The 44,553-nt window shown below is 47.1% G+C and carries 30 protein-coding genes, 5 tRNA genes and 1 pseudogene; 15 read left to right on the forward strand and 21 right to left on the reverse strand.

Annotation, left to right across the window (positions count from 1 at the left end; translation table 11 throughout):
- From HUK38_RS15195 to glmS, 4 genes are all read left to right on the forward strand, one after another.
- Positions 1 to 182 (forward strand): hypothetical protein (locus HUK38_RS15195; RefSeq protein ID WP_238787621.1); only part of this gene is annotated, 182 nt, incomplete at its 5' end.
- A gap of 279 nt (positions 183 to 461) precedes the next feature.
- Positions 462 to 2,333 carry a putative nucleotidyltransferase substrate binding domain-containing protein gene (locus HUK38_RS11600; protein ID WP_182584497.1) on the forward strand — a complete coding sequence of 624 codons (1,872 nt, stop codon included), beginning with the start codon at positions 462 to 464 and terminating at the stop codon, positions 2,331 to 2,333.
- Between the two features lie 52 nt (positions 2,334 to 2,385).
- Positions 2,386 to 3,042, forward strand: a complete 657-nt coding sequence (locus tag HUK38_RS11605; RefSeq protein WP_182584498.1) for a 3'-5' exonuclease — start codon at positions 2,386 to 2,388, stop codon at positions 3,040 to 3,042.
- Between the two features lie 178 nt (positions 3,043 to 3,220).
- Positions 3,221 to 5,056: a glutamine--fructose-6-phosphate transaminase (isomerizing) gene (gene glmS / locus HUK38_RS11610; RefSeq protein WP_182584499.1), complete on the forward strand. Its 1,836-nt coding sequence runs from the start codon at positions 3,221 to 3,223 to the stop codon at positions 5,054 to 5,056.
- Positions 5,057 to 5,260: 204 nt separating this feature from the next.
- On the opposite strand, the gene HUK38_RS11615 is transcribed toward glmS, so the two are convergent.
- Positions 5,261 to 6,622, reverse strand: coding sequence for a TerD family protein (locus HUK38_RS11615; RefSeq protein WP_238787624.1), 1,362 nt, complete (start codon positions 6,620 to 6,622; stop codon positions 5,261 to 5,263).
- Positions 6,623 to 6,649: 27 nt separating this feature from the next.
- On the opposite strand from HUK38_RS11615, the gene HUK38_RS11620 reads away from it, so the two are divergent.
- Both HUK38_RS11620 and HUK38_RS11625 read left to right on the forward strand, forming a co-directional pair.
- Entirely contained in the window at positions 6,650 to 7,492 is an 843-nt protein-coding gene (locus HUK38_RS11620) for a DUF3050 domain-containing protein (protein WP_338065413.1), read from the forward strand.
- 124 nt (positions 7,493 to 7,616) lie between these two features.
- The gene (locus HUK38_RS11625) at positions 7,617 to 7,913 is read left to right on the forward strand and encodes a TusE/DsrC/DsvC family sulfur relay protein (RefSeq protein ID WP_182584500.1); all 297 of its coding nucleotides are present in this window, start codon (positions 7,617 to 7,619) and stop codon (positions 7,911 to 7,913) included.
- A 139-nt stretch (positions 7,914 to 8,052) separates the two neighbouring features.
- Here the strand turns inward: HUK38_RS11625 and ribD are convergent, their stop codons facing one another.
- The 4 genes from ribD to HUK38_RS11645 all read right to left on the reverse strand — a co-directional run bounded on the left by ribD (position 8,053) and on the right by HUK38_RS11645 (position 11,703).
- Positions 8,053 to 9,198, reverse strand: a complete 1,146-nt coding sequence (gene ribD, locus HUK38_RS11630) for a bifunctional diaminohydroxyphosphoribosylaminopyrimidine deaminase/5-amino-6-(5-phosphoribosylamino)uracil reductase RibD (protein WP_238787622.1) — start codon at positions 9,196 to 9,198, stop codon at positions 8,053 to 8,055.
- A gap of 378 nt (positions 9,199 to 9,576) precedes the next feature.
- The gene (locus HUK38_RS11635) at positions 9,577 to 10,227 is read right to left on the reverse strand and encodes a hypothetical protein (RefSeq protein ID WP_182584501.1); all 651 of its coding nucleotides are present in this window, start codon (positions 10,225 to 10,227) and stop codon (positions 9,577 to 9,579) included.
- A 186-nt stretch (positions 10,228 to 10,413) separates the two neighbouring features.
- Positions 10,414 to 11,190 (reverse strand): hypothetical protein, encoded by a 777-nt coding sequence (locus HUK38_RS11640; RefSeq protein ID WP_182584502.1) that lies wholly within the window; start codon positions 11,188 to 11,190, stop codon positions 10,414 to 10,416.
- Positions 11,191 to 11,277: 87 nt separating this feature from the next.
- Positions 11,278 to 11,703 (reverse strand): DUF350 domain-containing protein, encoded by a 426-nt coding sequence (locus HUK38_RS11645; RefSeq protein ID WP_182584503.1) that lies wholly within the window; start codon positions 11,701 to 11,703, stop codon positions 11,278 to 11,280.
- A gap of 194 nt (positions 11,704 to 11,897) precedes the next feature.
- Between HUK38_RS11645 and HUK38_RS11650 the strand changes: the two genes are divergently transcribed.
- Positions 11,898 to 13,052, forward strand: a complete 1,155-nt coding sequence (locus HUK38_RS11650) for an alkaline phosphatase family protein (protein WP_182584504.1) — start codon at positions 11,898 to 11,900, stop codon at positions 13,050 to 13,052.
- Between the two features lie 85 nt (positions 13,053 to 13,137).
- A complete protein-coding gene (locus HUK38_RS11655) occupies positions 13,138 to 15,078 on the forward strand; it encodes an OmpA family protein (protein WP_182584505.1) in 1,941 nt (646 codons plus the stop codon).
- A gap of 146 nt (positions 15,079 to 15,224) precedes the next feature.
- On the opposite strand, the gene HUK38_RS11660 is transcribed toward HUK38_RS11655, so the two are convergent.
- The 3 genes from HUK38_RS11660 to HUK38_RS11670 form a co-directional block, all read right to left on the reverse strand.
- Positions 15,225 to 19,943, reverse strand: coding sequence for a helicase domain-containing protein (locus HUK38_RS11660; protein ID WP_182584506.1), 4,719 nt, complete (start codon positions 19,941 to 19,943; stop codon positions 15,225 to 15,227).
- Positions 19,944 to 20,217: 274 nt separating this feature from the next.
- On the reverse strand, positions 20,218 to 21,441 hold the full coding sequence (locus HUK38_RS11665) for a uracil-DNA glycosylase (RefSeq protein WP_238787623.1): 1,224 nt from the start codon (positions 21,439 to 21,441) through the stop codon (positions 20,218 to 20,220).
- 27 nt (positions 21,442 to 21,468) lie between these two features.
- Complete coding sequence (locus HUK38_RS11670; protein WP_182584507.1) at positions 21,469 to 23,013, reverse strand: 2-isopropylmalate synthase; 1,545 nt, start codon at positions 23,011 to 23,013, stop codon at positions 21,469 to 21,471.
- Positions 23,014 to 23,243: 230 nt separating this feature from the next.
- On the opposite strand from HUK38_RS11670, the gene HUK38_RS11675 reads away from it, so the two are divergent.
- On the forward strand, positions 23,244 to 23,423 hold the full coding sequence (locus tag HUK38_RS11675; RefSeq protein ID WP_182584508.1) for a hypothetical protein: 180 nt from the start codon (positions 23,244 to 23,246) through the stop codon (positions 23,421 to 23,423).
- Positions 23,424 to 23,954: 531 nt separating this feature from the next.
- On the opposite strand, the gene HUK38_RS11680 is transcribed toward HUK38_RS11675, so the two are convergent.
- From HUK38_RS11680 to HUK38_RS11715, 8 genes are all read right to left on the reverse strand, one after another.
- Positions 23,955 to 25,142: a glycosyltransferase family 4 protein gene (locus HUK38_RS11680; protein WP_182584509.1), complete on the reverse strand. Its 1,188-nt coding sequence runs from the start codon at positions 25,140 to 25,142 to the stop codon at positions 23,955 to 23,957.
- Between the two features lie 56 nt (positions 25,143 to 25,198).
- Positions 25,199 to 26,026: a 1-acyl-sn-glycerol-3-phosphate acyltransferase gene (locus tag HUK38_RS11685; protein WP_182727597.1), complete on the reverse strand. Its 828-nt coding sequence runs from the start codon at positions 26,024 to 26,026 to the stop codon at positions 25,199 to 25,201.
- Positions 26,027 to 26,051: 25 nt separating this feature from the next.
- A complete protein-coding gene (locus tag HUK38_RS11690) occupies positions 26,052 to 26,837 on the reverse strand; it encodes a GNAT family N-acetyltransferase (protein WP_182584511.1) in 786 nt (261 codons plus the stop codon).
- A 105-nt stretch (positions 26,838 to 26,942) separates the two neighbouring features.
- Entirely contained in the window at positions 26,943 to 31,064 is a 4,122-nt protein-coding gene (locus HUK38_RS11695) for a PAS domain S-box protein (RefSeq protein ID WP_182584512.1), read from the reverse strand.
- Positions 31,065 to 31,181: 117 nt separating this feature from the next.
- A tRNA-Lys gene (locus HUK38_RS11700) sits at positions 31,182 to 31,257 on the reverse strand.
- A 13-nt stretch (positions 31,258 to 31,270) separates the two neighbouring features.
- Positions 31,271 to 31,346 (reverse strand) — tRNA-His (locus HUK38_RS11705).
- Between the two features lie 142 nt (positions 31,347 to 31,488).
- Positions 31,489 to 31,565, reverse strand: a tRNA-Arg gene (locus HUK38_RS11710).
- 50 nt (positions 31,566 to 31,615) lie between these two features.
- Positions 31,616 to 31,692: transfer RNA gene (locus HUK38_RS11715), tRNA-Pro, on the reverse strand.
- A 289-nt stretch (positions 31,693 to 31,981) separates the two neighbouring features.
- Here HUK38_RS11715 and HUK38_RS11720 point away from each other — a divergent pair.
- Positions 31,982 to 32,554, forward strand: coding sequence for a hypothetical protein (locus HUK38_RS11720; protein WP_182584513.1), 573 nt, complete (start codon positions 31,982 to 31,984; stop codon positions 32,552 to 32,554).
- 108 nt (positions 32,555 to 32,662) lie between these two features.
- On the opposite strand, the gene HUK38_RS11725 is transcribed toward HUK38_RS11720, so the two are convergent.
- Positions 32,663 to 32,830, reverse strand: a complete 168-nt coding sequence (locus HUK38_RS11725) for a PEP-CTERM sorting domain-containing protein (RefSeq protein ID WP_182584514.1) — start codon at positions 32,828 to 32,830, stop codon at positions 32,663 to 32,665.
- A complete protein-coding gene (locus HUK38_RS11730; protein ID WP_182584515.1) occupies positions 32,831 to 33,367 on the reverse strand; it encodes a hypothetical protein in 537 nt (178 codons plus the stop codon).
- Between the two features lie 530 nt (positions 33,368 to 33,897).
- On the opposite strand from HUK38_RS11730, the gene HUK38_RS11735 reads away from it, so the two are divergent.
- Together HUK38_RS11735 and HUK38_RS11740 are read left to right on the forward strand one after the other, a co-directional pair.
- Positions 33,898 to 35,418, forward strand: coding sequence for a phytoene desaturase (locus tag HUK38_RS11735; protein WP_182584516.1), 1,521 nt, complete (start codon positions 33,898 to 33,900; stop codon positions 35,416 to 35,418).
- Positions 35,399 to 36,508: a phytoene/squalene synthase family protein gene (locus HUK38_RS11740; RefSeq protein ID WP_182584517.1), complete on the forward strand. Its 1,110-nt coding sequence runs from the start codon at positions 35,399 to 35,401 to the stop codon at positions 36,506 to 36,508. The genes HUK38_RS11735 and HUK38_RS11740 overlap by 20 nt, the downstream gene beginning before the upstream one ends.
- A 433-nt stretch (positions 36,509 to 36,941) precedes the next feature.
- Here HUK38_RS11740 and motB read toward each other — a convergent pair whose 3' ends face one another.
- From motB to metH, 3 genes and pseudogenes are all read right to left on the reverse strand, one after another.
- Positions 36,942 to 37,886, reverse strand: coding sequence for a flagellar motor protein MotB (motB, locus tag HUK38_RS11745; protein WP_182584518.1), 945 nt, complete (start codon positions 37,884 to 37,886; stop codon positions 36,942 to 36,944).
- Between the two features lie 133 nt (positions 37,887 to 38,019).
- Complete coding sequence (locus tag HUK38_RS11750; RefSeq protein WP_182584519.1) at positions 38,020 to 39,294, reverse strand: PilT/PilU family type 4a pilus ATPase; 1,275 nt, start codon at positions 39,292 to 39,294, stop codon at positions 38,020 to 38,022.
- Between the two features lie 56 nt (positions 39,295 to 39,350).
- Positions 39,351 to 43,065: pseudogene (metH, locus tag HUK38_RS11755) on the reverse strand (methionine synthase).
- A 156-nt stretch (positions 43,066 to 43,221) separates the two neighbouring features.
- On the opposite strand from metH, the gene HUK38_RS11765 reads away from it, so the two are divergent.
- The 3 genes from HUK38_RS11765 to pilV all read left to right on the forward strand — a co-directional run.
- A tRNA-Thr gene (locus HUK38_RS11765) sits at positions 43,222 to 43,297 on the forward strand.
- Positions 43,298 to 43,668: 371 nt separating this feature from the next.
- A complete protein-coding gene (locus HUK38_RS11770; RefSeq protein ID WP_338065414.1) occupies positions 43,669 to 44,244 on the forward strand; it encodes a GspH/FimT family pseudopilin in 576 nt (191 codons plus the stop codon).
- Positions 44,241 to 44,553 (forward strand): type IV pilus modification protein PilV (pilV, locus tag HUK38_RS11775; protein WP_182584522.1); only part of this gene is annotated, 313 nt, incomplete at its 3' end. The genes HUK38_RS11770 and pilV, both read left to right, overlap by 4 nt.

Genomic DNA, 44,553 nt, shown 5'->3' on the forward strand with positions numbered 1-44,553 from the left:
ATAGTACAGTCGCCAAGATGATAAATGCGTGCTTCATTGATAACGCTCCACTCTGTTTAGCAATTCATTTTCAGCCAAATAGCATTGATTGCACCTTTCAAACCACTGATTTTTCAACGCAACCCTTGCCCACCATTCCTCACCAGCAGTTTAACCGCTCGATGAACATGCGTGAAATTTGATGATAGCAGCTATTTGCTTGTAATGCTATAGTTAATTCAAGATCACTTGATTGTAAACCGTTGCTGATTTAAGTAAGCGTTGTATTATAGTCAATCCAACATAAAATGACCACTAAAATAGCGCATAATCCCTTGATTACGCTTGCGCTACTGCAAGCAAATTATTATGGATCGACTATAAAACAAGTGAATTGCTCCTATGCGGTAGCGCGGCAACGTGCGCTTGCTTAAGTTCGCTGTATTAAATTCGTTTGGCATTCAACAGAGAGGTGTTAAATAATGGACATCGAATTAGTCGAAATCCGCGATTTTCTCTCTCAACACCCGCCATTTAATAGCCTGCCTAGTGCAATGCTGGATCAATTACCTAAACGATTAATCGTGCGCTATTTACGGCGGGGGTCTGCTTTTCCACCGAATGATGAGCCGGCACCACAGTGCTACATCGTGCGGCGCGGCGCAATTGAATTACGCGACGCACAGGGTGAATTGTCTAATAAACTTGCCGAAGGTGATTGCACCCTCGCGCTGTGCCAATCCGATGCGGTTAATCAGTCAGCATTAACGGGCATCACATCCGAAGATACACTCTTATATCTATTACCCTGCCACGAATTAGAACGGCTGCGCACACTTTCACCAACCTTTGCCGCGCATTTCGATCAATCCGTTTCCGAACGCCTGAGGCAAGCACTTGCGCAAATAAAAACCAGCCATTCTAATACCGATTTAATGACGGTCAAGGTACGCGATTTAATGAGCCCGCGTTTAATTGATACCCACCCCGACACCACAATTGCCGACGCGGCGCGGTTAATGCGTGATGGGCGTTGTTCATCATTAGTGATTAAAGATAAAGCCAATGAACAACTCGCTGGGTTAATTACCGTGCGTGATTTGCGCGACCGCTGTTTGGCGGCGGATTTATCACCCCAACGCCCGGTGCGCGATATGATGACAATCAATTTACACACCACAACGGCCGATACTCCAGCATTTGAAGCGTTATTAACCATGTCGCGCTTAAATGTGCATCATTTACCCGTGCTGCATGATAATCAAGTCATTGGCGTGATTTCAACGTCTGATCTGGTGCGTTTTCAAAGCACCAATGCCGTTTATTTGGTTAGTGATATTCATAAAGCCGAGCAACTTGACACGCTGGTTGCCATTAGTCGTCAATTACCCGCATTGCAAATTCATTTAATGAGTGCCGGTGCCACTGGCGATCAAGTAGGACAGGCAATGACGGCGGTCAGTGATGCAATTAGCCAGCGGTTAATTCAATTAGCGGAATTAACACTCGGGACGCCACCGGTGCCGTATTGCTGGTTGGTCGGTGGATCACAAGCGCGGCGTGAACAGACCATTCATTCCGACCAAGATAATGCGTTATTAATTGATGATGGCGCCACGCCAGAATGCGCAGAGTATTTCACCGCATTTGCACAATTTATTACAACAGGATTAAATGCCTGTGGATATGTGTTTTGTCCCGGCGATGTGATGGCGTCTAATCCAGAATGGCGGCAGCCGCGTTTAGTATGGCGGCGGTATTTCACTGATTGGATTGAACGCCCGCAACCGCAAGCCTTATTAAATGCCAGCGTATTTTTTGATTTGCGCTCATTGCATGATCCCGCGCAGTTGTTTCTATCATTACAACGCGAGATTTTACACAGCACGCAAACTAATCGGTTATTTATTGCATATTTGGCAGCTAATGCCATTAAACACCGCCCGCCATTAGGCTTCTTTCGCAATTTCGTTTTAATTCACGGCGGCGAGCATGACCATACGTTTGATTTAAAACTTAGCGGCATTGTGCCAATTATTGATATGGCGCGGGTCTATGCGTTATCGGCCGGCATCCCCGAGGTGAATACATTAGAGCGACTGCGAGCGGTGGCGGGTAGTCAAGCCTTGAGTCACAATGGCGCAGCTAATTTAATTGATGCAATGGAGTTGATTAGCACATTGCGGGTACGCCATCAAACCGAATGTTTACGCAATGGTCAACCAGTGAATAACTTTTTATCACCTGATGCGCTGTCGCCATTAGAACGGGGTCATTTGAAAGATGCGTTTGCGTTAATTGCAACGTTGCAAGAAGCATTGGGGCAGCGGTATCAAGCGGGTAAGTTTGGTTAATGTTACCCCTACTTAATTTTACCCCTAAAATAAGAATGCAAGGCATAAGGCAATGAACTGGTGGTGGCAACGACCAACTCACCCGTTAATACAAGCATATTGCCAAACCCCGCGCCCATCACGCAATTGGGACTATCAAGATGTGGGTTATGTGGCATTAGATTTTGAAACAACGGGATTAAATGCCAAACACGATCAAATTCTCAGCATGGGTTGGGTTATCATTCACGGTAATCGCATTGTATTAGCCAGTGCCGAACACCACGTTATTCAAATTGATCGCGCTATTCCCCCGACCAGCGCCGTGATTCATCAAATTACCGATGACCAAGCGGCACGCGGTCAATCATTAACCAGCGCACTGGAGGCATTATTACCGGTATTAGCCGGGCGCGTGTTAATTGCGCATTATGCCGAGATTGAACGCGAGTTTTTACGCCTCGCCTGTCGGCGTTTATATCACGCACGCCTACCGTTACCTTTTATTATTGACACCCAGTTATTAGCACAGCAGCGATTAGAACGCCATCACATTGTGTATATGGCAGCGGACTTGCGATTATATGCGTTGGCGGCGCGATATAATTTGCCGCGTTTAATGGCGCATCATGCGTTAAATGATGCGTTATTAACCGCTGAATTGTTTTTAGCATTAACTGCGCACCATGATCCTCATCAACGCCTCGCGCTCAAGCAATTACTGAGTTGAATACAGTTGACATGACAACGCGCTAAAAAATCACCATGTTCATTGTGTCATCTGTGCCATTCTGACTTAATATGGCATCATTACTATGATAACGATTGTTTTAAAAATTGTACCTGCTATTTGTATTAAACGACCGCTATCCATTGCGTTTCATTAATAACTTGCGCGAGGTTTCATTATGTGCGGCATTGTCGGTGCAATTGCACAACGACCAGTGGCAGCCATTCTTATGGCGGGACTAAAACGGCTGGAATATCGCGGTTATGATTCGGCGGGATTAGCGGTCATTGACGCCGCCAGCGGGCAATTAGATCGCCTACGCAGCTTGGGCAAGGTGGCGAATTTACAAGCCGCGCTGGCGGATCACCCACTGCGCGGCTACCTCGGCATCGCGCACACCCGCTGGGCTACGCACGGCGCCCCGTCGCCAGAAAACGCCCATCCGCACCAATGTCGCGGTCGCTGCGCCATCGTCCACAACGGCATTATTGAAAATCACGACATGTTGCGCGCCAGCCAATTATCCGCCGGCCACCGCTTCACTTCGCAAACCGACACCGAAGTTGTGGTACACGCGCTACATGACGCCCTCGCCGCTGGTCACAACTTAGCTGACGCGGTACGCACCACCTGCCAACAACTGGTCGGCGCCTACGCATTGGGCGTGATTGACACCGCGCACCCCGACCGCCTCGTCGCCGCTCGGAATGGCAGCCCGCTGGTCATAGGTGTCGGATTTGAAGAGCATTTTATCGCCTCCGACGTGTTCGCACTCCTGCCCGTCACCAACCGCTTCATCTTTTTAGACGACGGCGACGTAGCCGAATTGACCTGCACCACCTGTCGCATTTGGGATACAACGGGGCAAGAAGTTGCCCGCCCGATACGCACCTCCGTCGTCGCTGCCGACGCCGCCGAACGCGGACACTATCGCCACTTCATGCTCAAAGAAATTTTTGAACAACCGCAGGCAGTGCGCGACACGCTGGAGGGACGCATCACGTCCACGCAGGTATTGCCCGAGGCATTCGGCCCGCAGGCGGTCACATTATTCCCGCAAATTCAAGCAGTTACCATCGTCGCCTGCGGCACCAGCTACCACGCCGGCCTCGTCGCTCGCCACTGGATCGAGGGGTTACTCGGGCTGCCATGCCGCGTCGAAGTCGCCAGCGAGTACCGCTATCGTGCACAAATTGTGCCAACAGCGGCGCTATTTGTGACAATTTCGCAGTCGGGCGAAACGGCAGACACCCTCGCGGCGCTGCGGTTAGCGAAGCAGTCGGGTTATTTGGCGACGTTGACAATTTGCAACGTAGCGGAAAGTTCACTGGTGCGGGAGTCTGACTTGGCGCTGCTGACCCGCGCTGGGCCAGAAATCGGCGTCGCGTCAACCAAAGCCTTCACCACGCAACTTGTCGCATTATTGCTACTGACGTTGGCACTTGGACACGAGCGACGGTTGGATAGTGCATTTATGACACAGGCTGTCACCCTGTTGCGTAATGCACCACAAAAACTGGAAAAGGTGCTGGCACTCGATGAACAAATTGCTACACTGGCGGCGCAATTTGTTGAAAAACAACACGCGCTATTTCTCGGTCGCGGGGCGCAGTATCCAATTGCATTGGAGGGCGCATTAAAATTAAAAGAGATTTCCTATATTCACGCCGAAGCGTATCCAGCCGGTGAATTAAAACATGGCCCGCTGGCGTTAATTGATGAAAACATGCCGGTTATTGCCGTTGCTCCGAATAATGCTTTATTAGAAAAACTGAAATCCAATCTGGAAGAAGTGCGTGCGCGGGGCGGGCAATTGGTCGTTTTTACTGATGACCATGCGGCCATGACCGCCGATGCGCATGTACAATTATTGCGCTTGCCGCCAATAGATGATTTATTAGCACCGCTCTTTTTTACCATTCCGTTACAATTACTGGCGTATCACGTCGCAGTATTAAAAGGCACGGACGTAGATCAACCGCGCAATTTAGCTAAATCGGTGACGGTGGAATAAACAATCAATCTCCACCGATTATAAAAGCAGGGTTGTTAAGGGTTTAAGTTAATATAGTCGTCATTCCCGTAAAAGCGGGAATTCAAAATGCACCGTCTCTGGATTTCAGCACACGCAGGAATGACGATGTTGTTTGCGGATTTATTACCGTATTGGAATCAGGTTATCTTGGATTAATTATCATAAACATACCCCGCCTGCCGTTTAATTATGAATTAACATGTCCTCCAACACATGTCGCACCGTGTCATTATCAAACCCGCAACCAGTATCGCGTTTAATCACCAACCGTATTTTATTAATCACATCGTCAGTCAAAATAGCGCGAATCATATTTTCATGCGTCAACGCGCTGACTTCATTCCAAACTTTTGCAAGTAAGCCCTTGCGTGTCATGCCGTAACGGGAAATAAGCAATAACCGCTCGCAATCCTCCAAACGCATCTCAGGTAATAAATTGATTGCAAACACCAAATTGGCTGTCACCATATCCTGCGTTGAAATATGATAAACTCGCCAACTCACCAGATTAGTTAATAACGCCCAGCGAATTCCTGAATAAGCACCATAAGAAGTTGCTTGAAACACATGCTTATCTTTTAATGGCAATCCCGCCCGTTTGCTTTCGCAGACTAATAAATCTTGGTCATCAACGCGCAATACATAATCCGCTCGCCGACCTTGAATCGCCTGTTCAGTTTTAATGTCGGTCATGGCATAGCCAAGTAAATCGGTGAACATTCGGTCAAGAATCATCCGCGTATTGCTTTCATTGACTTGTTGCTCAGAAGCGGCTTTGATTTGTGGAATAAACTGCTTTAACGCCTGCTGCAATTCAACCACTTTTTCTTCCCAAATCTGTTTAGTGGTGCGGCGTTTACTTAAATAAACAGACTTGTCATCATTATTCATAGTCTCTTTCATTGGCGATTGAATAGTCACGCCTAACGATGCGGCAAGTGCATCCAAACCACCGGCATAACCCTGACCCACAGCGCGCAATTTCCAACCGCCTTGATAACGATACATTTCCGCCAAAATCAATGCCCGTTCCTGTTCCACTTGCGGCACGGCAAAGCGTAATAACTCTTCATTTTCACCCAATAAACAAATCACAATTGGCATCATCATGCTGCAACAAACTTGATCGTCCTGGACGGTCACGCTAAATAAAACTTTTTTTACATCATTCGGGATATGCTGAAGCGCGACGCGAAAAACACGGTAATGATGCTCAGTTTTATTTTCTAATGACACGCTGCCACATGGCGTCTCGGGTTGATTATAAAACACGAAATCTTGATTGCTCTTGACGACTCCGTTCATGTTAATTAAAAAAGCACTCACATCGAGATCGTGCGTTTGATGTTGCTGCCAACTAATGCCAACCGTGATGGTATTTTCTGATATGAGCGCATTCGCGCCTTGTTGCAACTCTATTCCCATCACAGCATCTCCAGTTATTGATTGATTGAGCGTGTTATTTGACAACGCCACCGAATGCGCACCCATTAATTCAATCCCGTTGACAAAACTTTTAGTCACATGACAATTCACATTGAACATCACGCGATCAATCCGGTATGATTGTCAATGTACTCACTGCCGCCGCTATTTTTATTCAAACAGGATGATTTCACTATGACGACTGATTATTTTGCTGACATTCAACCATTGCGTGATGAACTCAACTGTCATCCGCTGTACGCCGCGTTGCAAGATGAACACGACTTAAAAGTTTTTATGACGCATCATGTGTTTTCAGTGTGGGATTTTATGTCATTAGTGAAATACCTGCAACAACAACTCGCGCCATCTCAATATCCCTGGCAGCCACGCGGCAAAGCGGCGATTCGCTTTTTTATTAACCAATTGGTATTGGAAGAGGAATCAGATTCAATTGATTTGGGCGATGGTCATGGTATTCGTTATGGCAGTCATTTCGAATTTTATTGCGATGCAATGCGTGAAGTCGGGGCGGATGGTGACATGCCCATTCAATTCCTGAATCAGGTGCGGGATCGCGGACTTGAATTAGCGTTAAAGAATGACATGGTGCCACCGCCGTCGCGGCAATTCATGCAAACCACTTTTAAGTTTATTCAATCTAATCAACCGCATTGTGTCGCAGCGGCACTCGCTTTTGGGCGCGAGCAAGTCATTCCCGGCATGTTCCGTCAATTCCTATCGGCAATGGGAATTACGCCAACGCAAGCGCCGATTTTTCATAGTTATTTGAATCGCCATATCTATTTAGATGAGGATTTTCACGGTCCCTTGTCATTACAGTTATTAGCGCATTTTTGCAAAGATGATGCGCAGCGCTATAGCGAAGCGGCGGCGGCGGCCGCAACCGCTATTCGAGCACGTCTGCAATTTTGGGACGGCGTATTAGCGGCGATTGAACGCCAGCGCGGGCGGCGGGTGACAGCTTAATTGCGGTGCATTGCCGGCAAATTTTTATCGGCAATCGTGATTGAAAATGGTGCGTTGTGTCACCATCTTCTATCCAATCACGCTTGGGCAATTGGATTCACTAAAAATAACATGAGGTGCGGCGATGGCGATCACGGTTCCATTAGATAATGAAGGTTTTTTATTAAACCGCGACGATTGGACGGAGGCGTTGGCAATTGAATTGGCGCAGACGGATGAGTTTGACATGACCGATCAGGTGTTAGATTTTATTCGGTCTGCGCGGGCGATGTATGATGAAAACGGAGTGGTGCCACCCATTCGGATTTTTGCCAAAAAGCAGGGCGTGTCAACTAAAGATTTATACGATATTTTCAAAAAAGGACCAATGAAACTGATTTGTAAGTGGGGCGGTTTACCGAAACCCACTGGGTGCGTTTAATCGCGTCACTTGATTGGGTTTAATCAAACTTGGTAAGTTGTGCTGATAAAAATACCCCCGCGCTGATTAGTCGAGCGCGGGGGATTTTTTTGTTTGTGACAGTGCAGTTGATGTTGATAAATCAATTCTGTCTAATTGGTTATGCCGCGTTGATTGGCCGCAGGGTTAATCGCAAATCATTTCCCACCTGCCGCACGTCTTGCCATTCCAATTCAATGCGTTGATTCATTCGGTCAATACCCAGCAATGTAAATAACCCACGGCCGCTATCCCCGAGCAAATGCGGCGCTAAATAGATAATCAATTCATCAATTAACCCCGCCTGCATTGCCGCGCCTGCTAAAGTCGCGCCGGTTTCTAATAACACTTCATTACAACCCCGCGTTGCCAATTCACGCACGAGCGCCGTTAATTCAATTCGTCCGTCGGTGTTTAATTCACAGGCGAACAATTCTGCGCCAGCCGCAATTAACGCCGCCGCCCGTTCATTATTAACATCTGCGCCAGTGGCAATTAACGTTTTTCCCGGCAAGTGTAATAACTGCGCCGTCGGTGGGGTGCGCAATTGACTATCGGTAATCACGCGCAACGGTTGCGGCCATTGATGTAGATCGGTCAATTCAATTCCGGTTTCGGGATTGATACGCACCGTCAGCGCGGGATTATCAATTAACACCGTCCCCACGCCGGTCATAATTGCCGCCGACCGCGCCCGCCACCGTTGCACATCGCGCCGCGCCGCTTCGCCCGTGATCCAGCAACTTTCGCCGCTCGCCAGCGCGGTGCGCCCGTCCAAACTGGCCGCTAATTTGCATTTGACGAACGGCATACCGCTGGTCATGCGCTTGCAAAAGCCGAGGTTGAGCAGTTGCGCGGCGCGGTCGAGTACGCCGACGGTGACGGCGATGCCCGCGTGGCGCAACTGGGCGATGCCGCGGCCGGCGACCAGCGGGTTGGGGTCGGGCATTGCCACGACGACGCGGCGGACAGCGGCGGCGATCAGGGCGTCGGTGCAGGGCGGGGTGCGGCCGTGATGACAGCAGGGTTCGAGCGTGACGTAAGCGGTTGATCTAGCAGGATTTTCACCCGCCGCTTCGGCAGCCGCCAGCGCCAAGCGTTCGGCGTGCGGTTCGCCAGCGCGGCGGTGGTAGCCCGTGCCGATGACGCGCTCGCCCTGCACCAACACGCAGCCGACGCACGGGTTGGGCGCGGTGGTATAGCGTCCCAATTCGGCGAGTTGGATGGCGTGTGCCATGAAATGGGCGTCAACGGCGGCATGAGGCATTGGTTATTACCAACTGAGGATCGGGGCTGTTAAATTTGACGATCAAATCTACATTCCTCGTCATTCCCAACCCGACGGTATACCTGCAACCGTCGCATTCTGGTTTCCCGGGCAGGGCTGTTAAGTTCTTATTAACTGACAATCATTTTCAACACCATCGTCATTCCTGCATACGCGGGAATGACAGCTGTCTTAACTGAAGAACTTAACAGTCCTGCGGTTGCGCAGGAACGATGATAAAGTCCGTGTTGGTTATCAATTAATAAGAATTTAATAGTCCTGCTCCTGCCATTTGAGGAAATGGGTAATGTTTTCTAAAGCTAAGTAATTCTAACCTGATTTTACGAAACAACGTGTATTCAAAAAACATCAATAGAGTTAGTGCCTACGTTTGGAAGAATTATACACTTTTCTACCGCTAGCGCTATAGTGGTAAATGCCCCCTCGCGGTCCGATATAAATACCAGAATCATTTTCGATTTGAGGAATAGTTTTCTTACTACTGACAGTTGATTTTAGATAGGATGTAGTCGGAGATGATGACGTAGTTTCTTTCGATGACAGTTGCGATGTTGCTACATTTTCTGGCGGGGTCTTTGTCGGTTGCTTTGATTTTACTAGGTTTTCTTCCGTGGTAGCAATTTTTCTGAGTATAGTTGGTAAAGTAGCATGTAAATCTTTTACAATATCGTCTAACTCTTTTATTTTGGTTTTTTCCAGTATGGGAAAGCCTTTTTTAATACAGTTGTTATATGGTTTTAATCCATTATTATTAACGAAAATTTCAATTTGATTCATCATTTTTGAGCAATCAGGATTGGTATGTGAAGGTTTATTACTACAAAACTTAGTGTACATGTCAATTATTATTAAATCTGACTGAGTTTTTATTGCAATACTTTTGCAAAGATCGGCTTCAAGGTTCTCAAATTCTCCATGTTGCGCAATTGACATTTGCTGGGTTGCACACCCCACTAAAGCAAGCATAACGAAAAGTGATGTTATTGACTTTGTATTTAGAAAAAACATCAGCTAATACCTAAATATAGATTCTCTCAGCGAGCTTTTGATTTTATTACAATGTGTTCTTGAGCTACCATTTGGTAGAGCATTTTTCGACAGGATATTTTAAGTTTAAAAACCTTAAAATCTGGGAGATTAAAACTTCTAAATCCCTATCAATTAATGCACTACCCCATGTTTAACGATATGCACTCACCGCTGCTGCGATTTCAACCGTGCCAAGCGTTCAGTAGCGGACTGACTGCCCGGCAACCGCTGCCCACTCGCCGCCGCCAACGCCGCCGCAATGTTCGGATCATCCTGCTCAGGCCGCGTAGGCGCTAACAATTTCGCCTTCGCCGCCGCCGCCTGCGCCTTCGCCAAATCCGTCGCCGCCGCATCCTGCATCGCCTTGAGCGCCACGTTCAAACTACTGGTAGTGCTACTTAATCCAGCCGCCCGCCGCGCCGCCTCCGCCTGCCGTTCCGCCACCTCACGCTGCTGTTCCGCCCGCCGCATATCACGTTCCGCCTGTTCCAACTGCGCCCGCGCTGCCCGCAACTTGCCGCCCGCATCCGCATAGGTTTGTTCCAACATCATTAAAAATGATTGCGCATCCTCTGCCTCACTTGATTCACGTTCAACCTCGGGCGTCATTTGCTCCAACATGTCTAATAACGTAGTTAAACTCCTTTCCAATTGCGCTTTACGGGTGAAATCCACTTCACTCGCCAATTGGATTTGTAATAATTCAGCCGCGGCCATGCGTTGATTCAATAACAATCTAATCGCATCCGCCTCTTTCTTTTCACGTTCATAGGTAGCGCGGGCGCGAGCCACTTCCAAACCCAATTCATCTAAATGCTCTTCCATTGACCGTAATTCAGCCGCCGTCGCGCCCTGCGGATCCCAGCGTACCAACGCTTCTAATCCCGCCTGCATGGTTTGATCGGTTTTAACCCCGACGAAATTGCGAATAAAACTAAACATCAGTTTGTGTCCTATCAATTCAAATGAAACAGTTTAACTTAAGCATTACAGCAAATGAATATGAGGGCAAAGTTCAATGATTCAACCCTACCCAACCATCGCCCCAGCGTTGAGTAATGCAATCGCTAGTTGCACCCCGACTAATACCGCAGCAATGGCAATATTGCCCTGTTCAATTGCGCTGCGAAACCCACGAAATAACACGGTCGCAATAGTCACGGTCAATAACTGCACCAAAATCGCAATGATGCCCCACAGCATAATATCCAGCCAAATATGATTGGTCGCCAACGTCGCTGCCAATGGAATAGTAATGGACACCAATGCGCCGCTCAATGCCAAGCCGGCCGCGATATTCCCCTGCGCAATCAATTCACGTTCATTAAATGGTGTAATCACCATATACAAAGCAGCGCCCAGCGCCAATAAAACAAGCGTTGTCACAAAATGTAATAGCAGAATTGGCAAACCGCTATTGAGCGTCTGCCATAACGTGGCAAATAAATCAGCCATTGTTCAATGCCCCTGTGTCTGTGATTGAAAAAATGCCGTATGATTAGTCATCATTGCGTCGTCAAAATTGCAATTGTACGCTGTCGGCATTATACAATAAACTGCTTACACATACAGCGCCGGCGGGGCAACTTGACAAATACAACTCCCATTAATCACCGCATCATACGCGGACAAACTCACGTCAATTCAACATGATATTACCGAATTATCACGACGGCAGTCTAGTCAATCTTATGGCGGCTATTCAACGCGCCCGCGGTGGTAGCACCAGTGTACCTGATCCTGACTTATTATCCGCAAACCAATTAAATAATACCCATCATTTAGTTCTGTTGGTCATAGATGGATTAGGCTATGATTGGCTGCAACGTCATTCTCCTGCGGGTATTCTTAATCGGCATTGTATTGGATCATTAACCTCGGTATTTCCCACGACCACTGCCGCCGCCATCACTACTTTTTTAACCGGCGTCGCCCCGCAACAACACGCGATTACCGGCTGGTTCACTTGGCTACGCGAATTAGGCTGTATTATGCGTGTATTGCCAGGACAACCGCGTTATGGTGGCGTTGATTATCAACGTGCCGGCGTTGATTTAAGCAAGTTATTTCACCAACCGCCCGTGTTTAATCGCCTTCCCTGCGCTACAGCGGTGATCTCCCCACGCGAAATTGCCTATTCACCGTTTAATCAAACTCATCGCGGCTGCGCCGAGTTAATCGCCTATAATAGTTTACAAGATTTATTTTCTCACATCCAACAGGCGGTACACACCTTGCCCGCGCCCAGTTATATTTACGCCTATTGGTCACGATTAGATAGCGTTGGTCATCATCATGGCATCAATAGCGCGGCGTCAATTGCGCATTTAGGCGAATTAGAAAGCGAAATCACCCGCTTAATAAAACAACTGGCCGGCACTGACAGCGTGTTATTGGTCACTGCCGATCATGGTCAAATTGATTCCACTCTAGCAGATGAAGTGCAATTAAGTGATCACCCAGTACTTATGAATTGCTTACAGATGCCGTTATGTGGTGAACCGCGTGCCGCGTTTTGCTATGTCCGCCCTAATTATGTTGACACCTTTGTTAATTATTGCCACGATGTATTGGGCGAGCAATTCACGCTTTATCGTAGCGCAGAATTAATTGAAAATGGCTGGTTTGGCATGGGGGCTGCACATCCTGAACTAATTCACCGCATTGGCGATTATCTATTATTAGGACAAGGGCGGGCAGTGATTCGTGACCGATTATTGACCGAACAGCCTTTTACTCAAATTGGGGTGCATGGCGGATTAAGTCGTGACGAGTTATTTGTGCCCTTGTGTGTATTTTCTTAACTATTTGCATGATGTTTATCTCGTGCAAACGGTATTAGTGAATACGTTTTTTTATTAATACGTCTATCTATTGGAGATGAAGACCATGCCCGGATTCAAATCTGCTTTCAGCAAAGTTTTATTTTGGTTTTTTCCACTTGCACTCTGCGCGACCGGTGGCGCATTTTATTTTTATGCGCAGCATTTGCATAAAACACTTGCAATACAAACCACTCAGCTCGCTGAACAAACACAGCAATTACAACAATTGAATCGTGAACGCTCACAATTCAATAATGAGCGCGATGGTTTGCAAACACAAGTACAGCAACTGGAAACCGCATTAAACGCTGAACGTAGTGAAGCATCCCATATTCAAACCGAATTAAACCAGCAATTGGCGGCGCGTGATCAGCAATTGACTCAAACTCAAACGGCGGCGCAAAAACAGTTACAACAAACACAAACGGAATTAAAACAGGTACAGGAACAATACCAACAATTATTAACCCGACATGATGAAGCCAAAAATACTGTACTGCGATTAGAAGAAAATCTTGCGGGTGTGCAAAAAGCAATGCTGGCAGCGGCAACTGAACATAAAGCGCGCATTGCAGCATTAGAAAAGCATTTAAATGAGCGCGTGACCTTATCTGCCATTATTCCCAAAGATGCTGATGTCATTAAGGCGGCCCGCTTGGCGGGGGTGTTATTAGACGAGGATCCAATTAAACAAACTTTGACTAATACGCGCAAAGCATTAGAGGATTTAGAGCAACGCTATGCTGCATTGAATGAACGTTATCAGGCAATACAGGCGAGTCAAAAAACTGCAACGACTGAAGCTGCTAAAACGCATGATAAACATGCAAAAGATCATCAGCAAAATGATAACTCGAATGATAAATTAATCGCTGCTGAAAAACAGATTGCCGAATTAACAGTGCAATTGAAACACGAACAAGAGCGGTCAAGTCAATTAACCAGTGCTGAAAAACGGATTGTTGAATTGACGGCGCAACTGCAACGTGATGAGCAACAAGCGAGTAAATTGGCAGACGCAGAGCAGCGAATTATTGAATTAACTGAACAATTAAAACAAGCGCCATCAAGTACGCAATTGGTGGATTTGAAAGCGCAACTTGAACTGACGAAAGCACAACTTAATCAACAGATTGAACAATTCGCGGCAGTGCAGCAGCAATTAGTCAGTGAACAACAGCGGGCAGAGTCAGCCGTGCGTGATTATGCGACATTAAAAACGCAATTTGAGTCGATGCTGCAAGATCACTCCGCATTAAAAACGCAATTCACTGAGAATAAAAATCAGCAAGCAACCTTAATTCAAGAATTGGAACATGCACGTCACATCCGCGAGGCATTGGCGCAGCAATACACAGCACAGTTAATGGAGTTAGCAACCGTTCAAGCGCAATTGGCGCAATTAAAACAATCAGCAGCGGCACCATCGGATCAAGCTGCGATTGACGCGGCGGCGCCCACTCAAACTGCTGCAATTGGTAGCGCGTCTGCAACAGTGGTAGATAAGACTACTTCCACCGCTTTGCCGTCAGAATCCGCGTCATCAGAAGCGACTTCGGCGCCGGTGTGTCATGTTACTGATCTCATCGCTGATCTGGCTGTTGAACAAACGCAACGTGGTTTATTGTTGACAGACCTCAATGCTGAATTGCAATTTGCTAAAAGTTCAGCCGAATTGATGGCAGTTGCCATGCCCAAATTAGAACGTATTAGTGTGTTATTAGCGCAGCATCCCGAAATCATTATTCAAATCGAGGGGCATACTGATAGTCTGGGTGATCCTGTTTTTAATCAATCATTATCGCAAGCGCGAGCAGAAGCGGTATTGGCGGCATTTACTGCACATGGCGTTAATCCAATGCAATTAACAGCAGTTGGTATGGGTTCAAAAAGACCATTGGCGACTAATCAAACTGCCGCTGGGCGCAGCCGTAATCGGCGAGTTGAAGTGTATCTTGGTTTATCCGATGCGGCGCGTACTGCGTGTCAGGCGACAGCGCAGTAATGATTGACGAGTAATGAATGTCTAATGCAGGTGAGCTTGCGGATCAATGCCGCAACAAGTGACGCGGACCGCAAGCTCGTTGTATTACTCATAATTGCTGTCAAGTGAAAACCCCCACCATTTAAAACGCTTATTCAATACATATCTCAATCAAGGATTGGATATTCGGGCAAATCACTATTCACTAAATCATATTTTTTGCGGAGTTGTTCAGCCTGCTGGCGCTGTTCTATAGCGCGTTCACTTTTTCTTTGGTCGCTAGACTTAGCAAGATATTCAGCGTAACGTTCACGAGAAACAATTAATCGTTTAGCCATTTCCCGCCGACTCTTTTTAGTATTAGCTTCTTTTAATGCCCATTCATAGAATTGAATGGTAGTCACATCATGTCCTAGGCGTTCTAATGCTGCTCCAATCACGTCTCGGTCAATCTCGAATTGATCACAACCACTCCAACGAGTATTAGAATCATTATCACGCAGTTGTGAGACAAGCAATTCGGTTAAGGCTTGCAGATGTTTTGAAGGGGCATCTAAAACAACCATCGAGCTTGATAATGGTTCAATAATCGCTTTAAGCAATGCCAAGCGCCCTTCATCAAGCTGTGATCGCTTTAGCGATGGAAAACGTTGTTTGAACGCATCGCGTGAGCAGTATTCTTGCGCGAGTCGAGTCCAGCGATCATGATTTGCCAATGTTGTCGCCAGTGCCACCAATGCCGTTTGCCATTTATCGTAATCTTGGCGTGGATCACAAGCAGATAGCGCTTCTTCCGCATCCCGCTCTTCTTGTGTCACTCGAGAATGACGTCGTGCTTGCAGGCGTTCAAGTGTGACATCACGCGGCAGCACCGATTCACCCGGATAGCTGGTTATGTCAGGTTCTGAGTTAATAAAACGTTCACCAAGTTTACGGCGCAAATCAGCCAGCCGTTTTTCATCACCGCTAACGTCTTTTTCTTGTTCATGTTTCCAAATAATGTGTTGTTGCAAACATGCGGCAAAACGTTCATCAAAATAATCACGTTGTGCCGTGGTCAATCCAGGCAAACGCACTGCCCATTCATAATATTCCAGTGCATCGTTCATTCGATTAGCCGATTCAATCGCAGCACCAACTGCCGGCAAACTGAGGCATTTTTCAATCACTGGTAACCACCGATCTCCCTCACGCCTTAAACGTTCATGTAATAGCTGTGACAACACCTCACGCGCTGTACCTGGCGCCTCTCGCACTGTCAAATGAGTTGCCACTCGTTCAACAAAATCATTTTCCATTACCTGCTGGATTTGCTCAGGTAATGAGAGCATATCAAGACGCCGCAATACCGTTATCAATTCGCCCCAGTTATTGCGATTTTCAAGTAACACTCCAAGATATAATCGCCCAATATCTGCAACATGTTCTGCTGAAAGTTGATCAATCTGACGCCATAACCGCTGTATCCGAGGTTTTAATAGTCCAGCATCTGTAATCACGCGCTGATGGGTTAATAATTTCACAGCATGATCTAATTGGTCAGTTTCAATCAACGCATCCATCAGCATCGCTTTTTGTGCTTGACTTAAACTATCAAGGTTTTCTTGGTGTGTACGCCAATCCCTTAGCAATAGTTTAAATTCATTCAACTTGTGCAATGGTTCAATTGTTTCTGGCCAATGTTGAATTTTGCACAAGCTACGGCAATATTTCTCATGCCCGATTTTATTAGACATCTCCCACAGATAACAAGCATCTTCATAGTGATTTAAAACATAAGCAATAATTGCTAGTTGATCATCACTGTAATTAAAACGTCTCGCTAATTGTTCAATTGTTTTCCAGTCAGACCGAAAACAGTTGTCGTTATCTGGAGTGCGACTTAACCAAGTTAATAAAACATTGGCAGCGTCACGTCCACCACGTCCCCTAAAAAAATTAACATCGTATTCGGTTATTATAGTTTCAAGCCGTCGCAGTACTTTTTTTGTCTGCTCTGTATCCCCATTCCATGTAAAACCCTCCTTATCTCTGTTTTGAACTAAATATCCAGATAATTCAACACGCAGATCGCCTTTTTCATTTTCAGTCCAATGAGTTTTTTTAATCGAATTAAAATCAGCATCAGCCCAGAAACAACTTAGCGCAAGAGAATGCTGCTGAATTGCTAAAAAACGCTCCGCTGCTTTCTTATAGTTTCCTTCTAAACGCAACGCATGACCATAACATTCATCTGCCTTTTCTTTTTGTTGGAGACTTTCAAATTTGGTTCGAGCGCGTCTGAGTAAACCGGGATCTTCAGCATCAAGACCTTGGCGAAAGAATTTATCTGCTAATTCTCTAGTATCGTCATATGTGTGATGATCCAACATTAATTGTTCTAAATCTTGCGTATTACCTTGGTGTATAATAAGAATGCGACTACCATCCCATTCAAGCGGGTTAGCGTGTCCTCCAAGATGACGAATTAAATGTTCTGCATCCATTGTTTGCATAGGTTTCCAGAACGTCTCAAATGTATCTGGATCATCAACAATTATTAAACGGCGACGAGCACGACTTGCAGCAACATAAAGACGATTAAAAAAATATTCCCATTCAATTGCAGTATTTGGTAAAACATCATTTTTACTATTGTCACCTTTTAAGCGTTCGGCAAGCGTTTTTGGGCAAGTTGCACCAAACTTATACAACACAACAACCTCATTGTATTCTAGCCCTTTAGCCCGATTAGGACTTAACACACTATTGGGGGTATCACTTTCATCACGTTCAACTGCTTCACATAAGAGTGCATCTCCGCGAACATAAGCAATTTCTTCATCCTCATGACAATTAGGAATAATAACAACGGCATTAGAACTTAATAAGCGGCGCGTATCCGGTGCATTTGTAGCATATAAAAAAGGTTCAACGGCCTGATGATCTGGAAACCATGCTTCTTGGGGACGTATTTGGTCTTCATTGCCAAACAAACATAATCTTATTAGTTGAAGATAATTGCAAAATTGAACAATTTTTTTAGTTGAACGATAGTTTGCTGACAATTCGTGATAGTTCAAAATACCTTTGCCATTTCGCGTATCATTTTCTAGTGGTCCGAGCAGATAATCATGAAAATTGGATTTTACAGCTTCCCAACGAAACCCAGTTGGATTTAATGTTTGAAGCGGATCACCTGCAAATACGAAAGGAATATTGCCAATGTCATGTGTTAATACATTGCGCTTAGAAAATAGCGATAGGCGGTAGATTATTTTTAATTCAATAGCAGTAAAATCTTGTGCTTCATCGCAGAATATTGCCGGATAACCATTTGGAAATTGTCCGTCAACAAGTACCATCAACGCCAAATCTTGATCGTCCCACACGTCATTTTTTTCACAGTGACTTTTGTACCAACTTTCCCAGAAACGTTGAAAGACCGCTGCATAATCTTCCATAGTAACGGTGCGTTGACCATTTGATAAAAGCGCATATTTCTCTGGAGTAAGATAATCGTTTATTCCATTGGCCATGCCTTTTATATAACTTCGTATAATATGCCAAACTAAATCAACGCTGTAACGTTTGCGATCCTGATGCCGTCCAAAAGTCTTTTCCCATAGCCGCTTGAATTGCGCATAACCAATGCGTTTTTCAATTGAAAATCTCTTTTGAACATCTTCAGGTAGCAAAGCAATTAAAAAGTTTCTGAACAAATTAAAGGTTTTTTGAAAAACAATATTTTTATTTTGTTTGTAACATACCTCCCATGTAGGATTTCTTCTCGTTAAAATTTCGGCATTTGCATCAAGCAACTTTTGAACATGACTGACGGCTGCATCATGCAAATTCTTACTATAAGTCAAATACAAAGGTACGAACTGTTTTTCTGGATTCCAATGTTCAAAGCAAAGATATAAATAATCTTTTAGTAAATAATGCAACAGCGTTGATTTACCACTACCGGCACGACCATTAATAAAAAGTGGAAACCTATTACCTGCCTGTTGATAAATACCTGCTAAAATAGCACTTTCTTCTGGAGACAAAGCAAAGTTCCCTTCTGTTTGCTGTTGAATTTGAAAAAACTCCTCTTGCTCTAAAATAAAGACATCTAACGGATACGCACGTCGCGCATGACGAATTAAAGTTTCACGGTCGGCATGAGCAATTGGTATCAATGACGTTGGTGTAGTGACATCCTGAGATGTAATGTCTAGCAACATTAGAATATGGTGTGCAGGAAAATATTGGAAATGTACTCGAAAGCTTGCTTTATCCTTGTACCCACATTTTTCATAAGGAATAGAAGTATTTTTTTCATCAAAAGCGTCAATTTCACTGTAAATCTCCGAATGCAGCAGTTCATAAAGGTTATCGCTGCTCCGAATAATTTTTTCTTGTTGATTCTTATCAATCCATGCTTCTGTTTCGAGTACCATGTTCTGATTTGCAGATGAAGTAGGTGGCAGCAGCCAGAGATGTTCGTCTTTGCTTAGTTCTGGTAACTGTGGTAATTTTTCATTTAAAATTTGAATATCAGTTTCAATTATTTTAAGAAATTTTTCTTTATGCTGAAATGCAATTTCTGCATGTAAATCCGGTGCATCAGTTAACTTAATTTTTTGCCAATGACTATCGTAGTCCTTGTCACCACGACTGAAAAATTCGTAAGCGCAAAGAATTTGATAGTCATCATAACCATCAATTTGATGACGAGAAAACATCACACGAAAATCTCTCCCCATATCCTTTTTAAAGAAGTTTTTATTAAAAGCTTCTAACGAAAAAGGACTTTGATCCTCTACAATTTTTCTCAAAACTGATTCTAAACCACTAATACGACCATGCTGTTGTGCTGTTTTTTTTGTTTTTTCAGTTAGATAAGTCAATATTTTCATAGTGTCACCATACATGATTCATGGCTGATTTTGATCGAAAAATAACCAGCTAAACTAAGTACATAAAAACACATAGTCAATAATTTACACAGTTAAACTGCTAGATCATTGATTCTAAATAGGAGTTACGCAGTTGAGCGCTAACTGTTTGATTTTAACAGGGACATGAGTTACGATGTACGGTCTCATTTCTATGAAAATCAAGCGCTTGTGATTTCAACTGCGTAACTTCTGCTAAAAATATGTCATGCCAATTTAAAAACGAGCAGTTTATTCACGGTGCAATTCGCCGCAATTGCCGCATCAATTCTTGCAAATCCTCCCAACCTCGTGCTTTTTCACGCGGGGCGCGCAAATAATAAGACGGATGGTACGTCACGCGCAATGGAACACCCAATGGCGAATATTCATACCACCGCCCGCGCAATTTTCCCACTGTTTCATTCGTCTCTAATAACGTTTGCGCCGCAACCCGCCCTAAACACAGAATCACTTTCGGTGCAATGAGTGCAATTTGTCGTTCTAAATACGCCCGACAATGCGCAATTTCTGCGGGCAAGGGATCACGATTTTGTGGCGGACGACATTTAATGATGTTGCAAATATACACCTGGTCGCGCCGCAGCAACATAGCTGCCAACATGCGTGTCAGCAACTGCCCCGCCCGCCCAATAAACGGCTCACCCTGTGCATCTTCATCGCGCCCGGGCGCCTCACCAACCAGCAACAGAGTCGCGTGCCGATCCCCACAACCGAACACCGTTTGGGTACGTTCGTGGCATAATTCGCACAGTTGACAATCTGCAACAGTCGCTGCCAATTGCTCCCAATTCATCAGCGCAATAGACGGCGCGGCTGCCGCTGGTGAAAATTGTTTCATGTCCTCAATTGGTTCAGGCAATAGAGTGACCTCGTCTAATTCAATTGTTTTAATCAACTCAATCGGCGCGGTGAATTCAACCGGCGGTATTGATTCTATTGGTTTTACTGAGCCAGCTAATGCTGCTGTATTAGCGACTTTAATCTGCTCAGGCAATAGAGTTGTGTCAATTGATGTCAGTGACGCTGGATAAGATTCATGCATATGTTGAATAACATCCGGGGCAGCATGAGTCATTGCCAGCGCGTTCTCTGGCATCATGTCTATTGGTACAGTTGGGATTGATGCCGATTGATTTAGTCGCTGATGTGACATTTGATCGAATACAACGGCCGCTGGAATATTGGATGGCGCGGTAATAGCTGACGGCAATGCGATGGCGGGTATGATGGCAGACTGCGCATCGTTATTAGTCAGTATTTGCGGCGAATTCAGTTGAACATCCTCAGGTATTGATGGTGCAATAACCGCCGGCGCGGCTGCTAATGAAACTGGCGATGACATTGGCGTCACCACCAAATTAGCGAGTGGTGGTAATTGCAATACCGGCGGATGACGCAACACCCAGCGTTTCACTCCAATTGCATTCAAATAGCCTTGACTGCGCGCATGATTCATAATGGCGATTGCATATATTCAATCAAATTAAACCGCTTGTTGCGGATGCGCCCGTTCGCGGGGTTGTAAAATCTTATTAGCCGCATTGAGATACGCTTTTACCGACGCCACCACAATATCGGTATCCGCCCCCTGTCCATTCACAATTCGCCCGCCTTTTTCTAATCGCACCGTCACCTCGCCTTGTGCATCGGTGCCACTGGTAATGGCATTTACTGAATATAATTTTAATACCGTATCGCTATTAATCAGTGATTCAATTGCACGAAAAGTGGCATCCACTGGCCCGCCACCACTGGCATGTCCTTGATATTCTTCACCATCAATCGTTAATACCACCTGCGCCTGTGGCATTTCACCAGTTTCAGAACACACCCGCATTGACACCAATTTAATGTATTCATTAGCGGCGTCAAAGGTCGCATCTGTCACCAGTGCTTGTAAATCTTCATCAAAGATGTCGTGTTTTCTATCGGCTAATTCTTTAAACCGCGCAAAGGCGGCATTTAATTCTTCTTCAGAATTAAAACTGACCCCCAGTTCTAATAACCGCGCCCGGAACGCATTCCGTCCCGAGTGCTTACCTAATACCATGCGGTTATCATTCCAACCAACATCTTGAGCACGCATGATTTCATAGGTTTCCCGGTGTTTTAATACGCCATCTTGATGAATACCGGCTTCATGGGCAAACGCATTCGCGCCCACAATCGCTTTATTTGGTTGCACGGCAAAACCGGTAATACTCGACACTAGCCGGGAGCAATGAACAATTTGGGTGCTATCCAATCGCGTCTGGCAGGTGAATAAATCTTGGCGTACCCGCACTGCCATGACAATTTCTTCTAATGACGCATTGCCCGCCCGTTCACCCAAACCATTAATCGTGCATTCCACTTGGCGCGCCCCATTGCGCACAGCGGCTAATGAATTGGCTACCGCTAATCCCAAATCATTATGGCAATGAACCGAAAATACCGCTTGATCGGCATTCGGAATGCGCTCGCGCAAAGTGGCAATTAAACTGCCGAATTGATGAGGAATTGCATAGCCAACGGTGTCGGGAATATTCACCGTGCGCGCCCCGGCGGCAATGACGGCTTCTAATATGCGGCATAAAAAATCTATTTCAGAACGTCCGGCATCTTCGGGTGAAAATTCAACATCATCGGTGTATTGACGAGCGCGTTTAACCGCATGAACCGCTTGTGCCACCACTTGATCGGGTGTCATGCACAATTTCTTTTCCATGTGAATTGGCGAAGTGGCAATAAAGGTGTGAATTCGCCCAGCGGCGGCATTTTTTAATGCTTCTCCGGCGCGATCTATATCCTTATCTAATGCCCGCGCTAATCCGCACACGGTGCAATCTTTAATGACTTCTGCGACAGCCTTTACCGCTTCAAAGTCACCCGGGCTGGCAATAGGAAAGCCCGCTTCGATGACATCCACGCGCAAGCGTTCTAATGCTTTGGCAATGCGCACTTTTTCATCACGGGTCATTGATGCGCCCGGGCTTTGTTCACCATCGCGCAGGGTGGTATCAAAAATAATTAAATGGTCTTTGTTCATGTCCACGCAGTTTTATTCCTATATGATGAAAGTCATCACGGCACTTGCCATGAAGCGGTGTTTGTCTATAATTATAGTGAGAAAAGATGATGCGCCCAGCGTATACTTCAATCAAGCGCCATGTTATTTTTATGACAGCAGTGATGCCAGTGTATTCAGCTTTAATGAAATTAAAGCAGGGTGTTTTTTGTAAAAATAGATCAGGTGGTATTTAACATTGCAAATGTAATATGAACGAATTGAAATTGCTTATTTCAATTGCAATGGGCGACGACGTGCTGCCCAGCATGACTTTCACTACCTTTGCCAATATCAAAAGTCGTTTTTATTTTAAGACTAATATGCTCATCACTATGACTGGTTTTGCAAATAAGATCAAGGTATCTCTAGTTTGTGATTACTTTTATTAAGGTAAGCATTTATCCATTACATTGTTAGAAACGGCGGAAATCGATCCTGAAAAATGATTGCTTTGAATTAATAATCGCTGCGTTTGATTGATTTTTTATTTCATATTATGATTATTACGATTAACGATTGTGTCAGATTTGCGGCGCGCCCGAGTTGAAATAATTTAAGCGGTTTCTGGTAATGGCACACGAGTCGTGGCGGTTTAACGCCAGTGGCATCGCCATAGTCGGCAACGACAAGCATTCGTATGGTTGAACTGATAATTTTAGCAACAATTCTTAAGACCTGAACGGTAATTTTTACTTTTCCGTTTCGATCTCGTAAAGATACTGGTAACTAATACCAGCTGTTGCGGCAAGGGGTGCTTGGGAAAGATCAGAAGTGACGCAATTGAAAAAATTCTTTTCAAGATATAATACACTGATTTTTTTGTAGATATAAACTGTACAGCAGACTAGTCAACATCTAACAAAATCAAATTATTGAAATCTAACTGCGTAACTCCTGATAAATATCAATAACGATGACTTTTATTCAATAATAGCGGATTGCTGTTGAATCGCATGAAACTGCTGTTCAATTCCTTGCACTACGCGCTCCCAACTCAAGGTTTCAGCAGTTAAACGCGCATTGCTTCTTAATATTGTTAATTGGATTGGATCACGCGCCGCCGCTACTGCCGCTTGAATATAAGCGCCATCATGCGCAATAGCAACCGTGATTCCATTTTGTCCAGATTGAATATGTTCATGCGCGGCAGCATCGTCAAAAGCAACAACTGCTAAACCGCTGGCCATTGCTTCTGGTACCACGTTACCAAAGGTTTCAGTCAAACTAGGAAATAAAAATAAGTCCGATGACGCATAATGTGTTGCCAATTCTTTACCAATTTTAGCACCAACGAACAGGGCATCGGGGTATTGACGTTGACAGCGGGTTAATTCTGGACCATCGCCAACCAAAATTAACTTGCTATGTGGGATAGCATGTGAAATTGCATGAAATGTTTTAAATACCAGTTCAATGTTTTTTTCTGCCGCAATTCGCCCGACGTATAATACAGCAATGCAGTTTTCATTATCACAGCCCCATGCCTGACGCAATGTTGCACTGCGCCGTTCGGGAGTAAATAAATTGGTATTGACCCCGCGTGAAAACACGCCCACATTATTAAACCCGCTGCGAGTTAATTCCTCTTTTAATGCAATGGTCGGGACGAGTGTTCCGTTAGAGCGATTATGAAATCGGCGCAACGATGTCATAATTGGTTGCATGAGAAAGCCCGCACCATAATAGCGGCTGTATTGATGAAACTGGGTGTGAAAACCAGTCAATACTGGGGTGCCGTGTGCAATTGCTGTGTTTAATGCACCGCGCCCTAATGGACCTTGGGTGGCAATATAAACCGCATGAGGTTGCCAGTGTTGCCAAAAGCGTTTTAATTGTCCTATTAATGGAATGCCGAATTGTAAACGCCGATAACCAGGCAATGGAAATCCTGGCACTAATAATTGGCTATCCACCGTGTGGTCATACTGAATCGGTTCATGGCGTTGGCGCGGGCGAATTAAGCCAATGTAATGACCACGCTGCTGTAAACCCAATACGAGGTGACGCATGGTATTCGCAACGCCATTGATTTCGGGCGGATACGTTTCTGTTACGATTGCTAAACGCAGGGGCTGGTTGAATACTGTCGAATGAATTGCTGTGGGCATAATAAAATAAACACCGAGAAGCGTTTTAGGTGTTAAATGGAATGAAAAAATGCGGGTCAATCGAATGATACAGGGCGCTCATTCAATCCCAAGTGCTGCGCGATGGACTGATGCGTGGCATCTGCTAATGCGCGCCGTGACTGTCCGGCGCTGGTGATGCTTGGTAAAAATGTGACAGTAGCGCAAATGCCGGGGTGGCGCAGGATGCGAATCAGATGCGCAAAGAGTTGGTCGTCGTTGATGAACGGCGCGATCCGGTCGGGCGCATTGGCGCTGCCGTAACGCAGGGCGACGGGTTGAATGTGGGTAGTGGGTGGTGCCGCTGATGTGATTTGTGGTGCAGATAATTCATGTTGCGCAACTGCAAATAAGCGGGGGTGAAAACGCCCTATACTGCTTCCGTCGCTGGTCGTGCCTTCAGCAAAGATCACGACTGAATGACCAGCGGTGAGTTGGCGCTGTAAGTTAATAATGACAGTGGCACTTTGATTGGCGCCACGCGCAATGAATTGGGTGCCAATAACTTCTGCTATCCAGCCAATGATTGGCCATTGACGGACTTCAGCTTTAGATAAAAAACGTACAGGCGCTTGGGCGGCTAATACGGGAATATCGAGCCATGAAATGTGATTGGCAACTAATAATGCGGCGGGGGCAGGCTGTCCGTTGGTGGTGATTTGGAGTTGTAATAGGCGGCAAAGGCGGCGATACCACCACAGCATTGCGCTCGATTGCCACAGACAATCACGCCCAATTTTTTGAATCAGTGCGATTAGTAGAGCGAGTACGAGCGCAATCAATAAATGTCCGCCAATCCGAATAAGTTGCCAAATAATCCAGCGGTTGGTGATGAATGAACGACTGAGTTGTTTCAAGGGTGTCACGCGGTGAATAATTGAAAAGTATCAATTATAAACGCAATGTCCCGGTGCGTTCCAAGAAATGTCGTGCATACACTGGATTTAAATCGCGCACGTCAAGCAACATCAATACATCGGCTACACCAAATGCCGCATCACGACAGGGTTCGCCGCAGGCTTTAGCGCCTAAACGGACATAGGCTTTGAGTAATGGTGGGAGTGGGGCGTCGAGAATCTCTTCTGGTTCGGCGGTTGATAATAATGGGTAATGTGGAATGACGCGCAATTGTGCATCTGACATGGCGTGACGGCGTAGGCGATTCATCATTGCAGCGGCCTGCACGTCATTGTCGCCTAATGACATACTGGCGCATCCAAATAGATAATCTATTTGATGAGTTTGAATGAAACTGGCCAATCCTGACCATAATACGGCAATTGCGGCGCCCTGGCGATAATCGGCGGCAATGCAGGTGCGGCCGACTTCTAATAATTGCCCGGGCAATAAGAGTAATTGACCTAAGTCGAATTCATGGGCGGAATAAAAACTGCCGAGTTGTTGAGCGGCAGCACCTGTGAGTAATCGGGTGCAACCAATTAAACGGCCGGTGTGGGTTTCGCGGACTAATAAATGATGACAGGCGGTGTCGAATTCATCACAATCAATCCCGTGATGGGCGCTGTCTAATTGTGCGCCTAATTCTTCGGCAAAGATTTGATAGCGCAATACCTGTGCTTCGCGCACGGCGGCGGCGCTATTGGCTAATTCAACTAATAAACGGTCGCCCCGTTTGGTAATGGGTAATGATTTGGCGGTCGCAGCGGTTGCACCCATGCGAATGTTCCTCAACACAATGGTAAATTGGTGAAGAGTCAAATTAACAGGGTGTTATTGCAAAATGATAAGCAAATAATGACTAAGTAATGACGGAGTGGTCATTTATAATGAATCTAATTTTAATAATTGCGTCACGGTGCGTTCAAATTCGCCAATATTCAATGGTTTGGTTAAATACGCATCAAAGGTGGTGGTGCGGCCGCTGTGTCGTTCGCTCGGCACGTCGTCGCTGGTGAGTGCGATGACGGGAATGGCGGCGGTGGCGGGTTGACGCCTTAGGGTTGCTAACAGTTGTAACCCACTGATTGTTGACATGTTTATGTCGAGCAAAATTAAATTTGGCGGGGCGGTAGTGGTCATGCGCAATCCCTGCTGTGGGTCGACGCAACTGGTCAGCGCAAAAGCTGGATTCTGTTGCAGAACGGCGGCGACGGTTTGCAAACGACTGAGCTGATCGTCAAGGTGCAGGATGCGGTAAGTTGTTGCACTAGCTGGAATTTCTTTGGACGGCGGGTTATTCAAACCAGGTTTATCGGGTGTTGGAATCAGGGCGGTGCTCACTTCGGCGGCGCAGTTGACCGCCGGCGGTGGTGAGTGCCGTGTCACGGGTGCGTCCGTTTGCGAAATGCAGTCAGTCGGTTTGTCAAGCGGAATTTTTTCAGGGGACTGTGGTATCACGCGAGTGGTGGCGGGCATTTGCGGTGGCGGAACGGTCGCCGCACTCACCATAGTAGGCATACTATTTGCTTGAGTGATAGCTTCCGGCCCGCGATTGAGCGGTGGCAAGGGCGGCGCTGGGGTCAAACCGGCGGCGGTGGCGGCGGTCAAGCGGGCGGCGGTGGCGCCGGGCGGCGGAATAGTCGTGGTAATAATGGGCGCTGGAATAATCGCGGGCGGGGGCAGAGTCATTGATGATGCGGGTAATGAAACATGATCGCTGCGTGGTAATTCAATCCAAAATGTACTGCCCATGCCCACTTGAGTATTCACGCCAATTTGCCCACGCATTAAATTGAGTAGTCGTTTGGAGACGGCTAACCCAATACCATTACCGTCAATACCAGTTTCTAATGTTGTATGTAGGCGTTTAAATGGCTCGAATACTTCATTCACTTGATGCGCTGGAATGCCGGCGCCTTGATCTTGAATACTGATACGTACGACCGCTCCATGATTGACCGCTTCAATACGAATGTCAATCCGTCCCTGCTCTCGGTTATATTTCACGGCATTGGATAATAGGTTAATTAACACCTGCCGCAAACAGCCAGCATCCGCTTGCACGGTGAAATCAGTCGTGGCGTCGTAGTGAATTTCAATACGGCGCCGTTCGGCCATGGGTCTAATTAAAGCAACGGCTTCGTTTAATAAGCGATAACAGGGCACTGCAATTAAATTTAATTCGGCATGTCCGGCTTCAACGCTGGCAAGATCGAGAACTTCATTAATTAAATGTAACAGCCGCCGTCCGGCATTTAATATTTCTTGAACATTTTCCCGTTGTTCTTCGTTGAGTTGTAAATCATACTCTAGCAATTGTCCAAAGCCGAGGATTGCATTCATCGGAGTACGCAATTCATGACTCATCTGCGATAAGAATTCAGACTTGGCTTGATTAGCACGTTCGGCACTTTCTTTGGCTTCACGCAATTGAGTTTCGGTGCGTTTTAATTCGGTAATGTCTAAACAAACGCCGACTACACTGGCGCTTTCTATGGTTTGATTGTCAATTGTGACAGTGCGACGCGATGGAATGGGGCGTTGAATACCATCGCAAATAGAGACGCCAAGAATGGTTAAATTGCGTAAGGTATGATCGGGGTGTTCCACACGAAATTCGGCGTGGAACTCAGCACCTTCGCGTACTGCGGTTAATAATTTACGGCGTAATAATGGAAGATCATCTGCAAAAACATGGTGTTTCCAACTCCCCAATGTGGCCACCTGTGGCGGATGAGACAAGCCAAATAATTTGAGCATTTGTTCATCCCAAGTGAAATGGCGCTGGCGCAAATCATATTCCCAAACGCCAATACCTGTGCCTTGTGTTGCTAATAATAGGCGCTGTTGACTAAGTTTTAATTGTTTAATTGCACGATAGCGGTGTTCTTCCGCACTCAGCGCGGCCGCAAGAATGCCAAGTAATCGCTGTTCTTCATCGGTTGCTTGACGCGATTGTTGAAAGACAACGCATAAAGAACCGACTGGTTGATCTTCACAGCGCACCAAATGACCGAAATACGCATTTAATCCATATTGACGTACTGAAACATCAGTATCTGGATAGCAAGTTGTGCTTAAATCAGATAAGGTCACGGCGTCTTTTTCACCAATGCGCCCGCAAATTAAATCATAACAAATATGCCCATTCGGCATATCACTGAGCGGCATATCAGTTGGTGTATTCCAATGACCAATCGCAACTAATAAGTTGTTTTGTAATCGATTATACAAAGCACTATCAGCATTTAAAATTTCACCACACACCGCCGTAATGCGCGCAACATTTTCATAATAGTCGGGGCCTAAATGGGTTAAACAATCATTCAGACGAATGAGCCGTTCTTCTGTTCGTTTGCGTTGTTCAATATCGCGTAAGATACCGACAGAATGCCAGTGGCCGTCAATGTTCATTGCTGACATTGATAATTCCATTGGGCAGATGCTGCCATCTTTACGCATAACTTCCATTTCAATCAATTGCCCAACGTGGACACCGGTACCAGTGCGTTGGAAATTAGGAAAGTTGCGGCGCTGTAATATTTGCGCGGCCGGCGGTGCTAATAAACGATGTAAATCGCGCCCGCGTATTTCCTGTTGGGTATAGCCTAATAAACGTTCGGCGGCGGGATTCCAATATTCAATTGCACCATCGGCATCGAGGGTAATGATGGCGTCGCGCACGGCATTATGAATAGCACTTAAATTGGCTTCACGTTGCCGCAAAACGCGGGTGCGTTCTGTGACTGTGCGTTCTAATAACACTTGGCGATTACGCAACCATGCAACTAATGCAACTGCGACAATCGTTAATAAAGTTCCGACTGCGCCGGCCATCCAGGCCATTTTTGCTGGATAGGTGGCTGTAAATACTGGGGTGGCGCGTGTAACTAATGCGTAGGTGGTGTGACCAATAAATAAAGGCGCGATGCGTTCTAAATGCACTTGATCAAAATGATCGGGAGAAAGACCTTCAGGTAAGGTCATTGACCATTGGATGTCGGGTGGATAGGTGGCAAGCCAAGATGATGGGCTGGTATTTAAATCTATTAAGCCTAATTCTAATAAAGCGGATTCAATAGTTTGATTATTAAATTGTTGAGTTAAGACTGCGCGGGCGATGTCAGGGGTTAAATGCACTGATTCATCGGCAAGATGCGGTTGCAGATAATTGTACAAATTGGCATTTTGTAAGGTGGAGAGCCGTTCAAATAAACGATTCTGGCGGTAATTATCTAATTGACTGGCAACGGCAGTGGCGGCAATGGCTAATAATGCACTAGCGGCGGCAGCGAGTAGTGATTCTAAATGACGCCAGCGATATTGACGTGAGTCGGGTAGGCGTGATCTTAAATTAAAAATTAAGGTTGCTGCTATTAACAAGCTAATGAGTAAAGCACCGCTTAACAGGGGTAGGATGCGGGCGCGATTAATGGCATGTTCCCAAATAGCCAATTGCACATCAACGCCAATCACCATAAGCACTTTGCCGGTGCGGTCATCCACAATTGGTGCTAATGCGGAGACAAAACGGTCAAATTCATCAGAATAACTATTGGTGGTTAAGGCTTGTCCGCTGGTGAAAACTAATGCTAATTCGGGTGGTGGTTGGCGATATAATGCGCCGGGCGGTGTGGCTAATGGATCATTTAAATCATAGCTTTCAGGACCGAAATGATAGCCATCAGGTTGTTTGGCGACGCTCCAAATTCCACGATAACCGGAAAATTTGGCATAACGATTTAAATGCCATTGCAGGCGTTGGAATTCGGGTTGATGAACATCTAAAGCGGAAAAGGTCAATTTGGCAATAGTGACTTCATTTTTTATTGCCCGCGCAATCGCAACCGCTTGCGATAATACTCGTTCTCGCAATTCAATATCGGCATTATTGGCGCGCCAGTTGGCTAGGGTAATTGAAATAAGAAGGAGGCTAATCCCCGCTAATAGCGGCAGCCAAAATCCGTGAAGTTTTGCAAAGCGCGGTGTTTTATAATCAGACATAAGGGGAAATGCCGTCGGTATTCAGCATGGCGCGAATCCTGAATAAACCCGTCATACGCATTGGTGCGCTGTCAGCATAAAAAAAAGGCGCTGGACAACGCCGAGCGCCTTATTGCTTGGTGGGCCGTGTAGGGGTCGAACCTACGACAAATGGATTAAGAGTCCACTGCTCTACCAACTGAGCTAACGGCCCGGGGAAATAAGGATGGGGCGAAGTACGGGAATCGAACCCGTGACACCGAGAGCCACAATCTCGTGCTCTACCAACTGAGCTAACTCCGCCATTGTTTATTCAAAGTGACCGATTAATTTGCAATTAAGTCAAATAGCGCGATGCGTTAATTACGGTCAATCTACTTGTTGTCAATCTCTGCAAAACACTGTTTGATTAAAACTCACTCACCTGCATTGTGTGATGATTGATTGGCACGCCCGGCAGGACTTGAACCTGCGACCCACGGCTTAGAAGGCCGTTGCTCTGTCCAACTGAGCTACGGGCGCAAGCATGGGTAATTGATTTGCCTGACCATCAAATGATTACCAAACATGACTGGTCGGGGTAGAGGGATTTGAACCCCCGACATCCTGCTCCCAAAGCAGGCGCGCTACCAGACTGCGCTATACCCCGTTATTCTCCGCGCACTTGTCAATTGCAGTGCCGCTAAAGAACGAACATTCTATAGACTGGTCAGGGCTGTCGTCAAGCGTTGACAGATCAGCGTGTCACGCACGGTTAAACAAGGGTGCATGATACTGTGACTTTTGCTACCACTTGTCCTTAAATTGACGATACTGTCCAGCAAAATCGTTTTTTAATTGAACGCCACTTGAGCAACTTATTATGATGCGCTCTATTGTGCAATGAATCTGCTGTGCTGAACCCCAGGATGAGTTCATTGATACGGTTGATTGTTGATATGCTAAAAATGATACGGTTTATTTGTCTGTTGCTGCTGTGTTTGTTATTGCCTTACCGCGCCGTGGCCGATGATACCGCGTTAATGCAAATGATGACGCAGGCGATGGCGCGTATGATGGCGGCAATGGCGCAGTTGCCACCAGTTCAATCCAATTCATCATCACCCGCGCCGCCGGCAACTGATATGACCTGGCCGTGGTTATTGCCCTTTGCTAATCCGGTGCAAACCTTTAGTTTGCCCATGCCGAATCAATTATTAGCGCCGGCGGTCACTGCATTAGACGGGGTGTGGGAAGGGCGGGACGGCGGGTTGTTAATTATTGGCGGGACGCGCTTTCGTTTATATCAACCCAATGCCGGGCATGTAGATGGCTTATTGCAACGGCGCGATAATCAATTGGCGCTGTATAATCCGAGTAATGGTGTGACTAATGCGTATGAATACGCTGAATCACAGGGGCGGTTGGCGTTGCGTGATCGTTCTGGCAATTTGTTTTTATATCGCCGGCTGTGGCTCGATCAAATGACACCGAATGAGTGGGGCGGCGGCGAGGTGAATTCAGCGAAATAATTGGACGGGTTGCGTGATTAACATCCATTGCGGTTGCTAATAAAAATGCCCCCAGCACAGTGAAGCGCTGGAAGCGTTTTTTATTTGCGGCGATGCGCGGTTTTGGAATTAAGCAGCGACTTTGCGGCGGCGGCTGGCGGCAAATCCACCTAATAAACCAATGCCTAATAAACCGAGGGTGGCGGGTTCGGGGATGTCACAACTGCCATTTTCACATGTACGGGTTTCCAGCAGATCGAATTGCGCATCCCACGCTACGGCGCCTGTGAACGACACCTATAATGAAGTCACGCTATTAACAGCAGCCGAATCACCTGTGGTGAATTCATTAAATCCAAAGAAGATACCTGAACCAGTTGTACCACTTGCGAATGTTCTCGAACCTGAGGCGGTATTATTATTCAGAGCAAAAGTAATTGTTAGGTTATTATCAATTGCCGTTGGTAGTGAAAAGTACAAGCCATTCGCTCCACCTTCGGCTAAATTTATATTATTAATGCCTGTCCATTCAACAGTGATGGTGCTATTAGCCGCTGGTCCATTTGCCATAGATAACACTGCCGGTCCAATATCGGCATAGATGCCATTTGCACCATTAGCATTACCACTATAGTTTCCAATAGTTAGGGTGCGAGAGGTTCCTAAAAATAAATCAGTGGAATTACTAACAAAGGAGACTGAATTATTTGTTGCGGTTGTTACAGATGCAGCCTGCAGATAATTGAAATTATCAATCACTAATGCTTGGGCAGCACTAGAAACTAAAGCACCTACTATGGCGGCGGACAATAAGCTGGATTTGAATGCGTTCATTGTAAAACTCGCTTGTTTTCAAGATTTGAAGAGGGTTGCAGAATTAAATAACCTGCCACCGTTGTAAAATCACGACAGATCGCAGCGTTGTGGTTGTTAAAGTGCAGTCTGTGTGCCTTTTATCTAGCACGTTAGATGCCAAAAACATAAATGCTTTCATTATCAATTAGTTACTCGCAAGTGTTACACTATTTTTGGCAAATGACTGTCAGGTTTTTTTACACATTGACAGGCAGTTTTTAACAAAAATGATTAAAAACAAAGAGTTAACATTTTTTCGCAACTGTAAAAAAACCTGACACTTTTGCTCGAAAAATGCGCCATTTCTTCACATTAAATGTTGTGTATCAGTAAGTTAGCGTAAAAAAAACGCTTGGCAAATGCTGTCAGAAAAATTTACACTTTTGAAAAAATCTTGTTAAATCAATTGATTAACTAACACCCGCCCGCCGCTCAAAATGTAGCCTTAACACGCCATCGCCTGCTACACTGTCAACTTAACTTGACAGTTACAGAGGTTGACACTGGCCATGAGCGCCAATTCCGCAGCAACGCAAGTACGCGCCAGCACCGCTCACGCCGTCGTGATCGGCAGCGGCATCGGTGGTTTAGCCGCCGCCATTCGCCTCGGAGCGCGTGGTTATCGCGTCACCGTCTTAGAAAAACTCGACGCCCCCGGCGGCCGCGCATACGTTCATCACATTGACGGCTTCAGTTTTGACGCCGGCCCCACCATTATTACCGCCCCGTTTTTATTAGATGAATTATGGAGTTTATGCGGGCGGCGTTTTGCCGATGATGTTGATCTGCGCCCAATGGATCCGTTTTATCGCATTCGGTTTGATGACGGCGGTACTTTTGATACTAATGGCGACGCCGATGCAATGCGCGCCCGGGTGGCGCAATTATCACCGAATGATGTCGCCGGTTATGAGCGGTTCATTGCCGAAAGTGAACAGATATTCGAGGTCGGTTTTAAGCAATTGAGTCATGTGCCATTCACGCATTGGTACGACATGGCGAAAATTGCGCCGCAAATGATTCGGCTCGGCAGTCATCGCAGCGTCTATTCAATGGTCGCGCAATACGTCAAGAATGACCGCCTGCGCCAAGCCTTGAGTTTTCATCCGCTGTTAATTGGCGGCAATCCATTCTCCGTTACTTCAATTTACGCGCTCATTTCATTTCTCGAACGCCACTGGGGCGTCCATTCGGCAATGGGCGGCACCGGTGCAATTGTGCGCGGCATGGTCAATTTAATTGAAGGGCAAGGCAATCAGATTCATTACAACGCCGAAGTGGCCGAAATCACCACCGCGAATAATCGCGTGACTGGGGTGCGGCTGGCGTCAGGTGAACAAATCAATGCACACGTCGTGATTGCCAATAGCGATGTCGCGTGGACATATCAACATTTATTACCGTCAATCAAACGGCGGCATTGGACAGATGCCAAATTAAAACGGGCGCGCCATTCCAATGGGTTATTCGTGTGGTATTTCGGCACGCGGCGGCAATATCCCGATGTTCATCATCACACCATTTTATTAGGGCCGCGGTATCGGGAATTGATTGGCGACATTTTTGATCGCAAAAAATTGGCGGATGATTTCAGTTTGTATTTGTACCGCCCGACCGCGACTGATCCGAGCCTCGCTCCGCCCGGCTGCGACACGTTTTACGCGCTGTCACCGGTGCCGCATTTGGGCGGTGACGTGGATTGGGCGACGCGAGCCGAGCCGTACCGCCAAGCGATTGCCGATTATTTGAGCCGCACCGTGCTGCCGGATTTGAATAATCAAATTGCCGCGTCACGGGTCACGACGCCCAAAGATTTTGAACAGCGCCTGCTGTCGTATCAGGGCGCGGGGTTCAGCCTCGAACCGGTGCTATTGCAGAGCGCGTGGTTTCGTCCGCATAACATCAGCGAAGAAGTCGCTGGACTCTATCTCGTCGGAGCAGGGACTCACCCCGGCGCGGGTGTCCCTGGTGTCATTTCCTCAGCCCGAGTACTCGATACGGTGGTGCCCAATGCCGATACCTTTGCTTAAACGTGATCCCAATTTTGCCGACGCGGCCGACCTGACCGCCTGTCGGAAGTTACTCAGTACCGGCTCGCGGTCATTTTACGCCGCGTCATTTTTCCTGCCGAAACGGTTGCGCGAACCGGCCACCGCGCTGTATGCGTTCTGCCGTCTCGCCGACGACGCGATTGATTTGGAAGAACATAACCAGACGGCGGCGCTGGAGCGCCTGCGCGAGCGGCTGGATCGTGCCTACCGCGGCCGGCCGGATAATTTCGCCGCAGATCGGGCATTTGCCGGTGCAATCGCGCAGTTCGGTATTGCCCGCGCTCTGCCGGAAGCGTTACTCGAAGGGTTTGAATGGGATGCCGACGGGCGGGTGTATCACGAATTGTCCGATGTGTACGCCTATTCAGCGCGAGTGGCGGCGGCGGTCGGGGCGATGATGGCGGCGATCATGGGCGTGCGCGATGCCAATGTGCTGGCGCGGGCGTGTGATTTGGGTACGGCAATGCAAATCAGTAACATCTGCCGCGATGTCGGCGAGGATGCGCGCAACGGGCGCATTTATTTGCCGCTCAACTGGTTGCGCGACGGCGGGTTGGATGTTGAAGCGTGGCTGGCGCGGCCGGTGTTTAACGAGGTGATTGCCGACAGCGTGGCGCGACTGCTCGCCGTTGCTAGTGAGTTGTACCAACGCGCTGAGTCGGGCATTGCGCGGCTGCCGGTCGCCTGTCGCCCCGGCATTTACGCGGCGCGGCTGCTGTACGATGAAATTGGTCAGGAAGTGGCGCGGCGCGGCTACGATTCGATTAACCAGCGGGCGGTGGTGTCGGGCAAGCGCAAAATGGCGTTGCTCAGTCGCGCTGTCGCCGTGACGCCGTTCCCAGTCAATCGGGCGATTGCCGCGCCGGCGTTGTCGGAAAATCAGTTTTTGGTGGACGCGATTGTCGCCACGCCCGTCCCGACGCGGGCGCGCTCGGCAGTCAATCCGAGTAATCGCTCGGTCGAGCAAAAAGTCGTGTGGGTGTTGGATTTATTCCAAACGCTGGATGAGCGGCAGCGGGATTATGCGCGGGCGGCGAATCCACAATTAAACGTTGCGTATAACGGTTAATACAACGGGCGGTGTTGGTTTCTCCGATACTTTTTTCTTAAACATCGCTCAACAATGCTGAAAGACGTTTAACTGCCAATCCGCAGACTGGGGTGTATCTACCAAGGCTGCAAAAACAGATGTTTTTACAGCGCGAACTCTTTGATGCGTTTCAAGTTTTACGCCAGCAACTCGTGCTGGCAACCGCATACTCGAACTTGTTAAAGAGCGTGATTGAATAGCACGCGCTTGGTTATCGCCATAAAATACATGCCACCCAGTCTTAGGATAACGACAGATTCTGCACTGTCAAAATGGTTCTCTGTAGATGAGAATTCCTCAACTATGTTAAGCAAAGCACAGTTTATTGAATACTATGTGGCAACCCCCCAAAGCGGGGGGAGAACATCACAACGTGACAATGGCAACAGGTAATCAATAACTGTTTGAATGATTATGGTTGCGTAGGCGCTGATAGCGGCGGGGGCGCAACCTGAATCTCCGGCGTTGGAATCATATCAGGCGCTTTATCCAAGACCGCCGCCTCCCGATACATCGCATCCTCAGTACGTTTATTCATCACAATAATTGAAATACGCCGGTTAATTGGGTTATTTAAATTCGTTTTATCGAATGGAATAGTGTCAGAAAAACCGACCACCCGCCCAATTTTATCACCCTGCATCCCACCCGCAATTAACGCCCGCCGTGCAGCATTTGCCCGATCTGTTGATAATTCCCAATTGCTATAATTCTGAATTAACAACGGCCGCGCATCCGTATGCCCAGTCAAGCTAATATGATTTGGCACCTTGTTAATCAAGACCGCTAATTCTTTGAGAATTTGCTCCGTATAATCTTTTAATTGCGCACTCCCCAAATCAAACATCGGGCGATTTTCTTTGTCTACAATTTGAATGCGCAAACCTTCCGGCACAATATCAATTAACAACTGATCTTTAAATGACTGCAATGCCATATTCTTATTGGTTGCTTCTTGAATTTGATCGTTTAATTCTTCCAACCGTTCTTGATCGCGGGCTGCTAATACTTGTTCAGCCTGCTCTTCATTAAGAATTGCCGTATTCGGTGTTTCCGGCGCCATATCAACCGCCCCCGAAAAACTCATAATTGACGGCCGCGCACCGGTGCCATCACCTTGTGCTTGTGACGCCGAATGACTGCGCCCAACAAATGCAGAGGGATTTCTAAAGTATTCAGAAATGGCCGCTTTTTGTTCTTTGGTCGTAGACCCCATAATCCACAACAACATAAAGAACGCCATCATGGCAGTCGCAAAGTCAGCAAATGCAATTTTCCAAGCGCCACCATGATGACCGCCGCCTTTAACGATCTTTTTAACAATAATTGGCTGTTTATTTTTATCATCACTGGCCATAAACTTTTCCTATTAAAACTCTCTGCGTGGTTGCGAAATGATGTGTACCGAAGCGTATATTGCTGGAACGATTAGAACAGCGCAAGCACACGACTTTTCACTATACAAATGCTTCACACTGCTACCATGAGATTCAAGACGATTTATTTGGTTCAGAATCAAGATCAAACGAGGCTTCAGCTAAATCGAAGTTATCCAACTCAAATTGACTATCGGTCGTGGTGCTTGCCCCGCCTGCTTTTCCAAATATCAATGGGATAGACGGCGGTTGACTATCGCCAACTAATGCCAAACCTTGTGCATCACCCAATACATCGCCTTCTGCTTCGGAACTTTCTAATTTAACGCGCAGCCGCAATTCATTCATTGAATCGGCATTACGCAACCCATCTTCCAGCGTAATTAACCCCGCTTCGTAGAGATCAAACAGCGCCATATCAAAGGTTTGCATTCCGCTTTCCTTTGAGCGTTTCATAATTGCTTTAATCTCATGCACCTTGCCCTTGAAAATTAAATCTTGGATCAACGGCGAATTAATCATAATTTCAATTGCTGCCACCCGTCCACCGCCAACTTTTGGTAACAACCGCTGCGAAATCACGGATTTCAAATTGAGTGATAAATCCATTAACAATTGCGGGCGGCGCTCTTCCGGGAACAGGTTAATAATACGATCCAGCGCCTGATTGGCATTATTCGCATGTAAGGTTGATAAACATAAATGGCCGGTTTCGGAAAAGTTAATGGCATGTTCCATTGTCTCACGCGCACGAATTTCGCCAATTAAAATGACATTCGGCGCTTGGCGTAACGTGTTAATCAATGCGATTTCCCATGACGCCGTATCCACCCCAACCTCACGTTGAGTGATTAAACAATTGCGGTGTTCATGGACGAATTCGACCGGGTCTTCAATGGTGATAATATGCCCATGTGTATTAGCATTGCGATAGCCAAGCATGGCCGCTAATGTGGTTGATTTACCCGAGCCAGTGCCACCGACTAATAAAATCAAGCCGCGTTTTGTTAATACCAAGTCTTTTAAGACCGGCGGTAATTTCATTTCATCCAGATCAGGAATTTTGGTTGGAATGGTGCGCAATACCACGCCAGAACGCCCTTGTTGCACAAACGCATTGACGCGAAACCGACCAATTCCCTGCGGGCTAACGGCGAAATTGCATTCTTTTGTGGCGTCGAATTCTTTTAATTGATAATCATTCATAATCGAGCGCACCAGAATACTGGTTTGCTCCGCTTTGAGTGCATGTTCCGTCAATGGCGTCAATTTACCATCTATTTTACAGGCGGGTGGAAAGCCAGCGCTAATAAATAAATCCGACCCATTGCGCGCCATCATCATGCGCAAACAATCAAGCATAAACTTTGCGGCTTGTTGGCGATCCATAGCGGCCTCCTCAATTCAAATATGCGATGCAGTTGAATAGTGGTTTGCTTAATTTTTCATTCCAAATCATACGCCAAATTGGGTGCTAACCACCGTTCCGCTTGACTGATTAAAATCCCTTTGCGTTTAGCATAGGCCGCTACTTGATCGCGGTTGATTTTACCGACAGCGAAATAATGACTGTCAGGATGAGCAAAATATAATCCACTCACCGCGGCAGTTGGCACCATGGCTTTTGATTCGGTTAACCAAATAGCCGTGTGTTGTTCTGCATTCAACCAATGCCATAAAGTGTCTTTTTCACTATGATCGGGGCAGGCCGGATAACCAATGGCTGGGCGAATACCGCAATACTTTTCTGCAATTAATTCTTCATTGGTTAGGGTTTCATCAGCGGCATAGCCCCAATGACGAGTGCGGACGCGGTGGTGCAAATATTCTGCCAGCGCCTCGGCTAAACGATCTGCCAATGCTTTTAATAGCAAAGCGGAATAATCATCATGCGCGGCTTCAAAGCGGGCAACGTGTGCATCAATTCCCGCGCCCGCCGTGCAGGCAAATCCACCGAGATAATCGGGAATGCCGCTATCTAATGGTGCAATAAAATCGGCAAGGCAATCATTCGCACGGCCGGCGGGTTGTTTCATTTGTTTGCGCAAACAATGAAAAGTGGCTAATGGTGTTTGGCGCGTTTCATCATTAAAAACGACGATGTCATCACCCACTGCATTGGCGGGAAATAACCCAATCACCGCCCGCGCTTGTAACCAACGTTCGTTCACAATCCGTTTAAGCATCGCTTGCGCATCGGCAAATAAGCGCCGCGCTTCAATACCTTTTTCGGGATCATCCAGAATACGCGGGAATTGTCCCGGCAATTGCCACGCATGAAAAAAGAACGTCCAATCAATGTGTTGCGCAATTTCGTTTAACGGGATTTTATTCAATACCTGTATGCCCAATTCGGCGGGCGGCACGGGCGGCGTGCGTTGCCAATCAATGACTTGACGATTGGCTTGCGCCTGTGTCAATGGAATTAAATCCCGCGCTTCATTCTGTTCGGCACGGCGGCGGCGGGTGGCGGCGTATTCGGTATTTAATTCGGCAATGTAATTCCCCCGCTGTTCGGCAGATAATAATTTGCTGGCAACCCCGACCGCCCGCGACGCATCTTTAACATAAACCACCGGTTGCGTGTATTGCGGCGCTATTTTCACAGCGGTATGCAATTTTGAGGTCGTGGCACCACCAATCAATAATGGTACGGTAAAGCCTTGCCGCTGCATTTCTTTCGCCACATGCACCATTTCATCTAATGACGGCGTAATTAACCCGGACAAACCAATTAAATCGGCATTGACAGCGCGGGCTTCAGTTAAAATGCGTTCGGCTGACACCATTACGCCTAAATCAATCACTTCATAATTATTGCATTGCAATACTACGCCGACGATGTTTTTACCAATATCATGCACATCACCCTTGACGGTTGCTAATAAAATCCGCCCTTGCGTATGACCAACCGCCCGCTCGGTGGCTAAAAAGGGTTCTAAATAGGCGACGGCTTGTTTCATTACCCGCGCTGATTTAACCACTTGCGGTAAAAACATCTTGCCTTCACCGAATAGATCGCCAACGACATTCATCCCGGCCATTAACGGCCCTTCAATCACGCGAATGGGTGCGCCGAATTGAATGCGCGCTTCTTCGGTGTCTTGAATAATGAATTCGGTGATGCCTTTAATGAGCGCGTATTCCAAGCGTTTTGCAACGGGTGCTTCGCGCCAGCTCAAATCTTGTTGATTTTCAATTGCCGCCCCGCTGCCCTGATAACGCGGTGCAATGGTTAATAACCGTTCGGTGGCATCGGCGCGGCGATTGAGAATGACATCTTCAACGGCAATGCGTAATTCCAATGGCACGTCATCATAAATCGCCAATTGACCGGCATTGACAATACCCATGTCTAATCCAGCGCGCACCGCGTGATATAAAAAGACGGCGTGCATGGCTTCGCGCACGGTGTTATTGCCGCGCAATGCAAAACTGACATTAGAAATGCCGCCGGAGATGCGGGCGTAGGGTAATTCAGCTTTAATGCGGTGGGTAGCGGTAATGAAATCCACCGCGTAATTGGCGTGTTCATCAATGCCAGTGGCGACGGCGAATACGTTGGGATCAAAAATAATATCTTCGGGCGGGAATTGGACTTGGTCAACTAATAAACGATAAGCGCGTTGGCAGATTGCAAATTTGCGTTCGGCGCTATCGGCTTGCCCCTGTTCATCAAATGCCATGACAACGGCTGCGGCGCCGTAGCGTTTAATTAAACGGGCGTGATAACAAAAGGGGACTTCGCCTTCTTTTAAGCTAATCGAATTAACAATGCACTTGCCCTGGACGCATTTTAAACCCGCTTCTAATACCGACCATTTGGATGAATCCAACATGATTGGCACGCGGGCAATATCGGGTTCGGCGGCAATTAACTGTAAAAAACGCACCATGGCCGCTTGCGAATCGAGCATCGCTTCGTCCATGTTAATATCAATAATTTGCGCGCCATTAATGACCTGTTGCCGGGCAACAGCGAGCGCGGCATCAAAGTCACCATTGAGAATTAACCGTTTGAATTGTGCCGAGCCGGTGATATTTGTCCGTTCGCCAATGTTAATAAATAAATTGGTGGTGGCGGGCGGGGTGACGGGTAATAGATGTTCAGACATTGAATGCCTCCAATCCCGCCAGCCGCAGGCGGTGATCGGGTGGCGGCGGGCGGCGTGGTGGGTAGCCGGCGACGGTCAGGGCGATGGCGCGGATGTGGTCAGGCGTACTGCCGCAGCAACCGCCGACGATGTTGACAAAGCCCGATTCTGCCCATTCGCCGATTTGGGCGGCCATGTCGCGGGGTGTCAAGTCGTATTCGCCCAGCTCGTTGGGCAGCCCGGCGTTGGGGTGGGCGCTGGTAAAAAATTCGCTCAGGCGGGAGAGTTCCTCGACATGCGGGCGCAGCGCGGCGGGGCCGAGGGCGCAGTTGAGACCGATGCTCAACGGGCGGGCGTGGCGGATACTGTTGTAAAACGCCTCTAATGTTTGACCGGATAAGGTGCGACCGGAGGCGTCGGTGATGGTGCCGGAGAGCATGAGCGGGACTTGCTGATTGGTGAGGGCGAAAACGTGTTCGACGGCGAAAATGGCGGCTTTGGCGTTTAACGTGTCGAAAATGGTCTCGATTAGGAGTAAATCTACCCCGGCGTCGAGCAGGGCGTGGGTGGATTCTTCGTACACGGCCACCAGTTCGTCGAAATGCACGTTGCGGGCGCCAGGATCGTTGACATCGGGGGAGATGCTGGCGGTTTTGCCCGTCGGGCCGAGGACGCCGGCGACAAAGCGCGGTTGATCGGGGGTGCGGGCGGTGTAGGCATCGGCGGCGGCGCGGGCGAGTTTGGCGGCGGCGGTGACGATTTCAACGGTGTGATGTTCTAACCCGTAGTCGGCTTGCGATAAGCGATTGCCGTTAAACGTATTGGTTTCAATGATGTCAGCGCCGACATCTAAATAGGCGGTGTGAATGGCGGTAATGACATCGGGGCGGGTGATACTTAATAAATCATTATTGCCTTTGAGATCACGCGGCCAGTGTTGGAATTGTCGGCCGCGATAGTCGTTTTCAGCCAAGCGGTGGCGTTGAATCATAGTGCCCATTGCACCGTCGAGTATTAAAATGCGTTCGCGCAGCAGGGCGTAAATGGGATGTTCAAAAGTGGTCATGCGTCAATGTCGCCTCAGTAGTCATTTCACACCGGCACAGATTGCGAGGCGCCCATCATAGCGCGGGCGGGTGGGTTGTGAGCAACCGGTCACACTTGCCGCTGGCGCAGGGCAGTTGTGTTGGACGTGCATTCGGGGTATTTTTATGTCTCACGCGCTGGTGTAGCTCAGTCGGTAGAGCAACTGATTTGTAATCAGTAGGTCGTCGGTTCAAATCCGTCCACCAGCTCCAATGTTTTCAACGGCTTAGGTCTTGTGATCTGAGCCGTTTTTGTTTGTCTGGTGAAAATACTGGTGCAAACCGCGCACCGCTGGCAAGCAATAACGCTATGCAATTGCTGTGACCGCCTCATCCCACTGAATCTATTTCATTCCATTCCGGCTAAAAACAATAATTCACCTGACCGTCACACAATGATTGACCGGCAATGCGCCGCGATTGTCATCCAGCGCACCAATAACCGTTTATCGGGTAATTGCTACCGTTCGTCGGTTATTATCACCTAACTGCCAGCCGCTCTGCTAACCTTTATTCAAAGAAAGATGATAATTAATTAAACCCATCATGGTCGAGGTGTGCCTGTGCAATTATTCTGTCGTGTTGTGGACAATAACAACTGCCGCTTTTATTTATTACCGAGGCGGCGCAGCGCGGGGTTTACGTTAATTGAGATGATCATCACGGTTGCCATTGCCGCGATTCTGATGTCTATTGCCGTGCCGAGTTTTCAACAAATGATGCAGCAAAATCGTACCGCTGCTGTGACCAATCAATTATTAGGTACATTTCGCATGGCGCGCTCGGAGGCGGTGACACGCGGTAAGACGGTGACGGTGTGTAAATCGGCGAATGTGACCGCGACTAATCCAACCTGTACCACCGATGGTAATTGGGAAACGGGTTGGTTGATATTTGTTGATGATAACAATAACGGCAGTGTTGATACTGGTGAACTGATTAAAGTGGGGCAATTAGAGGCGGGACAGGCAACGATAGCCGGTAATGGCGTCCTAATAAACCAAATTAGTTTTGCATCAAGTGGTAAAACAACTAGCAGTACTATGGCTTCTTTGATTATTCAACAATCAGCAGAATCAGAATCATGCCGCAAAATTACAGTTAATAGAGTAGGTAGAATTTTTAGTGAGGAAAAACATGGTGCGGAGTGTGTACTATGAATTTAATCAATAGACAACGCGGGTTTACCTTAATTGAAGTGCTGGTTGCCGCGCTGGTGCTGTCCATTGGGTTATTAGGGTTGGCGGCCTTGAGTGCTACGTCATTAAAACTCAATACGGGTTCGGCGCAGCGCACCCAAGCGGCGAATCTGTCCTATGCCATTACGGATGCAATGCGGGCGAATAAGACTAATGTCGCCGCGTATGTCGGGAGCTATGATGTTGCCAATTGCCAGAACAATTTTGTGGCTAATGCAGGTTCTCTTGCAGCAAATGACATTGCCGAATGGCGCAATTATCTTGCCTGTG

The sequence above is a fragment of the Thiospirillum jenense genome (genome assembly GCF_014145225.1).
GTDB lineage: Bacteria > Pseudomonadota > Gammaproteobacteria > Chromatiales > Chromatiaceae > Thiospirillum > Thiospirillum jenense.

What these genes read in the sequence shown, in the direction of transcription:
- HUK38_RS11600 (WP_182584497.1), top strand. Translation starts at nt 462, where the DNA reads ATGGACATCGAATTAGTCGAAATCCGCGATTTTCTCTCTCAACACCCG.
- HUK38_RS11605 (WP_182584498.1), top strand. Translation starts at nt 2,386, where the DNA reads ATGAACTGGTGGTGGCAACGACCAACTCACCCGTTAATACAAGCATAT.
- glmS (WP_182584499.1), top strand. Translation starts at nt 3,221, where the DNA reads ATGTGCGGCATTGTCGGTGCAATTGCACAACGACCAGTGGCAGCCATT.
- HUK38_RS11615 (WP_238787624.1), bottom strand. Translation starts at nt 6,622, where the DNA reads ATGTTCAATGTGAATTGTCATGTGACTAAAAGTTTTGTCAACGGGATT.
- HUK38_RS11620 (WP_338065413.1), top strand. Translation starts at nt 6,650, where the DNA reads ATGTACTCACTGCCGCCGCTATTTTTATTCAAACAGGATGATTTCACT.
- HUK38_RS11625 (WP_182584500.1), top strand. Translation starts at nt 7,617, where the DNA reads ATGGCGATCACGGTTCCATTAGATAATGAAGGTTTTTTATTAAACCGC.
- ribD (WP_238787622.1), bottom strand. Translation starts at nt 9,198, where the DNA reads ATGCCTCATGCCGCCGTTGACGCCCATTTCATGGCACACGCCATCCAA.
- HUK38_RS11635 (WP_182584501.1), bottom strand. Translation starts at nt 10,227, where the DNA reads ATGTTTTTTCTAAATACAAAGTCAATAACATCACTTTTCGTTATGCTT.
- HUK38_RS11640 (WP_182584502.1), bottom strand. Translation starts at nt 11,190, where the DNA reads ATGTTTAGTTTTATTCGCAATTTCGTCGGGGTTAAAACCGATCAAACC.
- HUK38_RS11645 (WP_182584503.1), bottom strand. Translation starts at nt 11,703, where the DNA reads ATGGCTGATTTATTTGCCACGTTATGGCAGACGCTCAATAGCGGTTTG.
- HUK38_RS11650 (WP_182584504.1), top strand. Translation starts at nt 11,898, where the DNA reads ATGATATTACCGAATTATCACGACGGCAGTCTAGTCAATCTTATGGCG.
- HUK38_RS11655 (WP_182584505.1), top strand. Translation starts at nt 13,138, where the DNA reads ATGCCCGGATTCAAATCTGCTTTCAGCAAAGTTTTATTTTGGTTTTTT.
- HUK38_RS11660 (WP_182584506.1), bottom strand. Translation starts at nt 19,943, where the DNA reads ATGAAAATATTGACTTATCTAACTGAAAAAACAAAAAAAACAGCACAA.
- HUK38_RS11665 (WP_238787623.1), bottom strand. Translation starts at nt 21,441, where the DNA reads ATGAATCATGCGCGCAGTCAAGGCTATTTGAATGCAATTGGAGTGAAA.
- HUK38_RS11670 (WP_182584507.1), bottom strand. Translation starts at nt 23,013, where the DNA reads ATGAACAAAGACCATTTAATTATTTTTGATACCACCCTGCGCGATGGT.
- HUK38_RS11675 (WP_182584508.1), top strand. Translation starts at nt 23,244, where the DNA reads ATGAACGAATTGAAATTGCTTATTTCAATTGCAATGGGCGACGACGTG.
- HUK38_RS11680 (WP_182584509.1), bottom strand. Translation starts at nt 25,142, where the DNA reads ATGCCCACAGCAATTCATTCGACAGTATTCAACCAGCCCCTGCGTTTA.
- HUK38_RS11690 (WP_182584511.1), bottom strand. Translation starts at nt 26,837, where the DNA reads ATGGGTGCAACCGCTGCGACCGCCAAATCATTACCCATTACCAAACGG.
- HUK38_RS11695 (WP_182584512.1), bottom strand. Translation starts at nt 31,064, where the DNA reads ATGTCTGATTATAAAACACCGCGCTTTGCAAAACTTCACGGATTTTGG.
- HUK38_RS11720 (WP_182584513.1), top strand. Translation starts at nt 31,982, where the DNA reads ATGCTAAAAATGATACGGTTTATTTGTCTGTTGCTGCTGTGTTTGTTA.
- HUK38_RS11730 (WP_182584515.1), bottom strand. Translation starts at nt 33,367, where the DNA reads ATGAACGCATTCAAATCCAGCTTATTGTCCGCCGCCATAGTAGGTGCT.
- HUK38_RS11735 (WP_182584516.1), top strand. Translation starts at nt 33,898, where the DNA reads ATGAGCGCCAATTCCGCAGCAACGCAAGTACGCGCCAGCACCGCTCAC.
- HUK38_RS11740 (WP_182584517.1), top strand. Translation starts at nt 35,399, where the DNA reads ATGCCGATACCTTTGCTTAAACGTGATCCCAATTTTGCCGACGCGGCC.
- motB (WP_182584518.1), bottom strand. Translation starts at nt 37,886, where the DNA reads ATGGCCAGTGATGATAAAAATAAACAGCCAATTATTGTTAAAAAGATC.
- HUK38_RS11750 (WP_182584519.1), bottom strand. Translation starts at nt 39,294, where the DNA reads ATGGATCGCCAACAAGCCGCAAAGTTTATGCTTGATTGTTTGCGCATG.